Here is a 57671-nt window from a genome sequence, read left to right as displayed (position 1 = left end):
TTTTTATACAAGCTCTAAGTCCATTAACATTCCAAGAAATAAATCTCATTTAATCACCTCATATTATTTTTTAATCATACCAATTAATTATACCATAAATTTATCATTACAAACATTTATTTTGAAATTTACTTTAATTTGAAGTGTTGAAATAAAATACCTTTTGATGTAAAATATAAGAGAATATATATTTAGGAGGACTTTATGATAGATTACAAAAAAGTTTATGAAGAATGGTTAAATAATGATTTTTTTGATGAAAAAACAAAAAATGATTTATTTTCAATAAAAGATAATGAAGAAGAAATTAAAGATAGATTTTATAAAGTTTTAGAATTCGGGACTGCCGGCCTTCGTGGAAAACTTGGTGCAGGAACAAATAGAATGAACAAATATATGGTTTCGAAAGCTGCTCAGGCTCTTGCAAATACTATTATTGATTATGGTCAAGAAGCTGTTGAAAGAGGAGTTGCTTTAAGTTATGATGTCAGATATGGGTCAAAAGAATTTGCAGAACTTACTTGTTCAATAATGGCAGGAAATGGAATTAAATCATATATATATAAGGGAATCAGACCTACTCCAATGTGTTCTTATGCTATTAGAAAATTAAATTGTATAGCCGGAGTAATGGTTACTGCAAGTCACAATCCACAAGCATATAATGGATATAAAGCATATTGGAAAGAGGGATCACAAATTCTTGATGACATTGCAAATCAAATTTCAGCTCATATGGATAAAATTGAAAAATTTGAAGATGTAAAATTAATTCCTTTTGAGGATGCTCTAAAGAGCGGAATTGCTAAATATATTGATGATTCAGTAGAGGAAGATTATAAAAAGGAAGTTCTAAATTTAGCTATAAATGATAAAAATATAGACAAAGATATTAAAGTGGTTTACACTCCTTTAAATGGAGTTGGAAATTTACCTGTTAGAGAAGTTTTGAAAAGAAGAGGATTTAAAAATATTTTTGTTGTAAAAGAACAAGAAATGCCGGATCCCGAATTTACAACTGTTGGATATCCTAATCCTGAAGTTCCTAAAGCTTTTCTTTATTCTGAAAAATTAGGTAAAGAAGTTGGAGCAGATATTTTAATTGCAACTGATCCTGATTGTGATAGGGTTGCCCTTGAAGTTAGAGATAAAAATGGGGAATATGTATTTTTAAACGGTAACAGAATTGGATCCTTATTATCATATTATATTTTCTCACAAAGATATGCACTTAAGAATTTACCCGAAAATCCGGTTTTAGTAAAATCTATTGTAACAGGAGATTTATCAAGAGTAATAGCTAAAAAATATGGAATAGAAACAGTTGAAACATTAACAGGTTTTAAAAATATATGTGGTAAGACAAACGAATATGATATAACTAAAGAAAAAAATTATGTTTTCGGATATGAAGAAAGCATAGGTTTTTGCTACGGAACATTCGTAAGAGATAAAGATGCTGTTGGAGCTTCAATGATGGTTGTAGAAATGGCTGCATATTATAAAAAACAAGGAAAAAGTCTATTAGATGTTTTAAATGATATTTATGAAGAATTCGGATATTATAACGAAAGACAAATTTCTCTTGAACTTGAAGGAATTGAAGGACAACAAAGAATTGGAAGAATGATGGAAGATTTTAGAGAAAATCCTATAAAAGAAATGGAAGATATTTCTTTAAAAGAAATCATCGATTTTAAAGATGGATATTTAGATTTTCCAAAACAAAATTGTCTAAAATACTATTTGAATGATGGGTCTTGGTATGCTTTAAGACCATCAGGAACAGAACCTAAAATTAAGTTATATATCTATACAATAGGAAAAACTGAACAAGAAAGTATTGATAAGCTAGATTTAATTGAAAAAGCTTGTAGAGAAAAAATGAATAATGTAAAATAGATTAGAAAGGTATGTTGATTCATACCTTTTTTTGCAATAAGAACCCCACCCTTCCACGATGCTTCGCATCGGGTGGGTTCCCGGGAACCTTGTTGTTTCACAATAAAAAAAACTAACAAAAAAGTTAGTTTTTGAAATGGTGCCGGCAGTGGGACTCGAACCCACACACCCTTGCGGATAACAGATTTTGAGTCTGTCTCGTCTGCCAGTTCCGACACGCCGGCAAATTTAATTACTAGAATAGTATAACATAAAAGTAAAAACATTTCAATATTTTTGATGAAAATTTTTTGTGAAAAATATTAGAAATATTTTATCAATATAACAAATAGACTTTACTAATTAAAAAAATTTTTGTATAATAGTAAAAATTAATTTAATAAAATGAAAAAATTTTTGCATAATTATAGGAGGTAATTGCATGTCAAAATTAACAGTATTCGATCACCCGGTTATTTCACATAAGTTGGGATATTTAAGGGATAAAAAAACCGGTGGAAAAGATTTTAGAGCCTTAGTAAATGAAATTTCAATGCTTATGGCTTATGAAGTTACAAGAGATTTAAAAACTGATGAAGTAGAAATTGAAACACCTTTACAAAAGACAAAGGTTAAGAGATTATCAGGTAAAAAGTTGGGAGTAGTTCCTATCCTAAGAGCGGGACTTGGAATGGTTGAAGGTATGTTAAATATTCTTCCTGCTGCAAAAGTTGGTCATATTGGGTTATATCGTGATCCTGAAACTTTACAACCTGTTGAATATTATTGCAAATTACCTGTAGATGCAGAAGAAAGAGATTTTTTAGTTCTTGATCCAATGCTTGCAACAGGAGGTTCTGCTTCTGATGCCATAAAACTTTTAAAACAAAAGGGTTGTAAAAATATCAAATTGGTTTGCATAATTGCAGCTCCTGAAGGAGTTGAAGCTGTTCAAAGAAATCACCCGGATGTAGATATTTTTGTAGCTGCATTGGATGAGAGATTAAATGAACATAGTTACATTATTCCTGGACTTGGAGATGCAGGAGATAGATTGTTCGGAACAAAGTAATTTATAGAATTAAAAAAGTTGGAGTTTTCTCCAACTTTTTTAATTGTTAAATCTATCATTTGTCTTGTATCGTACAAATTTTAGTAACCACCATTTGTAGTATAAAATAGGAATTATTGAGAGAGATGTAACAATATAAATATATCTTGAATTTCTGAACAATAATGCTATAAAAAAATATATTATTGAAATAATTAAGTAAAAATTTCCATATTTTTCTATTATATCATCTTTTGTTTTTTCAGAAATTTGATTTTCATTATAATAAGGAATTTCTTTTACTTTAATTATTTTTTTTATAATTAAATATCTTTTTATTAAACTGATAATTCCTATAAACACTAAGAAGTAAAACATTATTAATTTCCTCTAGTAATCATTTCTATAATTTTATACAATGATTATATATTATTTTAATTTGTTTGTCAATTGATGTGATATCCAGAATCATAAAACGCTAATTTTTATGAATTGAATCATAACAATAAATTGTTTGGTTGTATATTAAATCTAGATTTGTCACATATGTTTGACAACTCTAGAGTCTTAGTTGCTGAATCAATAGTTATGTTATTGAAAAAAATTGTATTTATTGATATAATTAATTCGTTAAGTTTGTTTTTAAAAATAATATATTTAAGTGAGGGAATGATATGGAAATTAAGAATTTATGTATTAATACTATGAGAACATTAAGTGCTGATGCTATTCAAAAGGCAAAGTCAGGACATCCTGGACTTCCACTTGGAGCATCACCAATGGCATTTACTTTATTTAATGATTGTATGAAGATTTCTCCTAAAAATCCAAATTGGGTTGACAGAGATAGATTTATTTTATCAGCAGGACATGGTTCTATGCTTTTATATTCATTACTTCATTTATTTGATTATGGTGTTAGTATTGAAGATATAAAGAATTTTAGACAAATTGACAGCTTGACTCCGGGACATCCTGAATATGGTCATACTGCTGGAATAGATGCAACAACAGGACCACTTGGACAAGGTGTTTCAATGGCTGTTGGTATGGCATTAGCTGAAAGTCATTTAGCTTCAATTTTCAATACTGACGATTGTAAAATAGTAGATCACTATACTTATTCAATCGTTGGAGACGGCTGTCTTATGGAAGGTATCAGCAATGAAGCATCTTCACTTGCAGGTACATTAAAATTAGGAAAACTTATAGTTTTATACGATAGCAATAATATAACGATTGAAGGAGATACTTCAACTGCTTTTGGCGAAAATGTAAGAGCTAGATATGAAGCTCTAGGTTGGGATACTTATTTTGTTGCAGATGGTAATAATATCAATGAAATTAAAGAAGCAATAGAAAGAGCAAAATTAACTGATAAACCTTCATTAATAGAAATAAAGACAAAAATCGGATACGGCTCAACTAAACAGGGAAGTGCTTCAGCACATGGAGAACCATTGGGAGAAGATAATATTCCAACATTTAAGAAAAATATTGGATGGGAATATGAAGAAAGTTTTTATGTTCCTGAAGAAGTTAAAAAATATATGAAAGAAGTTGTTGAAAGAAAAAATACTTTTGTTGATGAATGGGAAAAACAACTTGGAGAATACAAAGTTAAATATCCTGAAAAATATGATTTATTCCAAAAATTTATGAAAGAAGAAATTGACGAAGAAATCTTAAATGATTCATCAATTACTGAATTTGATAAAGATATGGCTTCAAGAGAATCAAGCGGAATTGTGCTTAATAGATTTTCTAAATTATTACCAAATCTTTTTGGAGGATCAGCAGATTTAGGACCATCAAACAAATCAACAATGAAAGAATTTGACTACTATTCACCTGAAAATAGAACTGGAAAAAACATTCACTTTGGAGTAAGAGAACATGCAATGGCTGCAATCTGTAATGGGATTTCATTACATGGAGGACTTTTACCATATTGTGCAACATTCTTTGTTTTCAGTGACTATTTAAAACCTGCTGTAAGACTTTCTGCACTTATGAATCAAGGTGTTATTTATGTTTTAACTCATGATAGTATTGGAGTTGGAGAAGACGGACCTACACATGAACCAATTGAACATTTGGCAATGTTTAGATCTACACCAAATGTTTCTATGTATAGACCTTGTGATGCAAAAGAAACTGCTTATGCTTGGATATCTGCATTAAAGAATAGAAAAACTCCAAGCTGTTTAGCACTTACAAGACAAAAATTGACTAATTTAGAAGAAACTTCATCAGAAGCTCTAAAAGGTGGATATGTCCTAAAAGACTTTGGAAAAGATTTTGAAATGATTATAATTGCATCAGGTTCAGAAGTTAGCTTAGCTTACAAAGTTTGTGAAAAACTTTTAGAAGAAAATATTTGCACAAGACTTGTATCAATGCCATGTATGGAAGAATTTGAAAAGCAAAGTAAAGAATATAAAGAAAGTGTATTACCTAATAACATCAGAAAGAGAGTCAGCATTGAAGCCTTATCAACATTTGGTTGGGGTAAATATATCGGATTAGATGGAATTTCAATAGGTCTTGATACATTTGGAGCATCAGCACCTGCAAATTTATTATTTGAAAAATTTGGATTTACAGTTGATGCAGTTTATGAAAAAATAAAAAAAGAATTATTTTAATTAACAAAAATTCATAAAAAAATAGCGAAGTTTTTCTTCGCTATTTTTTATGAAAATATTTTCAGTAAATTATTGAATATATGTATGTAATTTGATATAATAATGTTGTATTATAAAATAATAACGTGTTTATTGGGAGGTTATTATGAAAGACATCTACTATTATGGAATGGTTGCTTTTGTTTTAGTGATAAATTCATATTATGGAATTATGTTCTATAGAATGAGGAATAAAGAGTATGTTTCTGAAGTTTATAATATTTTAATGAGAAATCCAAAAATAAAATATGCTGAAAAGATATTAAAATTTTATGGATTATTTCATTTTGTTATTGCAGCTTTAGGATTAATGCTCTTTTTTATTAAGAATTTGTATATTATCTTGGGATTTCTTTTTGTTATTATGATATTGGATAGCTTATTTTTTGTTATAATATCGAAAAAATCTGAAAAATTAAATCATATACTAAATTTAGTTTTAGTATTAATATTTATATTTTTACATTTAAAATTTGCTAATGGTGTAGAAATAACTCAAAAAATTTATAATATTTCATACACAATTGTAATTGAAAATGGTGATAGTAATTTTAAAGAGCTAAAAGAAAAATCTCATCTCGAAGAAATATTAAAGAGTGAAATAAAAAATATCTCTAAAATGAAAGACAAAAAAATTGAATTATACGACCAAAAAGGAAAGCTATTAATAGAATCTGACCTATACGAAGCAGAAGTAAAAAATTCAGCTACAAATGAATATGAAAAGCTGGAAAATATAATAAAGTACAAAGGAAAATATTATAAAATTTATGAGCCGAAAAAATTAGATTAAAATATTAAAATTAGAAATTAAAATACGATAATAAATAATTAATATAAAGAGAGGTGTTTGTTATGAAAATCGTTTTAAAATTTAAAACAGATAATAATTTCATCCCTAAAGATTATCATCGTTTTTGTATTAAATTTTTTAAAACAGCGGTATCAAATTATTCTGATGGTAATTTTTTTGAAAAGTTTTTTGGGGATGATTATATCAAAAGTGATGAAAAAAAATATTCATGGGCAGTTAAATTTTTTAAACCCAAATTTTTTTCCAACAGAATTGAAGTTGGAGAAAATAATTTTGAGATTACTTTTAAAGCTCCAAAAACTGATGTTGGAACTATCTTTTTCAATTCGTTTTTAGAATATAAAGACAAGGAATTTAAAATTTCTGAAAATAATTTTATAGTTTTAACAGATGCTAAAATTGTCAATGAAAAAAAGATTGTGGGAAATTGTGCAAGATTTAAATTTTGTTCTCCTCTTGTCATTCGTGAGCATAATAGAGAAGAAAATACAGACAGGCATATAACTGTTTGTGATGAGGATTTCTTTGATAAATTTAAAGAAAATTTAAAAATTCATTTTCCAAATTATTCCAACGCTATTGATGATATGAAGATGGATATTTCTGAAATGAAAAAAGCTGTTGTACTTTTTTATGGATTGTATATTGATGTTAGTTTAGGAATAATTATAATTAATGCCGATAATAGCTTATTAAACGAAATGCTGATTTCGTCAGTCGGAAGTAAAAATGCTTCAGGTTTCGGACTATTACAGCTTATAGATTCTTGGGAGATGATTTAATGATAGAAGATGAAGGTAATTTTAACGGATATGATAGAAAATTAGAATTTTCTGATTGGAGATTTTCAACAGCTGCAGTTGGAATTATAAGGTATCTAAAATATCATAAACTCAATTATTCAACAGAATATAATGGAAGAAGTGATGTGCTTTTATATAATTTTGATGATATAGATATATCAAAAAATGAAGAGAAATATTATGAATTTGCAGAAGAATATTTTAAAGATAAAATGCATCATAAAAGGTTGGAAAATCTTTTAAATTCTGAAGATTTTGATGAAGAAAAAGTTAAAAATTTAAAAAGTTTTTGGAATACAATAATGAAAAATACATTTAAAAATGATGAAATTTCTATAAAAAACAAGGATAATATTTTATTGAAAATATCTGATAATAAGCTTGAATTAATAAAAAAGACATTTGAAGGGGCAAAATCAATGTATTCGAAATTTTGTAATCCAAGTTGTATGGGAAAAGAAAAACAAAAAATATGTAGGTTATTGGGATATTATGTTGATCAAGGGAGAAAGACAAAATCTTTATCATTCAATTGGGACTATAATACCTATGTGTTTGAAGATTATTGCGAATTTGATTATATTCCTTTTGCGTTCTCAAAAGGAGATAGTTCGTTTTTTATTAATAATAATTTTTCAACCGATATGTTATTAAAATCAAATGATTATTTAACAGATGAAAATTTGGATTTAGATAAAAAAAATTCAGTTGGAATATTTGAAAACTTTAAGTTAAATTTATTTTTTACCACAAAAAATGTCTCAAGATTTTTAGATTATGAAGTTGAAATAATATCTAAAAATATGCAGATTAAAAATGGTAAAAAGGAAAATAAGGAATATTTTGAAACAATGTTTTTACGAAATTCCGCTATTGGAATTTTCGAAAAAATTTCAAATATAAAAGATGATAATATTTTTAAAGCAATAAACAATCCTTGTAAATTGAGGACTGATGAATATGAACCGATTTTAGATGAAGTTATTGATTGTATCCTATATACTAAGTATTTGGATTATCTAATTGATAAGCTCCTTAGAGATGGCAGTAAGCCAAAAAATAAAGATAACAAAGAAAACAAAATAGATAACCATAGTTTTTTAATTAGTCAATTAATTAGAATAAACCAAAAAATATATGAAGGAGTTGATATTATGGTGAATAACAAAAAAGAAAAAGAGCAATTGGAAAAGGAAGAGAAACAAATGAATTTTAATTTGTTTAATGCCAGAGAAAGTGCAGAAAAAGTCGTTTTTAAATTAAAAGATACGCCTAGAAAAATCGATGCATATAGGAATAAATTAATTTCCTGTTTGACTTTTAAAGATTATGAAAAGTTTTCAGTAACGTTACTTCAACTTTCATCTTATAGTTCTGTAACATTTGATTTTGCATATTATTTGTTTAAAGATTTTGAAAAAAATAAAAATGTAGCATATACATTTGTAAATGCATTACGTGTTAAAGAAGATAATAATAAAAATGGAAATAATGAAAATAAGTAGGAGGATTAAAAAATGGAAAATAAAGAAAAGAAAAATTTAGGATTAACACTTACTATTGTATGTAATATTACTTCAAATTATGGAGAAACTTTGGGGAATGCATCATCTGTACAAAAAGTTTTTAAAAATGGTAAAATTTATGCTACAAGAAGTAGAGAAAGTATGAAAAATGCAATTATGGCTCAAAGTGGAATGTATGATGATTTGAAGGTTGTAGTTGATAAAAAAGTAACTCAAAAAGAAGTTACTGAAGAAATGAATGCATCAAATTGCAGAGCGCTTGAAGGCGGATATATGAATACTAACAATTTAACAGTTATAAGAAAAAGTTCATTTTATTTAACAGATGCAGTTGCGTGTGATGAATTTGTTAATGAAACAAGATTTCACAACAATTTATGTTTAGCATCAACTTATGCAAGAGATAATGGAATAAATTTACAAGAAAAAGCAGGAGAATCAGGACTTATGCCATATCAATATGAATTTGATAAGTCACTAAAGAAATACAGTATAACATTTGATTTAGACAAAGTGGGTGTTGATGAAAATTTTAATGCAGAGGCGGAAGTTTCTGAAAAAATTGAAAGAGTAAATTTAATATTGGAAACAATAGAAAACTTATCATTAGTCGTTAAAGGGAATCTTGATAATGCAGAACCTCTAATGATATTTGGAGGAATTGGAAACTGTAAAACTCACTATTTTGATAATGTCGTGAATGTTACAAAAAGCACACTAAAAATAACTGATGAATTGATTGAAAGGCTAAATAAAGAAGATTATAAAATAGCATTTATTGAAGGTGGAAACTTTGTAAATGAAAAGGAAATAAAAGAAAAGTTAAATCCTATAAGTGTTACTGAATTTTTTGAAAAGTTAAAAGGGGATGTAAAAAAATATTATGAAGGATAAACTTTTAAGGATAAAGTTACATCAAAATAAAGCTAATTATAAAAAAGAGGAAACTTCAGAAAATAAAATGACTTATCCACTTCCACCTTATTCAACCATAATCGGTGCAATTCATAATGCTTGTAACTATAAAGAATACAAAGATATGGATATAAGTATTCAAGGTAGATTTCAATCCTTAGGGAAAGAAATGTATAAGGATCAAGCCTTTTTAAATAATGTTATGGATGATAGAGGAATTTTAGTTAAATTAAAAAATCCTGATACTTTTAATGAAGGATATAAAATTATTGCTAAAGCCTTAAAACCTCAAGGAAATAGTTTTAAGAATCGGACTACTATAGATATATATGTTGAAGAAGAATTGAAAGAATACATCAGAATATGTAATCTAAGAGAATTTTATCAAAATAAGTCAGATGATTTTAAAATTTTTGAAAAAAGTATAAAAGATGAAATTTCTAAACTTAAAATGAGACAAAAACAATTTGATAAGAAATCAGAGGAATATAAAAATCTTTTGTCTGAAATTAATGATTTAAATTCAAAAATAAAGCTTGAAAAATTACAATTTGATGAAGAGAAAAATAGTAAATATGCAATTCCGTATTCTTATTATGCTTCATTAACTACTTCTATTAAATATTATGAAGTTCTTTATGATGTAGATTTGGTAGTTCATATTAGGAGTTCTAAAGAAGTTTTGGATACTGTTGAAAAAAACATATACAATTTAACATCACTTGGAAGAAGTGAAGATTTTGTAGAGATAAAAGAAGTTAAATTTGTTAATATTTATGAAGATAATCCGAATGATATTGAATTTATATATAATAGTGGATATGTTCCTACAGATGCAATTGAACAAGAAACAATATTTTTAAAAGATATTTTTAAAGAGATAACTGAAAGAATAGAAGCCAGAGGTACTAATTATTATATTAATAAAAATTATGAAATACAAGATGGAAAAAGAAAATTTAAAAAGTACAGAGTTGGTTATTTATCTGAATACAAAATAGACTTTGATGAATTAAAAGAATATAATAAATCCACAGATAAAAATATTTATTTGGATGAAGATGGTTATATTGTTAGTTTAGTTTAGGGGATTAAATGGAAATTTTCAAAAATAGATTTATAGCAGAGTCACTTGCAAAACCGGATGAAACTATTGAAGAGCATACAGAAAACTTATTAAAATGTTTAGAATTACTTATAAGTTTGAATTATGTAGATACTGAAGATAGTAAAATTTTAGAAAGAGCAATCATATACCATGACGTAGGTAAGGCAGATTTTTTATTTACTAAAAGGCTTAAAAATAATACTAAATTTGATAAGTTTAAAGAGGTTCCTCACAATATATTGTCATACTATATGATGTATATTGATTTGAATAATTTTTCTAAAAGTTTTTTTGATGAGAATAGTTTGGCATCTTATGCAATTTTTAATCATCATCATTATATTGATAATTTTAAATATATAACTTGTGAAGACAATAGAAAGTTGATATTGGAGAGACTTTTAAATATTTATCCTGATTTAGACAAGAATCGAAAAGAAAAATTAGATAGAAATTTAAAAAAGATTAAAGATTCTTATAAAGAAAATCAAATGGACTTTATAAAAATTTTAGGATTACTTAATAAATGTGATTATTCTGCAAGTGCTCATATTCCTGCTGAATTTTATCCTAATTTTCTGGAAAAAGGATTGGATAATTTATTAAATAATTGGAAAAGAAAAGATGACAAAGCTAATTGGAATGAATTACAAAATTTTTGTAAGGAAAATAAAAAAGAAAATTTAATAGTTATTGCACAAACAGGAATGGGAAAGACTGAAGCGGGATTACATTGGATTGGTGATACCAAAGGCTTTTTTGTGTTGCCTTTAAAAACTGCTATAAATTCTATTTATAACAGGATTACAAATAATATTTGTAATGGTGAAGAAATCGAAGAAAGGGTTGCATTATTGCATAGTGATACTTTGAGTATGTATCTTAAAAACTTTGATGGTGAAGATAATGATAAAATTTTATCCTATTACGAAAATAGTAAGAAGTTTTCTATTCCTTTAAATATAACAACTCCTGATCAGATTTTTGATTTTGTTTTTAGAAGTAAAGGATTTGAATTTAAAAATGCCATGATGAGTTATTCAAAGGTTGTTATAGATGAAATACAGGCATATAGTCCTGAACTTTTGGCAACTCTTATTCGCGGGATACAGGACATAATTGAAATAGGGGGAAAAGTTTCCATATTTACAGCAACTTTTCCACCTTTCATAAAAGACTTATTGGTTGTGGAAAATTTAGATTATTTGGACAAACAGGAGCAAAAATATAAATTTATTACTAAAGAATTTACAAATGATATGAAAAGACATAATGTAAAAGTAGTAGAGGAAGAACTTAATTCTGAATATATTTATAATCATTATGTGAAAAACAATTCAAATAATAAAAAATATTTAGTTGTTTGTAATACCATAAAAAAATCTCAAGAAATTTTTGCAGATTTGAAAGAAAAGGGATTAGTAAATATAAATATTTTACACAGTAAGTTTATAAAAAAAGAAAGAAATGAAAAAGAAAATAAAATAATAGAAATTGGAAAAACTGAAAATATAGGAAATGAAATTTGGATATCAACGCAAATAGTGGAGGCCAGTTTAGATATAGATTTTGATTTCTTATTTACAGAACTTTCAGATTTAAATGGCTTATTTCAAAGACTTGGTAGAGTTAACAGGAAAGGAAAAAAAGAAGTTAATGATTATAACTGCTATGTTTTTACAGAAATAAATAAAAATTTATTAAAAGAAAACAAAGATTCAAAAAAAGGATTTATTTATAAAGAAATTTATGATTTAAGTAAAGAAGCAATTAAACAAAAAGGGGATGGTATTTTAACTGAAAAGGATAAACAGAATTTAATAAAAGAATTTTTCACTTTTGAAAAAATAAAGGAGTCTGCATTTTTGAAAGAATACAAGGACAGATATAATTATATTAATATATCATTAAGAGATTTGGGAATAGAGGCTGAAACTAAACAGACATTTAGAGATATTATATCATTTAATGTTTTTCCTGTAGATGTTGAAAGAGGACTTTTAAATGAAAATGAGATAAATTCAGTATTAAATGAACTTAAAGATATAAAGAGCAAATTAATTTGCAGTGAATCTGAAGATGAAAAAATAGATTTAAAGTTAAAATATACTAAAAAATTAGACGAACTTATGAAATATACTGTATCTGTTGGTTTATATGATACTAAATATTTAAAAGAAAAAATTGAAATATCAAAAAATATAAACTTATACAAAGTATATTGTAAATATGATGAAAAAGGATTTATAAGATTGACTTCTGAAGAAGGTAAGTTGTTAGACGGTGTAGGATTTGAAAAAATAATTGATGTCAATAAAACAGATTATGAATATGAATATGATAGTTTTATATAGGTGATTTTATGGATAGAGAAATTACGGGGATAATGGTTTATTACAATTTTGTTTGTAAAAGGAAACTTTGGTATTTTTATAATGGGATTACAATGGAGCATACAAATGAAGATGTTTCAATAGGAAGATCCATTGATGAAGAATTTTATAGTGGAGAAGAAAAGCATATTAATGTAAAAAATATTATAAATATAGATTATATAAAAGATAAAAATATAATTCATGAAGTAAAAAAGAGTAAAGTAATGGAGGAAGCCTCTATTGAACAGATAAAATATTATCTTTGGATTTTACATAATGAAGGAGTTAAAGACATTACGGGAGTTTTGGACTATCCTCTTCTAAGAAAGAGTAAGATAATTAAATTGGAATTGCAGGATTTTGAAAAGATTCCAAAAATTCTGGAAGAAATAAGAACTTTGGTTGAAAGTGAAAGGCCTCCTGAATTTAAAAAGATAAAATTATGTAAAAATTGTGCATATTGTGATATATGTCTAATATAGGGAGGAGTTATGAAAAAAAGTTATTTTATATATTCTGAATCAGATTTAAAAAGAAAAGATAATACTTTACAGATTTGTACGAACAACGGAAATAAAAAAGATATTCCAATAGAAACTGTTTCAGATATTTATGTTATGACTGAAATGGGTTTTAATACGAGTTTGATAAATATACTTTCAAAATACGGAATATCTGTACATTTTTTTAACTATTATAATTTTTATACTGGAAGTTTTTATCCAAAAGAGCAAAATATTTCAGGTAAATTGCTTGTAAAGCAGGTAGAATACTTTTCTAATGAAGATAAAAGACTTGTTCTAGCAAAAGAATTTGTTAAGGGAGCAACAGAGGGAATTTTAAGAAACTTAAGGTACTATAATGAAAGAGGGAAAAATGTAAAAGAATTTATTGAGATTATTTCAAATTTAAAAAGACATATTGATTTACAAACCAATATTTCTGAACTTATGGGGATAGAAGGAAATATTCATAAAGTTTATTATGACTCATGGAATACAATTATCGATAAAGAAATAAATTTCGAAAAAAGAGTAAAGCGTCCACCGGATAATTTAATAAATACTTTAATTTCATTTGTAAATACACTAATTTATACGACTGTACTTTCACAAATATACATAACACAATTAAATCCTACTGTTAGTTATCTACATTCTCCCGGAGATAGAAGATTTTCACTTGCGCTTGATATAGCAGAAATATTTAAACCACTTATTGGGGATAGAATGATTTTTTCACTCTTAAATAAAAAACAAATTACAGAAAAGCACTTTATAGAAGGATTAAATTATCTTCAATTTACAAAACAAGGTTCTCAGATAGTTTTAAAGGAATATGAAGATAGATTAAATAAAACAATAAAGCATAAAACTTTAGGAAAAAGTGTAAGTTACAAATATTTAATTAGATTAGAGGCATATAAACTTGTAAAACATCTAATGAATGAAAAAGAATATGAAAGCTTTAAACTTTGGTGGTAGAAATGTATATAATATTAGTTTATGATATAGTGCTTGATGAAAAAGGTGCAAAAGTGTGGAGAGATACATTCAAAACTTGTAAAAAATATCTCTCTCATGTGCAAAATTCGGTATTCGAAGGAGAATTAACCAAATCCCAATTATTTACCTTGAAAAAATCATTAGCCAAAACAATAAGAAAAGATAGAGATTCACTAATAATATTTAACAGTAGAGACGAAAAATGGCTCGAAAAAGAAATCTTAGGCATAGACAACGGAGCTACAGATAATTTTATTTAAAATAATTATAATAGGAGAATATTCAATTTTCTATTATTGTCTCTTTTAATATATAATAATAAAATTAACATTAAATATATAAAAGTTTTATATAAATTTATAATTTGTCAACCATGAATATATTAAATACTTTGGTGATTCGACAGATTAAAAAATGTTAAAATTTCAAACAATTCTGTTTCAGTTAAAAAATTTAGTGGAAAATCTCGAAAAAATTTTGTATATAGACAGAATTGCCTTATTAATGGTAGTATTTTCAATATGTATAGAATTACCTGTTTAAATAGAAACATACTGTAATGTAAATGTAAAGACTAGAAACTTTGAAAATATGATAGCTTAGTTTAAATAGAAACATACTGTAATGTAAATAAAGATTATTGGCAAATTATATCGAAGAACAGGAGAGTTTAAATAGAAACATACTGTAATGTAAATAGTGATTTCCGCTTCTCTCTTTGCTAGAGTTTCGGTTTAAATAGAAACATACTGTAATGTAAATAGAAAATTCACAAAAGAGTAAAGAAACTATAGTAGGTTTAAATAGAAACATACTGTAATGTAAATACAAAACAAATGAAAATTTTTTATCTGAAGATAAAGTTTAAATAGAAACATACTGTAATGTAAATGAAGAACTAAAATTATTAAAAGAAATTTTAGAAAAGTTTAAATAGAAACATACTGTAATGTAAATTAAGTTCATTGTAACTTTTTCATCATCATAAATTTGTTTAAATAGAAACATACTGTAATGTAAATATCAAACAACAGAATCATTATTCCAAGACTTCGTGTTTAAATAGAAACATACTGTAATGTAAATTTGTAAAAAATTGACTTTGTACTGGTATTAAAACATCGTTTAAATAGAAACATACTGTAATGTAAATAATTTTAAAAAGAATTTTAATGATTATTTAGATTAGTTTAAATAGAAACATACTGTAATGTAAATTTAACCAAAAAAGAAAACAAAAAAGGAGAATAAAAGTTTAAATAGAAACATACTGTAATGTAAATTTCTATATTGAGTTTATGCTTGATGTAGATAAGTCAGTTTAAATAGAAACATACTGTAATGTAAATGAAGCTAGAGAAAGAAAGAAAAAGAGCCGAACTAACGTTTAAATAGAAACATACTGTAATGTAAATTTCTTCTCTCTTGTCTAATTCGTAAATGAAAAATAGTTTAAATAGAAACATACTGTAATGTAAATCTTTATGACATTATGTATCGTGGTATGGATAATAGAGTTTAAATAGAAACATACTGTAATGTAAATAAAAAATACGACGGATTTAAAGGCGAGTTTGACTATGTTTAAATAGAAACATACTGTAATGTAAATGTAACAACCATTTTTTCTGATATTTTTAAAATATTTGGTTTAAATAGAAACATACTGTAATGTAAATCTTGAAATAATTCTTGCAAAAGGTACTGCTTTATCGTTTAAATAGAAACATACTGTAATGTAAATAAACTTACTTTGTTTGATACACTATCCGGAACTATAGTTTAAATAGAAACATACTGTAATGTAAATAGTCTCCAAGGTCTAAAAAATTCCGGGTTACGTGCTGTTTAAATAGAAACATACTGTAATGTAAATTCTTGATTTGCTAAAACCAAGGCAGCAGAACCTGCTGTTTAAATAGAAACATACTGTAATGTAAATGTAGTAGCTGTGGTTGCGACAGTAGCTGTTGTTGCAGTTTAAATAGAAACATACTGTAATGTAAATAAAAAAACATCATACTCTCTAAGTTTTGTTTTTTCGTTTAAATAGAAACATACTGTAATGTAAATCTTGCAATTCCCTCTCTCAAAAATGTAAGAGTAACTCCGTTTAAATAGAAACATACTGTAATGTAAATTGGTTTTCTTGGAGGAATAGTTCTTCCTGTTATTATGTTTAAATAGAAACATACTGTAATGTAAATAAGCAAGATAAAATTGATGCACTAGCTCAAGCCTTGTTTAAATAGAAACATACTGTAATGTAAATATTTATCCTCAAAATGTTGAATTGATAGAATACAAAGTTTAAATAGAAACATACTGGGCTTGAGATATAATAGGGATACAGAGGAAAAAGCTTGATAAATAGGAGCTTTCAGCACTGTATCCCTATTTTTAAAATCAAACAAAATATCGAAAAGGAGGCTTTTATGATATGTAAAAAAATATTTCAAGCCATTATGTCAGTTATTCCATTAGCAAAGGCGGTGGAGAATAAATGAGATGGATCATTAAAATAATCTTGTTTCCGATCAGCCTATCGTTAAGTATCCTCACTGCATTTCTGACATTCTTGCTTAGCATAGGGACTGCGATACTGTACTTGCTCATGCTGATGTGTGTATTTGCTGCCATAGGCTCGTTCTTTATGCTACACAACACAAGAGCAGCAATAGAAGCACTCATTATCGGATTTTTAGTAAGTCCTTACGGAATACCGATGATCGGAGCTGTAATCATAGCGTTCCTACAAGGAATCAATGAAGCCATAAAATCAATATAAAAAATTTCATAAAAATGGTTACCAAAGGCGATGGATAAAAACTATCGTCTTTTTTAGTGGAAAAATATCATGGAAAGGAGAGCTTTTAGATGAGTATGTATTTATTTGATGAACAACCTATCGTTGCAAATAAGACATTGGCAAGAGAGATAGGTTTAAATGAAGCTCTTATCTTACAGCAAATAAACTATTGGATAGAAATAAATAAGAAATCCGGCAATAACTTCTATGACGGAAGATATTGGACATATAACTCAATAAGAGCATGGCAGGAAAAAGATTTTGACTATATGAGTTTCGATACTGTAAAAAGAACCTTTGCGAAGTTGGAAAAGGCAGGTTTTCTACTCGTAGGAAACTACAATAAAGATCCAAGAGATAAAACAAAATGGTACACCATAAATACTGAAAAACTGGAGGAACTTTATGCTGAAATTGAGAACAAAAAGAAAAAAGAAGAATTACAAGCCTTAGAAAAAGCTATGCCTAATGCATTAGGGCAAAATGCACCAATGGAAAAGTGCAAAATCCACCAATGCACAAGTGCAGATTGCACCAATGCAACAGAGCAAAATCTGCCAATGCAAAATGGCAATATGCCCCAACCATTACCAGAGAATACTACAAATAATTCATCAAAGATTACTACAGATATTTCATCATATAATTCCACCCATCATTCCGTCATAGATGCCGAGTATTCAGAACCAAGAAAAAGGATGGACGGAGAGGCGGAAATAGAAAACAAAAATATATATCAGAACTGCTTAGATGAGTTAAGAACACAGACAGGCTATTATGAACATCTTGAGTTGGGCAATAAATTTATAGTTAAAGACTTTGATGAGATATTAAAGATACTGGCAGATATTATGATACTTGATGATAGAGAGTTTGTTACAATCAATCAAACGAAGCTTCCTGCACAAATAGTAAAAGAAAGATTTAGAAAACTTAAATCAGAGCATTTGGAGTATCTGTCAGATGTTATTAAGGAAAATGAATACAAGATTAGGAATATCAGAGCATTTGTCCTAACAGCAGCATATAATGCACCAAGTGGGATAGATGCACATTACTCTGCCCTTGTAAGCTATGATATGAGAGGAGGATATTGAATGTGATTAACGAAGAAATTGCAAGAAAGACACTAAGCCTTGAGGTTAAGGCTTCCAAAGTAACCGGAAAACTTCTTTTAACGCTATTGAAAAAACTGATGAAAGAAGCGAAAAAACTTGGAGGACTTGAAAAGCTCGTTAAAGTAAACGGAAATGAAGTCAAGCTCAAGGATATGGCGAAAAAAGGACAGCTGGAAGAAATACCGGTAGAAGAAGCGGAACTGAAAGAACTGAAAAAAGAGCTTAACAAATATGGTGTTAAGTTTTCAGTGATGAAAGATAAGGAAACAGGCAAATACTCCGTATTTTTCCAAGCCAAAGATATGAAAATGATGGAGAAAGCCTTTAAAAATGCTCTTGCAACATCAGAAAGAAAGGCTGAGAGGAAAGAGTCCATTCACAAAAATATTGAGAAGTTTAAGGAGATGGCAAAAAATACTGTTTCTAAGGATAAAGTTAAGAATAAACAAAAGGAGCAGAGCTTATGAGCAGTTTGATAACATTTGAAAATATGGAATTCGGGAAACTCACTGTAATGGAAAAAGACGGTGAGTTTTTCTTTATCGGAAAAGAAGTAGCCGAAAAACTGGGCTATTCAAACACGAGAGATGCTTTGGTAAGACACATTGCGGAAGAAGATAAGGGAGTCGTGAAACACGACACCCTTGGTGGTAGACAGTCATTTACGATAATCAACGAGTCCGGTCTTTACTCTCTTATCCTATCTTCCAAGTTACCACAGGCAAAGGACTTTAAAAGATGGGTAACCACAGAGGTATTGCCGAGTATTCGTAAGAATGGCGGATATATCAAAAATCAAGAAAAAATGAGTAATGAAGAAATATTGGCAAATGCGGTACTCCTTGCCAATCACCTGATTGCTGAAAAAGAAAAAATCATAGAAGATTTAGAGCCGAAAGCCAAGTATTTTGATGAACTGGTGAATAACAATCTGCTGACCAACTTTAGAAACACAGCAAAAGAGCTTCATATCCCACAAAAGGTATTTATTCAGTTTTTGATAGATCAGAACCTTATTTATCGGGATAAGAAAAGTAGACTTCTACCCTATGCCAAGAACAACAAGGGATATTTTGAGGTGAAGGAATGGTGCAAAGAAGGCAGTGAAGCGGTCGGAATACAGACCTTTGTAACACAAAAAGGTAGGAACTACCTATTACTTTTGATTGGGGGTGAAGAGACTTGTGATAGATAAGATATTAAAGGACATTAAAGGCTTATTTAAGGTGCAAGATAAGGCAAAGTTTGTGAAACAAAACATTCCCTATCTTGCATTTTTCTATATTGGGAATATTTTCTCCTATCATGTGAGAAGCTATACCGGCGGAGATGTAATAGACAGGATATTTCAAGGAATACTTGAGCTTAATACGATGAGTTTTATCCCAAGCATACATCTTATTGATATACTGGTAGGAGTTGGAGTAGCAGCCTTAATTAAATTTATTGTCTATACCAAAGGTAAAAACGCCAAGAAGTTTAGACAAGGAAAAGAGTACGGCTCGGCAAGATGGGGAAATAAAAAAGACATTGAGCCATATATGGACGAGAAGTTTCAAAACAACATCTTGCTAACACAAACAGAACGACTGACAATGAATGGCAGACCTGCTAATCCAAAGTATGCAAGAAATAAGAATGTACTTGTCATAGGAGGTAGTGGAAGTGGTAAGACGAGGTTTTATGTCAAACCGAACCTTATGCAAATGCACTCGTCATATTGCGTAACCGATCCGAAAGGAACGATAGTCCTTGAGTGTGGCAAAATGCTTGAAGATAACGGATATGAGATAAAAATTTTAAATACCATCAACTTCAAAAAGAGCATGAAATACAATCCATTTGCCTATATTCGTTCTGAGAAAGATATATTAAAACTTGTTCAGACTATCATTGCAAATACCAAAGGTGAGGGAGAAAAGGCAGGTGAGGACTTTTGGGTGAAAGCCGAAAAGCTCTATTACACAGCACTTATAGGCTACATCTTCTATGAAGCTCCAAGAGAAGAAAAGAACTTTGCAACTCTCCTTGATATGATAGACGCTTCAGAAGTCAGAGAAGATGATGAAACCTATATGAATCCGATAGACAGACTCTTTGAAGCATTGGAAAAGAAAGAACCTACACATTTTGCGGTGAAACAATATAAGAAATACAAATTGGCAGCCGGAGTAATAGAATTAAGAAGAACACTTCATCACTATTTGAGTGAAAAATGTTTTGCTTAATTCTTTTTTTATTGAAGAATTTGAGCGAAAGGAGGTAATCGTGAGAAATTATGAGAAAATAACCGCTTTGTATGAGAGGTTAAGCCGAGATGATGAACTACAAGGCGAGAGCAATTCGATCGTCAATCAAAAGAAAATTTTGGAAGAATACGCAAAGAAAAATCATTTGGAGAACATCATTCATTTTACCGATGACGGAATCAGCGGAACACAGTTTGATCGTCCGGGCTTTATGGCAATGATGAACGGAGTTAATCAAGGAAATATCGGTTGTATCATCGTAAAGGATATGTCAAGACTTGGCAGAGATTACCTCAAAGTCGGTCAATGTATGGAGATATTAAGACAAAAGGGAGTAAGACTCATTGCCATAAACGACAATGTAGACAGCTTTTACAAAGACGATGATTTTACTCCTTTTCGAAACATTATGAATGAGTGGTATGCAAGAGATACCTCAAGGAAAATCAAGTCCACATTCAAAGCCAAAGGCGAAAGCGGAAAGCATACAGGAAGCAGTCCACCCTATGGATATATCAAAGACAAGGACGATAAAAATCAGTGGATTATCGACGAGAAAGCAGCAGAAGTTGTCCGAAGAATATTCCATCTGACGATGGACGGAAAAGGACCCTATGCCATCGCAAGAATATTAGAAGCCGACAAGATAGATATACCCGCCTATCATCAGCAGAAATTGGGATATGGACTACATCAAAGCAAAGTGTTTGAATATCCGTATCGTTGGTGCAGCTCCACGATTGCAAGTATCTTAAAGAAACAGGAATACTTAGGGCATACAGTCAATTTCAAAACAAGAAAACATTTCAAAGACAAGAAAAGTAAATACGTATCTGAAGATAACTGGTTGATATTTGAAAATACCCACGAGCCAATTATAGACCAAGAAACATTTGACAATGTTCAAAGGATAAGAGGAAATGTAAAAAGGTATCCTGATGGTTGGGGAGAATACCATCCCCTTACAGGACTGATGTATTGTGCCGATTGTGGAAGTAAAATGTATGTGCATAGAACAAGTAACTACAAGAATATCCCTTATTATACTTGCAGTGCCTACACAAAAGTACCTTGTGGAACACTTTGTCCATCCGCTCACAGGATAAAAGCAGAAGCAGTCTTAAATCTCATTCAAAGCACCTTACAAGACATTAAGAAAAGCCTTGATGAAGATAACGAAGCCTTTCTCCATTCCATTCAAAACGAAATGGAAGAAAGCGAAAAAATGGAAATGGAAAAGAAAAGGACAAGGCTCATAGATAGTAAAAACAGACTTCAGGAATTGGAACGCTTAATGTGTCGAATATACGAAGATATGATATTGGAGAAGATACCGAATAACCGATATGAAATCTTAAATAATCAGTATGAAACCGAGCAAAGGGAACTTAGTAAAGAAATCGATGAGTTGGAAAAAGCCATCAAGCGATACGAAAAAGAAACCGACAGAGCCAAAAAGTTTATCCGGTTGATTGAACGCTATGATAACTTTGACGAACTGACACCGACCATCATTAACGAGTTTGTAGAAAAAATCTTAGTCCACGAACGAGATCGAAAAGGCAGTCAAACCGCCAATCAGAAAGTCGAAATCTACTTCAACTTTATCGGCAACTATGAACCGCCGAAAGAAGAATTATCCGAAGAAGAAATGCAGAAATTAAGGGAGGAGGAAGAAAAAGAAAGGGCAAGAAAAGACAGACTTCATCAAAACTACCTTAAGCGTAAAGCAAACGGCAAGCAAAAAGAATATGAGGATAGATATAAGGCAAGGAGAGAGGAGAAAAAACAGGAAAAGCTAAAGAGTTTGAAAAGAACAGGGATACCGGTAAGTGAGTATAGAAAAATATTTAAAAAACAAAAATGATATACAATAGTTAGTTGACATTAACTATCATATAGTATATAATAAAAACCGACGACATTGTCGGTTTTTTTATTTGTTGAGTAGAAAAGAGGTCTTCATTTTGAAAGAAGAAAAACAAAAAGTAGGACAAATCAAAAAAAAGAAAATTAGAGAAGCTGCAAAAAAATGTTTTTTAACAAAAGGCTTTCAAAGCACAACGATGGAAGATGTCATTACAGAGATAGGTATGAGTAGAGGGGGTGTTTATCATCATTATGCAAGTACAAATGAAATGCTTAAAGACTTAATGCTTGATGGTAATGATTACAGAAACAGCTTGATAAATGAGTATTTGGAAAATAATCGAGGCAAAGATAAATATCAGAAAATGGGTGATATTTTGGTTGATAAGTCACTGGCTGATACAGATTTGATGAGATTATATACGCTCCTTTTACAGGCAAAAAAATATAATGAGGATTTGGAAAAGTTGTATCAAGAATTGAAACTTAATACGACTAATGAGCTGAGTTTAATCGCCAAGCAGCTTGGAATTAAAGCAGATATATTTGGTGACGGTTTTTTAGTGAATTATATCAATGGATTGATATTAAGTTCAGAAATTTTAGGTGCGAGAAAGTCTTATAGCGAGCATAAACGATATATAAAAGAAACAATGATAAATTATATTGTTGATGTAGAAAAGAAAAATTAAAACAATTAGGAGGTTTCAAATGAGCAAACGATTAGAGGTAAAGGATTTAATCAATATAGGATTATTTTCCGTATTAGGATTCATATTTATGATGATTGGATCATTTTTAGCAATGGTTCCGGTTTTAATGCCGGTTGTCCCATTTGCACAGGGAGTTTTGGTAGGACCTGTAAATATGCTATATTCTACCAAGATTAAAAAAAGAGGAATGATTTTTATTCAATCATTATTGATTGCATTGATATATGTTGCTATGGGACATGGACCTTGGGCATTATTAACGGCTGTTATCGCCGGTATTATTGCTGAAATAATTTTGAAATCAGGAGAATATACCAATGTAAAGAAAGCAAGATTGGCATTTTCAATTGCTCCTCTTTGCACGTTAGGAAATTGGATTCCAATTTTTATATCAAGAAATGAATATATTAAGCAAATGTTAGAACAAGGATACGATCAAGAGTTCATTGATAAGATGCTTAGTGTTATGCCAAATTGGATTATTGTTGTAATGGCAATAGTAGGAATTATCGGTGCATATATAGGTTGTAGCATTGGAATGGCATTTCTAAAAAAACACTTCAAAAAAACCGGTATGGAAAAATAAGATTTCATGGAGAGTTAGGATGATAATCAAACTTGATTTTCGTACAAAACTTTTTATGACGATAGTTCTTTCATATGTGATGGTATTAGGCAATATTCAAACAAAGTATTTCGTGCAAGCCATTTTAATATCCACAATTCCGATAATACTTTTAATTCACGCAAAATATACAAGAGTAGCTATTATTGGAGTGGCTACTCTTTTGTTTGTTTATGCTGCTGATAAATTTCTGATAGGGCTTAATTACAATCCTATGGTTGCAATTTTATTGATAATAGTAATGGTTATTAAAAAAATTCTTCCTGCATTTTTGATGGGGAGATATACCATACTTACATCAAATGTTGGAGAAAGCATTTACTCATTAAAAAAAATGAGATGTCCTGATGAAATAGCCATTCCCTTGACGGTAATGGTACGTTTCTTTTATGCAGCAAGGATTGATTATAGTCATATAAAAAAAGCTATGCGTTTGAGAGGATTGACGCTTAAAAAGTTAATAAAGAGTCCAATTTTATTATTTGAATATAGATTTGTGCCATTATTGATGTGCTTGTCAAAAGCAGCAGATGATTTGACGGTATCAGCTATGACGAAAGGGTTGGCTGTAAATCAAAAGAGGACAAGTATTAGTGAAACATATATGGGACTTATGGATTATATATTTTTCTCAATAATGGTATGGATAATCTATCTGTATATAAGGGGGAAATATGCTTGAATTACAAAATTTAACAGTGAGTTTTGACGGCGAAAGCATATTGAAAAATATAAATATGATTTTCAAACCCGGTGAAGTAACCGTCATTACAGGACATTCAGGAACAGGAAAAAGTAGCTTACTAAAAGTTATCAATGGAATTATTCCGGAATACAATAATGCAGAATTAGAAGGAGATATTGTATTTAACGGAAAATCACTGTTTGGCTTGACGATATTGGAACGATCTAAATTTATATCCACAGTGTTTCAAAATCCTAAAACACAATTTTATTGTATCAATTCAACCGATGAACTGGCTTTTCAGTTAGAAAATAGAAACATAGATAAGAATTTGATTTTAGATAAAATTAGGTATTATTCAGAGGTTTTAGGTACAAAAGAATTATTGGACAGAAATATTTTTGAATTATCCGGAGGCGAAAAACAATTGATTGCAGTAACGGCTTGTGGAATTTCTGAAAATGAAATTATCTTATTGGATGAACCCTCTTCTTCTTTAGATCAGGCTGCAATAGAGCATTTACAGAAAGCCATTGAGGAACTGAAAAAAAGAAAGAAAATTATCGTCATTGTGGAGCATAGATTGTTTTATCTGAAAGATACGATTGATAAGTTGTGTGTGATAGAAAATGGAACTTATAAAGAATATACAAAAGAGCATTTTTGTGATGATTTCTTTGAACAGGTTTCTGAAAAACACAATCTAAGGAGTTTTAATGCAATTTCTAAAAACAAATTTTCAAACAGGAAATATGAACAAGTAGAATTGTTAAAGAAAAACTCTTTAAATCTTGATTATAAAGCATTATCTTGTTTGAATTTCAAAAAAAAACATGAAAGAACCGCAATCTTTGACTTCAGTATTGCCTTTGAATCCGGTATCAATTTCATCATTGGTCAAAATGGTGTTGGGAAAAGCACTTTTATCAATTTACTGATGGGACTGACGAGAGGAACAGGTGAGGTTTTTTATAACGGAGTAAAAGTAAAAAAACAATGTGACAATATTTTTGCGATTATGCAAGATGTTAATTATCAACTTTTTACAGAGTCTGTATGGCAAGAAATTTCAACTATTACTAAGGAGAATGAATTAAAAAATGAAATTTTGAGAACAGTAAACTTATTTGATAAAAAAGAAATGCACCCAAACTCATTATCGGGAGGTGAAAAACAACGATTATTACTTGCTATGTCAATGCTAAGCAAGAAGCCTATCATAATTTTCGATGAACCGACAAGCGGACTATGTAAAAGGCAGATGGATATTTTGATTGGATTTCTTAATAAAATGACCGAACAAGGAAAGATAATTATCATAATCACACACGATTATGAATTTATAGATAGATGTAACGGAAAAGTATATGAGTTTATGAAATAAATGTAGGTAAAGGAGAATGATACAATGAAAGAAGATATGAAAACACAACTATTAACCAAAAGTCCTAAAGAACTGTTATTTAAGTTGGCAATTCCCGGAATAATTGGAATGATTGTTATAGGGTTGTATCCATTTATGGATGGAATATTTGCAGGATGGTTGATTGGTGATTATGCTATGTCAGCAATTAGTGTATCTATGTCCTTAACGATTATAAATGGAGGAATATCGGCATTGATAGGAGTCGGCAGTGCCTCAATACTATCAAGAGCGATTGGAAAAGGGGACAAAGAAACAACAGATAAAATATTCGGGAATTTTTGTTACTGGGTAATATTTTTCTCTGTAATTATTACAATATTGGGTTTAGTTTTTGCACCTCATTTTTTAGATTTGGTAGGAGCTAAAGGAAATATTAAAGAACTTGGTGTGAGATATTTAAGAGTAGTTTTCTTCGGCTCAATATTTGTGAATTTTGCTCAAGCCGGCAATATGACAATGCGTGGTGAAGGTGCATTAAAGCAATCTATGAAGATTATGGGAGCAGGAGCTATATTAAATATCATTTTAGACCCTATTTTTATGAAGTTAATGGGAGAATATGCGATTGAAGGTGCGGCTATTGCCACTGTTATATCTCAAATTGTACAAGCTATATTGACTTTCAGTTATTTTTCAAAGAAAAGTGCTTTTGTGGGTATCCATAAAATTCAAAAATACAAGGCAATTTATAGCGAAATGTTCAGTATAGGAAGTTCGGCAATGATGATGCAAATTTTATTTGCAGTACAGCAAACATTTTTGTTTAAGCAAGCCTTTGCGTATGGAGGAGATGATTGGGGAATTTTGATGTCTGCTACAATGAGATTATATATGTTTTCCTTTATTCCATTGTGGGGGATGAGTCAAGGGTTACAACCTGTTATTGGAGCTAATTTCGGAGCGAAACAATACGGAAGAGTAAAAGATACGATGAAGATTTTTATGTATGGTGCAACAATTCTTGCAGCAGCTTCATGGATACCATCAATGTTTTGTTCAGAAAAATTACTATCATTATTCAGTGTAAGAAGGGAGATTATTGAAGTTGGTGTTGTAAATTTTAAGATGTTTTATTCTACATTCATCTTATATGGAATTATGATTATGACACTCACATTTTTCCAATCCATAGGAGATGGGAAAAAAGCAGGTATGATTGTAATGTTTAGACAGTTAGTTTTATTTATTCCTGCAATATTATTATTTCCAAAGGCATTTGGAGCGTCAGCAGTTTGGTGGACAGAACCTATCGTAGACTTTAGTATGATTATGTTTGGGCTGTTTTTAATGCTTAATGAACTTAGGAAAATGGGAAAACAACAAATTACAAAAAGTTAGGTAGCTCAAAAGACAAAAGAAAAAATGAGAAAGGTTTGATGTATGAACATTATTTAACTATAAGGGATGGGTGATTAAGATGAAAAAATCTTTATATACAAAAGAAATAAATAATAAAAATTTCTATTTGCCTTATAGTTGTCTATTCTCTCAAACAATTAAATACATCTAAAGAAAAGGTAAACTCTTTTCAATTCGGAGGACTATTTACGCCAAAGTGTAGAAGTCCTCCTTTTTTTATTCTCAAAAAGCAAAAACAGAGAGCAGAAAAAGGAGGATTACACAATGGACAAAAAAGAATATTTCCTTTATGTCAAAGGCAAAGCGGTTAAGGTAAGTGAAGAAGTATATAAAGCCTATTGGAAGATAACCGAGCATGAAAAATATCTTCAGAGAAAAGATTGGAAGTATGGCGTGATTCCATTTTCAACACTGGATAACGATGGACACTTTGTAGACAATATCATAGATGAAAGAATAGACTTAGAAAAAATTGTAGAAGTCAAAATGCAAATTGAAGAATTAAACAAGGCATTAGCTACACTCACAAAAAAAGAAAGAGAGCTTATAGAAGCCATTTTCTACAAAGAAGAAAGTCTAAGATCGATTGGCAAAAAAGAAAAAGTAAGCTATCAAGCAATCGGAAAAAGGAGGGATAAGATTTTAGAAAAGCTAAGAAAACTTTTAGAAGATAAATTCTAAAAAATGCTGAAAGGTTAAGTATCAAAGAAAGGTGCTTAGCCTTTCTTTGTTTGGAACACAACAATATTGAAATGGAGGAATGAAAAATGAAAGAGTTAGAAAATGTAATGAGCCAGTTGGAAAAAGAAACTAAGAAAAAAGAACAGGCGGAAAACAAAATTAAGCAACTAAGACAAAAGAAATCACAGCTAAAAAGAAAGGCGGACACGAAACGAAAAGTAGAAAAAGGAGGCGTGTTTGAGAAATTTGAAAAACAGATAACCGGAGTAGAAGAAAATACAGATAATGATTTAATCTATGCCTTTTTAGATTATGTACTTTCTGATAACAGGAATAGAGAAAAGCTAAAAGAGCTTACAGAAATTCATTTAAAAGAAAAAGAAATCTCCTTAGAAGAAAATCCAAATCTTAAAGAGGAAAATGCAAATGATGATTTTGAAGAACTGACAGAGGAAGAATAAGAAAAACAGAAAATGTATTAGAAACTGAGATGGAGCAAAGTGAGAAACATTTTAACACTTTGCTTTTTTGTGGATTTGAAAAATCTACAAAAAACAAAGTTCACAGGGGTCTAAGGGGGAGTAGCCCCCTTGAACAAATAAAAATGCTTTAGCGTTTTTGTTTCCTTAGCGGAGCTATAAGCTTTCCGCAGGAACGCAAAGCACCGTAGTCAAACGGTGTATCTTTGCGCCCTTTGAAAAAGGGAGCGAAGATACCACCTGAACATTAGGATAGTAAAATTCCAAAACTAAAAACAGATAAAGGAGAAAAAGACAATGGAAATCAAAAGTTTGCATACCCATGTAGATATTGTGGCAAGGTCAAAAGGAGCAAGCGTGATTGCAAAAGCTGCATATAATGCAAGAGATAAGTTACAAGATGAATACTATGGAAAAACACATGACTATTCTAAAAAAACAGACCTTGTATTCTCAAAAATATTTCTGCCGGAACATATCCCGAAAGAGTTTTCAAACAGAGAATACCTATGGAATAGTGTTGAAAAAATAGAGAAAAGTAAAAACTCACAACTTGCAAGAAATCTACTCTTTGAATTGCCAAGAGAATTAAATGAACAGAACAGAATAAAGTTAATCAGCGAATTTATAGACGAAAACTTTACTTCTAAAGGTATGATAGCGGACTGTAATATTCATAATCCGCCGGCAAGCGATCATGAAGAACAACCACACGCCCATATCTTGCTTACTCTAAGAGAAATGGATAGTGAGGGAAAATGGAAACCGAAATGCAGAAAAGAATATATCCTTGATGAGAATGGAGAAAAGATAAAACTGAAAAGCGGAAACTATAAATCAAGAAAAGTAAATCTGAACGATTGGAACGAACCGGACAAAGCAAAAGAGTGGAGAGAAAACTTTTCAAAGAAAGCAAACGAATATTTAGCAAGGAATAACATAGATAAAAGAATTGATCCACGCACCTTTGAAGAACAAGGCAGAGAAGAACTCCCTCAAATTCATTTAGGCACAAGCAACTATCAGATGGAGAAAAAAGGCATACAGACAGAAAGAGGAAACCAAAACAGAAAAATCATTGCCTTGAATTTAGAGTTTAGAAAATTAAAAGAGGAGCTATCCAAACTTACATCTTGGATAGGCTCGTTACTTGGGAGTCTGCAAGTAAAATATGATGAATACAAACAGGAGAAGAAAGAAGAATATGAGAACAAAGCGGAACTTTTTAATCTCTATGAGTACATCAGTATTTATTATGACTTACAGGGAGAAAAAGCAAGAAAGTTAAACCCCTATGCAAGTAACAAAAAGATAGGTGCAGACCTAAGAAGATTTTCAAAAGCAAGGATATATCTAAAGGACAATAACCTTAAAACCATAGCCGAATTGCAAGAGAAAATAAGTACCTTACAATCTAAGAATAAAAAGATTAGTCAAGATATTAAGGCGAAAACCACAAGAATAGAAAACTTAAATAAATGCTTTGCCTATGCGGACATCATCAAGGATAACAAACAAGTCTTTGAGGAATGGAACAGTAAATCCCTATTCAAAGACAGCTTTTACAATTCCCATAAAGATGAGATAGATAAATATAAAAGAGCAAGGGCAATCCTTGAAAAGATAACAGGCTTATCGGCTATCAAGATAAAGGACTGGAAAAAAGAAATCCAAAGCCTTGAAAGTGAAATATTAAAACTCAATATACAATCTCAAAAAGTCAAAGAAGAATACGAAAGTATCAACCATATCAAGTATGCAGTGAAAACAGTCAATGATGATTATGGCATAGACCTATCCATTGAGATTGACAAGGCAATCAAGAGAGGAGAAAAACCAAGTGTCATTGCACAGATTAAGAAGTATCAAGAGCAGCAAGAAGCCTACGAAAAACGAAAGGATAAAACAAAAGACTATTACAGGAAAGAGGAAAGATGAAGTCCTAAAATGGGATAACATCAAAAACGAAGGGTGTCGTAAATCACGACATTCTTAAAAAACTAAGATAAGAGAGGAAAGAAAAATGGCAGATAAAAGAATGTTTTCACTCAAGATAGTAGATAGCGACTTATTTTTGGATATGCCTTTAAGTAGTCAATGCCTATATTTTCATCTATCAATGAGGGCAGATGATGACGGCTTTGTAAATAATCCTAAGAAAATCATCAAGATTATCGGAGCGAATGAAGATGACCTGAAAATACTTATTGCCAAAGGCTTTGTGATTGTCTTTGAACGAGGAATTATCGTCATTACGCATTGGAAAATCAACAACTTTATCCGTAAAGACAGATATAAACCGACCTTATATGAAAATGAGGTGCAGAGCTTATCTCAAACTAAAAACGGAATGTATATCAAAGAGGTTGGTTGTCATTTGGTTGACCAAAGGTTGACAAGTGGTCAACCCAGTATAGATAAGGGTAGATTAGATAAGGTTAGTATAGATAAGGGGAGAGAAGAAAGCACCCCGCCCCCCAATTCAAAAAAATATGGAGAATATCAAAACATTATCCTTACAGACGAACAATACAAGGCATTACAAGAAAAGCTACAAAGTCATACCGACACGATGATTGAAAAACTGTCAAGGTATATCAAGAGTACCGGAAAGACATATCAAGACCATTATGTAACTATCCTTAATTGGTATGAGCAAGACAAGGATAAACTATCACAGAAAAAGAACGGCAAGATTCCAACTTTTGAAGATTATGACAAGGGGGAACATTTATAGCTATCATACAAGGCGGTGTAAAGGCATTTTTAGAGCGTTAAGACTAAAAGAGGTATCAAAGCATGTCTATGGATAAAATCAGTCTTAAAACTCAACTTGAAGGAAATTAGCAGATGAAAAATATTGATAAATTTGGTATAATTAAATATTATTATGAGTGAGGAGGTATGACCTTTGGATAATAAAGAGCTGTCTATCACAAGTGATAGTGAGTATAAAAAGCTATTGTCAGAGTTAAAAGAGAAAGTAAGAAGTAGCCAACTTAAAGCTGCAATAAAGGTAAATTATGAGTTGTTAGATTTATATTGGACTTTGGGAGAATACATTGTAAAAAATCAAGAACAACATTCATGGGGAGATGCCTTTATAAAATCGTTAGCTAAAGATTTACAAAAAGAATTTCCTGATATGAAAGGTTTTTCTGAAACAAATATTAAGTATATCAGAAGATGGTATTCATTTTATATAAAAGGGCTACAAGGTGTAGCCGAAATAGAAAATAACGACAGCAAATCAAAAGGGCTACAGGCTGCAGCCCAATTTGATGAAAGAGTGATTAACCATATTAAACAGATACCATGGGGACATAATCAAAGAATAATAAATAAGTGCAAGACCATTGATGAAGCCATCTATTATGTTAATAAAACCATTGAGAACGGGTGGAGCAGGAATGTACTTGAACATCAAATAGAAAGCGGATTATATGGCAGAGAAGGAAAATCTATAACAAACTTTGAAAAAAGGCTACCTGCTTTGCAATCAGACCTTGCAAGACAGACATTAAAAGATCCATATCATTTTGACTTTCTTACCATTCGTGAAGGATACGATGAGAGAGAACTACAAAAAGAACTGGTTGACAAGATTTCTGATTTTTTGCTTGAACTTGGCGAGGGATTTGCCTATATTGGCAAAGAATACCACTTAAATATAAATGGCGATGATTTTTATATTGATTTGCTGTTTTACAATTTGAAACTCCATTCTTACATTGTTATAGAACTGAAAGCGGAGAAGTTTAAGCCGGAACATTTAGGACAGCTTAATTTCTATGTAACAGCAGTGAATAGAGAGCTAAAAACCGATAGAGATAATGCTACGATTGGACTTCTTATTTGCAAAGATAAAAACGATGTCGTTTGTGAATACTCATTAGAACAAATATCGCAACCTATAGGTATCAGCAAATATGAGATCACTAAATTACTTGAATCAGAATATAAGAGCAGTTTGCCGAGTATCGAAGAAATAGAGAAAAAGATTAAGGAAATAGATACGGATAATTAAAAACATCAAAGAAATGAATGGATATTAGCTAATGACGATTGGAGAAAAACACGAATCGTCATTTTTTATTGCAATGAAAGGAGAGCATATGCAAGAAAAAAGAAATGAACAAAATACAGGAACAAAGACAATAAAGAAAATTGGAAAGACCAGTTATGAGGTGATTGTCCATTTTAATGATAAAAGCAGTGAAACTATGCAGGATAAACTAAAAAGGATCATGCTGAGGGAGCTTAGGAGAAAATCGGACGAAAAAAAAGATGATTTTGATTAAAAAGTCCTTGACAAGTAGCAACAGGCAAAACGGCAAAAAGCATATTAATTAGTTGTGGTGCAAGACTTGCTCCCTTTGATATTGAGGAACTTAGAAGTCTTATGGAATATGATGAGATGGGACTGGATACCATAGGGGATAAAAAGACAGCTCTGTTTATCATTATCTCCGATACCGATGATACCTTTAACTTTGTAGTATCCATTATGTACTCACAGTTATTTAATCTACTGTGTGATAAAGCTGATGATGTATATGGTGGCAGATTACCTGTTCATGTAAGATGTTTGCTTGACGAATTTGCCAATATAGGCTTAATTCCAAAGTTTGAAAAGCTGATTGCAACCATCAGAAGTAGAGAGATTTCAGCAAGTATCATACTTCAGGCACAATCTCAGCTAAAGGCAATCTACAAGGATAACGCCGATACAATCGTGGGTAACTGTGATAGTACCCTATTCTTAGGTGGCAAGGAGAAAACAACACTTAAAGAGCTATCTGAAACACTTGGTAAGGAAACCATAGACCTATATAACACTTCTGAAACAAGGAGCAATCAAAAGAGTTTCGGATTAAATTATCAAAAGACGGGGAAAGAGCTGATGAGTCAGGACGAAATAACAGTAATGGACGGCAGTAAATGTATCTTTCAACTTCGTGGTGTCCGTCCTTTCCTATCGGATAAATTTGATATTACAAAGCACAAGAACTATAAGCTACTTGAGGATTATGATAAAAAGAACCTGTTTGATATAGAAAGCTATATGAAAAGAAGGGGCAAGGCTAAACTAAATAAGAATACGGTTATTATGAAGTTGTAGCTGTTAGATATTATTTGTATTTGGTATAATAATCAAAGAGAAATACACAAGGAGGAAACATTATTGAACGATAAAGAACTGATAGGAAAAGTTCATTCATCTATGTATCAGCAATTAAAAAGAAAAGGATATGCAACAGCAGTAGATGTGCTTATGGATTTGGAAATACTTTCAATGACCGACTATGAACTTTGGAGAAATGGAAAAGTTTTGTATTTGGAAAAAGTATGCAAGGTCAATCTTAAAAAATTGTCTACAATATTGCATGAAATGAGGGTATATGCAAAGAAAGGAAATCTAAAACCGTCGGTTTGTGTATATAAGAGATGGGCGGTTAAGAAAAAGAACGGGCAAGGGAAAAAGCCGGTTATTAAACTACGGTTTAGCAAAAGTGGTTCTGAAGATATTGAAAAATGGTATGCTACTCACTTTGTAGACACGAAGAAGATAGAAAAGATAAAAGAAGAAAAACAAGTAAACAGCAGTGATGATAAGCAGTAAGTCTAAAAATAGATTTGCTGCTTTTTTCATGTAAAAAGCAGGAGGAAAGATGATAAGGATAAGAAATCCCACTTAACAGGCAGGAAAAATTTAATATTGAGGTTGTGAAGCGATTGGAAAATAAAACTTTCAGTCGTTTTTTTATTGAAAAGAAAAAGGAGATAAAGACAAATGAAGCAGGAAATGATTAACATCAATGCCAACTTGGTTGCAGAGCCTACTTTTTCAAGCTTTGAAAAAGATGAGGAAACAGTAGAAGTTGCAAACTTTACTCTTGTAAAAAAATACGGGAAAGGCAAGGAATATATCAACTGTGCAGCTTATGGAGAGAAAACGGAAGTGGCAAAAGGATTTGAAAAAGGCGATCTCATTCATATCTTTGGATATTTCAAAGAGCGTGAAAAAGACGGTAAGACTTACAAAAACTTTGTAGTAAAGTCATACAACAAAATTGAGAAGAAAGAAAATAAGGAGGAAGAATAAAATGGAATTTTTTACACAGGCGGTAAATGTATTAAAAATCTTGGTAACAGCAGTAGGGGCAGGACTTGGAGCGTGGGGAGTTATCAACCTGATGGAAGGATATGGTTCAGATAATCCCGGAGCAAAATCACAGGGTATAAAGCAGCTTATGGCTGGAGGAGGTATTGTCCTTATCGGCTTAAAGCTTATTCCGTTACTTGCAAATCTTTTGAAGTAAGGAGAAATCTATGTTTGGTATTTTCGATAAGATAGAAGAATTTTTCAGAGAACTTCTGCTCGGAGGTATCAAGGCAAACTTAGAATCCATGTTTCTTGACATAAACAATCAGGTAAACAGCGTTGCAGCAGATGTAGGAAAGACACCTATGGGGTGGAACGGAGAAGTATTCAGCTTTATTAAAAATATTAATGACTCCGTTATTATTCCCATAGCAGGGCTAATAATAACGGCAGTCCTTTGTATCGAGCTTATCAATATGGTCATGCAAAAGAACAATATGCACGATACGGACACCTTTGAGTTTTTCAAATACATCATCAAGATGTGGATTGCTGTATGGTTAGTATCTCATGCCTTTGAGTTTTCAATGGCGGTTTTTGATGTTGCACAAAGTATGGTAAACAAGGCGGCGGGGGTAATCAACACCTCTGCCACCGTTTCCGAAGATCAGATTGTTCAGATGGTGGATGCCCTAAAAGATAAAGGACTGGGTGAGCTTTTAATGATTCTGTTTGAAATCTCACTTGTAAAAGTTGCAATACAGGCAATATCCATCGTGATTATGCTTGTAGTTTATGGAAGAATGTTTGAAATCTATGTGTATTCATCTGTTTCAGCCATTCCTTTTGCGACGATGGGAAACAAAGAATGGGGGCAGATAGGAACAAACTACATCAAAGGACTGTTTGCTTTAGGGCTTCAGGGATTGATTCTAATGGTTTGTCTTGGAATTTATGCAGTATTGGTTAAAACGATAAACTTTACGGACATACACACGAGCATATTTATGGTACTCGGATATGCCGTATTACTGGGACTGATGATGTTAAAGAGCGGAACACTTGCAAAAAGCGTGATGAACTCGCATTAAGGAGGATAAGATGAAAACAACAGAAAATAAAGAAAGACTCTTTTTATCTGTGGAAGTTTTCCTTGCAGGATTTGCAGTAGCTTTTACTGCACTAAACAGGAGAAAACTAAGCAGACTGGAGAAAAAGATTGATACTGTCAAAAGAGACGGCAATTCCATTTTGATGTTTCAAAGTGAGAAAAATAATGAGATGGAAAGAGAAATCGAAGAAGTAAGGGACGAAGTTTCAAGCGTATATGGACATATAGAGGAACTTTTGAGAATAAAGGAAGATGTGAGGTAGCTTATGGCGTATGTACCCATTCCAAAAGATTTAAATAAAGTTAAAACAAAAGTTGCTTTTAATCTTACCAAAAGACAGCTCATAGGATTCAGCGTTGCAGGACTGATAGGAATCCCCGTATATATCTTTACAAGGAAATTTGTACCAAATGATATAGCGGTCATACTTCTTATTGTATCAACGCTTCCTATATTTTTCGCAACTCTTTTTGAAAAAGACGGACTGCCCTTTGAAAAGTATTTTAAGCATATCTATTTACACAAGTTTTATCAGCCTATGAAGCGTGTGAGAAAGGAGGTTTACCTTGAACAGCAAAAGAAAAATTCAGCAGATAAAGTTAGAAAGAAACAAAAAGGCACTAAAAAGGGGGAAACAGGAACTAAAGCAAGATAAAGTAAAGATGAAAAAAGACAAGACAAATAATGGAAATAGGAAAACATCAGTCTTTGATTTAATCTTAAAGAAAGAGTCAAAACGATATACGGTGGAAGATACTATTCCCTATCTTAGAATGTTAAAAAGCGGTATATGCCAAACGGATGAAAGGCACTTTAATAAAAGTATCGTCTTTGAGGACATTAACTATCAGCTTGCCTTAGATGAAGATAGGGACTTGATTTTTAATCAGTTTGCCAATTTCTTAAACTCTTTTGATCCAAGTGTTAGACTTGAGCTTTCATATATCAATCAGCTTGGAAGGAATGAAGAAATGCAGTCGGCAATTCAAATACCGGATAAACAGGACGGATTTGACGATATACGATTAGAGTTTAGAGATATGCTCAAAAGTCAGATAGTAAAGGGAAACAACGGACTTAAAAAATCAAAGTATGTAACATTTACGGTAGAGGCGGACAATATGGAGCAGGCAATCTCAAAACTTGAAAGACTGGAGATAGACATCTTATCCAATCTTAAAAATATGGGAGTAAGGGCGGAAAGTCTTACCGGCGAAGAAAGGTTAAAGATACTTCATGATATATTAAATCCAAGTAAGACATTTTACTTTTCATATAAGGACTTGCAAAGAAAAGAAAGTACAAAGACATATATTACACCTGATGAGTTTAACTTTACACCAAGCAGATACTTTAAGTTCGGTAAATTCATTGGAGCGACAAGTCATTTCCAAATCCTTGCAAGTGAGCTTTCAGACCGTATGCTATCAGAGTTTTTAGACATTGATGACAACATCAATATTTCGTTTCACATCAGAGCAATCGAACAAAGTCAAGCAATTAAGATGGTAAAAAGAAAAAACACCGATATTGATAAGATGCGAATTGAGGAAAATAAAAAGGCGGTAAGATCGGGTTATGATATGGACATCTTACCGTCAGACTTAATCACCTATGGGGAAGATGTAAAAAGCCTGTTAAAAGACTTGCAGACAAGAGATGAGAGAATGTTTGTTGTAACCATTGTCTTTATGAATTTTGCAAGGACAATACAAAAACTTGAAAACTCTATTGCACAGATAAGCTCCATTGCCAATAAGCATAACTGTAAGATAAAAAGGCTTGACCACACACAGGAACAGGGACTTGTAAGTGTGCTTCCTCTTGGAGTAAATAAGCTTGAGATTAACAGAGGACTTACTTCCTCATCTACGGCAGTCTTTATGCCCTTTACAACGGAAGAACTTTTCATCAACTCAAGCAACAGTTTGTATTACGGATTAAATGCCCTCAGTCATAACCTGATTATGGCAGACAGGAAAAGGCTCAAAAATCCGAACGGTTTGATACTTGGTACACCGGGTAGCGGTAAGTCATTCTCAGCAAAAAGAGAAATGGCAAATGCTATTATTGTAACGGATGATGATGTCATTATCTGCGATCCCGAAGGAGAGTACGGAAACCTTGTAAGACAGTTTGACGGAGAAGTCATTAAAGTAAGCAGTAAGTCAAAGGACTACCTCAATCCCCTTGATATAAATATGAACTACGGAGATGGGGACGCACCGCTTAAAGACAAGGCAAACTTCATAATGAGTATGCTTGAACTTGTAGTTGGCGGTAGCGGACTTACAGCGGAAGAAAAGTCGGTAATAGACAGGTGTTTGCCTAAGATTTATGAGAAGTATTTTGACAATCCGATAAAAGAAAATATGCCGATACTTCAGGATTTATTCGATATGTTAAAAAATCAGGAAGAAAAAGTCGGTAAGAAACTGGCAACTGAGATGGAGATTTATGTAACAGGCTCTCTTAATGTATTTAACCATCAGTCAAATGTGGATTTGAATAAGAAACTCCTTTGTTTTGACATCAAAGAGCTTGGAAGTCAGTTAAAGAAAATAGGCATGCTTGTGATACAGGATCAGGTGTGGAATAAGGTATCTTTAAACAGAGGAAATAAGGCAACAAGATACTATATAGACGAGTTCCACCTGCTTTTAAAAGATGAGCAGACCGCCTCCTACTCAGTAGAGATATGGAAGCGTTTCAGGAAATGGGGTGGTATTCCGACAGGTATCACGCAGAATGTCAAAGACCTACTCATGAGTAAGGAGATAGAAAATATCTTTGATAATACTGACTTTGTACTAATGCTTAATCAGGCATCCGGCGATAGAGAAATACTTGCAAGAAAGCTTAAAATCTCAAAACCTCAGCTTAAATATGTTACCAACTCCAATGAGGGCGAGGGACTGCTGTTCTTTGGAAATACCATAGTTCCATTTATCGACAAGTTCCCAAAAGACACCATTTTATATAAGAAGATGACAACGAAACCTGAAGAAGTGAGGTAGGCTTATGAATAAAAAACTGAAAAAAGACTTTGCCGAAAGACAAAAAATAAGGGAAGAAGCAAAACTTTTAGGAAAAGATAGTTTTGATATTGACGAAAGTAGTAAGCTAAAGCATGGGGATGATTATAGAGGGAAGATTATTCATGACAAAGACAGATTTCAGGATAAGATACACGAAAAGATAAGCAAGAGAATTTCTAAGAATGAGCTTACTCAGGGAAGTTCCAAGAAAAATGCAAGGCATAGAAAATCTGTTAAGATAAATAACAGTCAAGGAAATGACAACAAAGGAAATGCCGAAATAAAGTCAGACTATAATACCGATGTGAAAGACGGACGAATCTACGATCCTTTAGGCAAAGACCTTGATAATGACGGGATCATTGACAGGTATGACAATGATTTTAGGGACAGCGATTATTTTGAATCAGCTTATGATGTGGAAGATAATCTTCATATAAAAGAGGATATGACAGAAAAATTCTCAAAAAAGCATAAGGCTCAAAAGGAAAAGTATAAGAAGAAAAACTATTCAGATAAGCTCTATACAAGAAGTAAGGAGAAGACTTCAAAAGAAGAAAATGCTAAAGATAAGGCTGAAAGCAAAAATACCGGTAAAGAAACTGTCTATGACAAAGAAAAAAAGAACAGGCTTTCCAAAGAGCAAAAAAAGGCACTGAAAAATAAGGTCGCAAAGGTGTCTGCTCTATCAGGACTTGCAAAAGGAAGTGAAACGGTAAGGGATTATCTTTCCCATGGCAGCGATGAAAATCAGGGTGTGGAAACAGGAGAAAAGATTGCAGATGTAAACTCAAAATTACTTCATGGGATAAAAAATTATGCCAATAAGAAAAAGGCTAAGAAAAGCTATGATCTCAGCAAAAAAGATTACAAGATACGAAAGCGTAAATCAAAGCTGGAGTTTCGGGAAGCCAAAGAGGAATTAAAGAAAACGGATGAGTACAAGAAAGCTGATACCTTTAAGAGATTTCAAAAGCGTAAGCAAATGAAAGATACTATAAGAAAGCAGAATAAATCAAGGCTTAGGGACAGGATTAAGGAAGGAGTTATTAACACCTTAAAGAGTTCAAAGGAAATGATTGTACGAAAAGCAAAGGGAGTTATGATGATTGTCATAGGTCTTATTATTTTACTGACTTTCTTTACCAACTTTGCAGGCACATCTATGACTGGAATGATGAACTCTACAAGCGGAGTATTAACCACAACCTATCTTTCCAACCAAACTGTGCTAAGTGAAATCAATCAGCAGTTTTCGGGATTGGAGGAAGGACTAAAGGACGAGATAGATTCCGTAGAGGGAAATTATCCCGGCTATGATGAGTATATTGTAAATAAAGAGGGAGAAATCGGACATAACACCCATGAACTTTTATCCTATATCACTTCAAGATGTGGAGAAATTAAGGATTCAAAGGAAGTTCAAAGCATTATCAATGACCTTTTTACAAAGATGTATGATTTATCTTATCGGGAAGAAATTGAAATCAGATACAGGACAGTTACGGAAACATATACCGATGAAGATGGCAATGAGCATACCGAAAGCCATGAAGAAGCCTATGAGTATAAGAAGCTCATAGTAACGCTGAAGAAAAGAGAAATGGACAGTGTTGTAAGAGAAATCTTTGCAGAGTATCCCGATAATGTTCTTCACTATGAAGCACTGCTTGCATCTAAAGGAAATATGGAAACTGTCTTTGGAAGCGGAAACGGAAATTTATCGGAGATTGTAGAGAATCCCGACTTTTCAAATCCGGGAATTGCCTTTGATGATGTAACGGTGAAGGCATTGTTTAACGAAGCGGAAAAGCATATCGGAAAGAGATATGTATTTGGGGCGAACGGGCCGAATAACTTCGACTGTTCGTCCTTTGTGTGTTGGAGCTTTACCCATTCGGGAGTAAAAAATATGCCAAGGACGACCGCTTGGGGAATTTACAAAACTTACTGCAATCCTGTATCTCCATCGGAAGCAAAGGCGGGAGATATAATCTTTTTCAAAAACACCTATAACAGTGGAAGTCCAATATCTCACGTCGGCATTTACGCAGGGAACGGAATGATGATACACGCAGGAGATCCGATTCGCTTTGTCAGTATCAATACACCTTACTGGAGAGAACATTTCTATGGATTCGGTAGAGTTCGTTAAACGATGAAAGGACGGTAAAATGTGAAAAAAGAACTTACAGCAGTAAAAAACAAGATAAAGAAGTTAAGGGATAAGAAGGCTCTGATTGATGAAGAATTGGAGCCTTTATTGATTCGTGAAGAAGAACTTGAAAATGAGGAGATTATTGCCATTTGCAGAAAAAACAATATCACAATTTCCGACTTAATGGCAAAGGCTAAAAAAGAACAAACGGAAATGAAAAAGGAGAAAACAAATGAGAACAGTTATGAAAAATAAGGTATTTACAAGGTTAATGACAGCTTTGCTTCTTGCAGTTATGGTCATTATGGCAGCTTACCCATCGGTAGCCTATGCACGGGTTGATGAAAAAGAAGCAGCACAGGAAACACTAAAAGAAGAACCGAAAAAACCGGAAATTACAGTTATTAAAAAGGAAGAAGAAAAAGAAGTCCGCTATCCCAATAAGTTAAATGCGAAAGAACCTGAGAACTTAAAACAAAATAATGCAGCTTCAAACGGTGAAAAGGCAAATACAAATAAGGGAGTGGCTTCCGCTCCCTCAAAAGCAAGGGCTTCCGTTACGGAAAACAAGGATAATGCCAATCAAGATTATCCGATTCATCATAACAGCGATAAGGAGAATAAGGAAACCGATAAATATTCCGCTGACGCCAGACAGTTTATTACCTTTAAGACGAAGAACGGTAAGACCTTTCACCTCATTATCAATCACGATGAACAGGGAGAAAATGTAATGCTCCTTACCGAAGTTTCCGAAGATGATCTGCTCAATATGGTTGAAGCAAAGGAAAAACCGAAAGAAGTAGTTAAGGAAGAATCCATAAAGGACGAAGCGAAAGAAGAAACAAAGCCTGAAAAAAAGGAAGAAAAAAGCAGCACCGGAACATATATCCTGCTTGCTCTTGTAACTTTGGGGGCGTTGGGAGCAGGCTATTATTTTAAGGTAGCAAAGAAGAAAGAAGATAAGGAACTGGAAGCCTTAGAGGAAGATGATGATTTTTTCTCGGAAGCGGAAGGCAGCGAAGAAATGGAAAATGAAGAAGTTGAAAATCAGAAAATGGAAGATGAAACAGAAACAGATGACAGTGAAGATGAATTAGAAGAATAATTCTTCACGAAAAACATATAATATTCAGAACATAACACAGGGCGAGAGAACTACAACTTTCGCCCTATTTTACTGAGAACAAGGAGGAAAAACGATATGGAACTTGTGATAGCAGAAAAACCAAGCGTTGCCTTATCCATTGCCAAAGTGATTGGGGCAAAGAATAAAAAAGACGGACACTATGAGGGTAACGGGTACAGAGTAAGCTGGTGTGTCGGGCATTTAATTCAAATGGCAAATCCCGATTCTTATGATGAAAAGTATGCAAAATGGAATATTGACGACTTGCCGATTATTCCAAGTGAGTATCAGTACGAGGTGGCAAAGGCAACGAAAAAGCAGTTTAATACACTTAAAAAACTGATGAACGATAAGGAAATTGATACAGTTATCAATGCCTGTGATGCAGGACGAGAGGGAGAAGCTATCTTTAGACTTGTATATCTTCAGGCAAGCTGTAAAAAGAAGATGAAAAGGCTTTGGATTTCATCAATGGAAGATTCTGCAATTAAAGACGGCTTTGATAAGCTAAAAGACGGAAAAGACTATGACAATCTTTTTGAGTCGGCACAGGCAAGGATGGTAGCAGATTGGCTTGTCGGGATGAATATCAGCAGGCTTTATTCCTGCATGTATAAGCAAAACTATTCTGTGGGCAGAGTTCAGACACCTACCCTTTCCATGATTGTTAAAAGAGATGACGAGATAGCCAACTTTAAGAAAGAAAAATACTATACGGTAGAAACTGAACTTGACGGCTTTACTCTTTCGACAGAACGAATTGACAGCTTGGAAGTGGCAGAACAGCTTAAAAATTTACTCGAAAACAGAATAGAAATTGCGGATGTCATTCAGAAAGAGAAAATTATAAAGCCTGATCTGCCCTTTGACCTTACAACCTTGCAAAGAGAGTGCAATAAGTATTTCGGATACAGTGCAAAACAAACCCTTGATTACGCACAGAGTTTATACGAAAAGAAGCTGATTACTTATCCAAGAACGGACAGCAGATATTTAACCGAAGATATGATTACAAGCACAGTCAACAATATCTTAGGAAAAAATGATTTTGATACAGGGCGTATCAAGGTAGTATTCAACTCTAAAAAAGTTACGGATCATCATGCGATTATCCCGACCGTATCATCGCTCAGTGAAGATATATCAAAACTTCCTGAAAGTGAAGCAAAAGTATATCGACTGATTTCTAATAAGTTTCACGCAAGTGTAGGCTATCCACTCACCCAAAATACTACTAAAATTGTAGCTGAATTTGACGGTTTTGAATTTACAAGTACCGGCAAGGTAATTAAAGAGGAGGGCTTTACAAAATACCTTAAAGAATACAAATCTAAGAAGAATGAGGACATGGAGCTTCCTGATGTAAGCATTGGAGATGTTATTACCATTGAAAATAAAGAGATTAAAGAAAAATACACTCAGCCTCCGAAACACTTTACAGAGGACACACTCTTAAAAGCTATGGAGCTTGCAGGTAATGATGCATTGGAAAAAGGTGTTGAAGTGGAAAGAGAAGGACTTGGAACACCGGCAACAAGAGCAGGCATTATTGAAAATCTGATTTACAAAGAATTTATTGAACGAGATAAGAAGAATCTGATTGCAACACCGAAAGGAAAAAGCCTGATTGAGATTGTTGCAGATAACTTCAAATCAGCAGAAATGACGGCACAGTGGGAAATGGAATTGTCTGAAATAGCACAGGGCAAATCTTCCAAAAAAGAATTTTTAGAAAAGATTGAGGAACAGATAAAACATACGGTGGAGGAACACCAGAAGAATGAATAGGAAAAAAGAATATTAGAAAAAGGAGGTAAAAATGCGAATCAATGATTTTCATAACATTTTGGAACTTGTAAAACAGGACATTCTGCATAGTGAAGCGGAATATTTAAAGCTCCTGAAGGTTGTCGGGAACAATCAAAGATATGACTTTAGAAGTCAGTTAAGTATCTATGATAAAAATCCGGAAGCGACAGCCTGTGCCAAGTTCGATTATTGGCGTGAACGCTTTCATCGAACCGTTATGCGAGGACAAAAAGGAATTCCGATCTTAGAAGATTTCGGCATAAAAAAGAGAGTGGACTACATCTTTGATGTAAGCCAGACCGTTTCAAGAAACAGAGATGTCAATGAGGTCAATCTTTGGCGATTTGATAAAGAAGCTCATCAAAAGGTCTTAAAGGAAATGATAGCAAGTGAAAGCTATGAAGAAAGCGAAAGTATCCTTGAAAATATCTTTTCTTTAAGCAGAATTTATGGCGATGAAAAGATAGACAACCTGATGAATGAGCTTAGAATAGTTGATGAGGACAGAATATCCTTTGTCAAATTCGTCAGGGATTCCATCAGCTATGCGGTAGCTTCAAGATTTAAGATGGATTATCCGATGGATAAGGAGCTGTTAAGAGAAAATTTCAAAAGACTGGACAGCATATCCATTATGAGTCTTGGTGAAACCGTATCGGATATTAGCGGAAATATCATAGATACAACCATTCAAAAGAGCAAAGAGATAGAGCTTCAAAAAGGAGTTTTGAGAAGCAGAGAAGCAGGATATAATAAGATTAGAGAAGAAATTGAGGAAGGAGAAAACCATGTACTTCGACGAGATGATAAGGAAAGAATTAGTGAACCCGAGCGAGTTTTCAGAAATGGAGAGTACGGAGGAGATAGCAGTCAAAATCAGGGAGAATACACTAAGCAGCTTGGAGGAACAGATGGAATTCATCAAGGAATATCCGAATCCGACCTACGCAGTGATGAGGCTGGATTATCTTTCACAGAGCGAGGAGCAGAGCCGCTTCGAGATGTTAGTGGATCTATACAAGGAGAAGAAGCTGACAGAACACCTGATGGATATTCAGAAACAGGCGATAGCATTTATGAGGACAGAGAAGCCGAAGCTGATGAAGTCTTGGAAGATAGAGGACAAGAACAATCCACAGTATGGGGCGATGATTTCAGCCTTGAAGGAAATGACCATCAAGGAAATCGTCGAAATCTAAAAGAAAATACTGAAGTAGAGATAAGAGAAGCTGACAAGGCTTCTTTTTATTTGCCTGAAAACTCTTACGGACAGATAAGGCTTAGCATCCCTCTTGCTCAGAAAGATATAGATACTGTCCTTATTAACGGGGGAAATCACGATGGGGGCAGACTTCCTATCATTGCCGAGTTTTCCAAAGGAAAAAGCAATGAAGAATTGGGAGAATATCTTAAAAATACTTTTCAAGGGGGAAACGGCTATATCATTGACGGAAGTGAAATCTCAGCTTGGTATTCGGATAAGGGACTTCACTTTTCTTCCGGAACATCAGCAAGAGAAGATGACACACAAGTTTTAAGTTGGGGTAATGCTGCAAACAGAATTGCTGAACTTCTTAACAGCGGAGAATTTGCCACAAATGTGGAACTACAGGAAGCCTTAGACTATGAAAGGGACAGAATTTCAGAATCCCTATGGTATCTCATTCACGATTTGAGTGAGGAAGGAAAAGAACAAGGCTTTTTTGAATTTCTCGAAAAGGGAGGTGGCTTTCCGGATGAAACAAAACGATTATCCGAGGCACTGAAAAATCCTGAATACCTTGTAGATGTTATCAAAGAGTATGGACGATTTTTAGAAGCATATAGAGAAGATAGAGAGGTACTAAGGTTTCACTATCATAAGGTGGACAGCCTTTATCAGAAGTTACAGGAGCTTGCACTGCCAAGAAAAGAATATACTTCTAATCTTACTGAACTTCCAAAAGTAAAAGCCTTTATTACGGGAGATGAAATCCTTGCCACACTTTCAATGGGAAGCGGAGTAGATAGAGGAAAAGAGAGAATTACCGAGTTTTTCAAAGAGAACCATACTTTACAGGAAAAAGCCGACTTTTTAAAAGATGAATACGGAACAGGAGGAAGAAGCCATGCGGTATCAGGTTTGACAGGCAGTGGAGAATGGCATGATGCCAAAGGAATAAAACTGGAAAAGAATGATTGCAGCGATGTGTTCCTTACTTGGTCAAGTGTGGCAAAGCATATTGATGAGCTGCTTTCTAAAAATCTTTATCTTGAAGAAAAGAAAATAGAAAGTAAGGCAGAGAGAGAAGAAGAAAAAGAGCCACAAAAATCACAATATTATTCTAAAGATGAACCTGAAAATCTGATGACAAAGGAAATGCTTGAAAGAGTACCGGAACTTTACGCACAGGAAGAAATTGATTTAGCGGATAAGGAAGTTCATGCAGCATATATCATTCCTTTTAGAAGCAACTGGACTTGGTATATGACGGAGTACGACAGAGAAAGCGGTGATGCTTTTGGTCTTGTTTTAGGGATTGAACCTGAATGGGGATATTTCAATCTTGAGGAACTGAAGGAACTAAACGCACAAAGACTTATTTTAGAGGATTTTCCAAAGACTTTTCGAGAGATTAAAGATACAGAGCTTGTAAAACAGATGAGCGAGGAAGAAATAGACCGAGTATTTAACGGGCAGCTTTCCTCAAAAGAGAATCATAAGGAACAGGAAATCTTTTATCTTAGTGATGAAATGGGAATTTCATTAGAAGAAGCCGAGGGGATTATCAACGATAGGAACAAATTATCAGATGTTAATGCAGAGGATAAAGAAAAAGAAGCAGATGACATAAATGCCCTGCCTGATGAAAAAATTGCTATTAAGGTCGGCACAGAGTTCATTGTGGCAGATAAGTCTGATGTAGCTCATATCAATTTATCCGAAGCGAAAAATAGCGTGGCTCTTGGTGGTGTAAAGTACAAGCTGTTTTATGGAGAGAGCTATGAAGATAGCAAAAAGGTTGATGAACTGATAGACAGCTACGGCTATACAGCGTATGAACTAAAAGAACATTTAAGAATAGATACAGCCGAGTATAAAACTTATGAAAACTTTGAAGAAATGGAAGAAACACTTGAGAAAAGTCCTGTTCAACCTACCCTATTTGACTACATTCAGCAAAAAGAAGAAGTAGAACTGAATGAAAAAGAAGAAAGTCTTACAGAACAATTTGCAGTGAAACAAGGTGATACCGTCTATTTTGACCATGAAGCATATATCGCAAGGGATATTGAAAAAAATAAAGTAAACGGAAAGCCGGAGGTATGGCTTTATCCGGCAAGAGATGGAAATAGGCAAATTGCAATCGTACCGTTTATGAATAATGAGGAGCTATTAAGAAAGATAAGCCTTGAAAGACCGAGCTTTTTAGTTGGCGATGAAGTGAAATACAAGGATAAGGACTGTACCATTACCCGCTTTGACAATATGGGAAACAACCTAAAGACCGTAACGGTTATGGACAATACCGAATATCTCGGCGGTATGATAACAGGCTCAGATGTCATTCCCTATTGTTTAGAAAGAGATCTTGATCGAATATTTGAAAATCTGACATACAAGAAAGCTAAAGATACAATTCAAGACATTGATGAAAAGGCAGAAAAACTAAAAATAGAAGCTCATAACTTTAAGATTACCGAAGAAATCCTCCCTGAAAAACTAAGTCCGAGCGAAAGATTAAATAATAACCTTGAAGCGATCTCTATGCTTAACCGCATTGAAAGCGGACAAAGAGAGCTTGACAGCACAGCTCAGGAAGCCTTGGCAAAATATGTCGGTTGGGGCGGATTATCTGAAGTATTTGATAAAGAAAGAGGTGGTCAATGGAAAGAAGCAAGAAGTTTCTTAAAAGAAAATCTATCGCAGGCAGAATACGAAGCTGCAAGAGAATCTACCTTAACGAGCTTTTACACACCGAAAACAGTGATTGACAGTATCTACTCTACCCTGTCAGGAATGGGCTTTAAGAGTGGTAATATCTTAGAGCCGTCAATGGGCATCGGAAACTTTATCGGTAATCTTCCTGATGAAATGAAAAAGTCCAAGTTTTATGGTGTGGAGCTTGACTCAGTAAGCGGTCGAATTGGAAAACTCCTATACCCTGAAAGTGATATACAGATTAAAGGACTAGAAGAAACTTCCTTTTCCAATAACTTCTTCGATGCTGTGATTGGAAATGTGCCGTTTGGCGAGTATAAGGTAAATGACAGAGAGTATAACAAAAATAACTTCTTGATCCATGATTATTTCTTTGCGAAATCCATTGATAAAGTCAGAAACGGCGGTATTATCGCCTTTATCACATCAAGTGGAACAATGGATAAAAAGGACGAAAGTGTCAGACGATACATTGCAGCAAGGGCGGAGTTTTTAGGAGCCATCAGACTTCCAAACGATACCTTTAAGGGCGTTGCAGGAACGGAAGTAACATCGGACATTATTTTCCTAAAGAAAAGAGATAGTATTAGAGAAAGGGATGATGACTGGGTACATCTATCTGAAGATGAAAAGGGACTTGTATATAACAAATACTTTGTAGATCATCCCGAACAGGTACTCGGCACAATGCGTGAAGTATCAGGAAGATTTGGAAATACCCTTGCTTGTCTACCGAAAGAAAATGCTGACTTAAAGGAATTACTTACAAAAGCAGGTACAGAAATATCAAAGAACGCAAAGTATGAGGAAATAGAGCTGCTTGATGATGAAATCACATCTATCCCTGCCACAGATGATGTCAAAAATTTTTCATATACTATCATTGATGACGAAGTGTATTACAGGGAAAATTCTTTTTTTGTAAAAAAAGAGATAACGGACAAAAACAAAGAAAAGATTAAAGATTATCTTGAGCTGAATACTGCCCTTAAAGATGTCATTTACAAACAAAAGGAAGATTTTTCCGACGATGAAGTGAAAAAATCACAGGAAAAGCTCAATGAAGTCTATGACAGTTTTTCTAAAAAGCATGGCTATGTCAATAACCTAAGTAATACCAGAGCCTTAAAAGAGGACAGTAACTTCCCGCTTGTTTCCTCCATTGAAATCCTTGATGAAGAAGAAAACTTTAAGGCAAAGGGAGATATTTTCAATAAAAGAACCATTACAAAAGCAAAGACAATCGAACATGTAGATACTTCCCTTGAAGCCCTTGTCTTATCTATGTCTGAAAAAGGTTATGTGGACTTTGACTATATGGAAAGCCTGACAGGAAAAGTTCGACCTACTCTAATAGAAGAATTAAGGGGAGAGATTTATCTAAGTATCAGGGAAGAACAGAACTTTTACAGACCGCTATCATTTAACCCCGAAGATGGAGATTTACCTTTTGCCTGTGCAAACGGCAGCAATTCATATAAGTATGGCTATGTAACAAAGGACGAATACCTAAGTGGAAATATAAGGGATAAGATTGCCATTGTAGACAGCTATCTTTCAAAGTTAAGACAGACCGAAAGAGAACTACCTCATCTTGGATATGCGGAAGATGGCAAAGAAAAAGAGCTGATAAGCTATGAGATGAACCGTTTGGAATACCAAAAGGCGGAACTTACCAAAGTATTACCGAAAGAACTGGAAGCAAGTGAAATCAGCGTTCGTCTTGGTGCAACTTGGATACCGATTAAGGATATAGAGAAATTCATCTTTGAAACACTTAAAACTCCGGGTTATGCCAAATGGGATATTAAAGTCAAATTCTCAAACCTGACAAGCGAATGGAATATTGAAGGAAAGAGCAGAGATAAGGGCAACGATCTTGCAGAAATGACCTACGGAACATCAAGGGTAAACGGATATAAGCTGATTGAAGATGCCTTAAATCTTAAAGAAACAAAGGTCTTTGACCAGATTGAAAATCCGGATGGCTCAAAAAGTTCTGTCTTAAATAAAAAGGAAACTCTCCTTGCAGGACAGAAACAGGAGCTTCTAAAAGAAGAATTTAAGAACTGGATATTTAGTGATCAGGAAAGAAGAAGCAGACTTGTAAAGCTCTACAATGAGCGTTTTAACTCTATCAGAAATCGTGAATATGACGGAAGTAATCTCTCTTTTGAGGGAATGAATACAGAAATAGAGCTTAGACCTCATCAAAGAAACGCCATTGCAAGAAGCCTTTACGGAGGGAATACCTTACTTGCTCATGTGGTAGGAAGTGGAAAGACCTTTGAGATGGTCGCTTCCGCAATGGAATCTAAAAGGCTTGGAATGTGTTCTAAGTCTTTATTTGTTGTGCCGAATCACTTAACAGGACAGATAGGCAGAGAATTTATGCAGCTTTATCCGTCAGCTAACATTATGGTGGCTGATAAAAAAGACTTTGAGCCAAGAAACAGAAAGAGGTTTATCGGTAAGATTGCTACCGGAGAATATGATGCGGTTGTAATCGGTCATACGCAGTTTGAAAAAATCCCAATGAGTAAGGAATATCAGGAGAAACATATTCAGGATCAGATTGATGAAATCTTGAATTATATTGAGGAATACAAGCATGACAGAAATCAGAACTTTACGGTAAAGCAGCTTGAAAAAACAAAGAAAAAACTGGAAGCAAGGCTTGAAAAATTAAACGATGATTTTAAGAAAGACGATGTCATTACTTTCGAGGAACTTGGTGTAGATAAGCTCTTTGTCGATGAAGCACATGGATTTAAGAATTTGTATCTTCATACAAAAATGCGTAATGTTGCAGGAATCGGGCAATCGGAAGCCTTTAAGTCCTCTGATATGTTTATGAAGTGTCGCTATATGGACGAGATGACAAATGGAAAAGGAATAGTCTTTGCAACAGGAACGCCTGTATCAAATTCTATGACCGAGCTTTACACCATGCAGCGTTATCTTCAGTATGAAAACCTAAAGAAGAATCACTTGGAGCATTTTGATGCTTGGGCAAGTACCTTTGGAGAAACTCAGTCCGCCTTTGAACTTGCTCCTGAAGGAACAGGATACAGAGTGAAAACAAGATTTTCAAAGTTCTACAATCTGCCTGAGCTGATGAGTATGTTTAAGGAAGTTGCGGATATTCAGACAGCAGATATGCTTAACCTTCCGACACCTGAAGCACACTATGAAGTGATTAAGACCTTGCCGAGCGAGGAACAAAAAGAAATCCTAAAAGGATTATCTGAAAGAGCGGATAAGGTTAGAAATAGAGTGGTAGAACCTGATGAAGATAATATGCTCAAAATTACGAATGACGGCAAAAAACTGGCTCTCGACCAAAGGCTGATCAATCCCCTACTCCCTGATAATTCGGACAGCAAAGTCAATGTTTGCGTGAAAAATGTCTTTAGTATTTGGGAAAAGACAAAAGATGATAGGTCAACACAGCTTCTATTTTCCGATATGTCCACACCGAAAGGAGATGGAGAGTTTAATATCTATGATGATATTCGAGAAAAGCTCGTTGCAATGGGAATCCCGAAACAAGAAATAGCTTTTATCCATGAGGCAAATTCCGATAAGCAAAAGGATGAACTATTTGCAAAGGTAAGAAAAGGAGATGTGAGGATATTGCTCGGCTCTACTCAGAAGATGGGAGCCGGAACGAATGTGCAAAACAAGCTAATCGCACTTCATGATTTGGATGTCCCATGGCGTCCTGCGGACTTAGAGCAAAGAGCAGGTAGAATTGTAAGACAGGGAAACGAAAATAAGGAAGTGAATATCTATCGTTATGTAACTGAGAATACCTTTGATGCGTACCTTTGGCAGACGATCGAAAATAAGCAAAAGTTTATTTCTCAGATTATGACAAGTAAAACACCTGTCAGAGTGGCGGAAGATGTGGACGAAAGCAGCTTAAACTATGCCGAGATTAAAGCGTTGGCTACGGGCGATCCAAAGATTAAAGAGAAGATGGACTTGGATAATGAGGTTACGAAACTTAAAATGTTGGAAGCAAACTACAAGTCAAATCGCTATCGTCTGGAGGACAAGGTGGCAAAAACCTATCCGGAAGAAATTGCAAAAACGGAAAAACTCATTGAAGCTGTAAAGAAAGACATATCAGAGGTTGAGCCGAAAGCGGAAGGAGAGGAAAAGTTTACTTCCATCACGATAAATGGCGAGAAAATTTCAGATAAAAAGATAGCCGGAGAAAAGCTCCTTGAAGCCATTTCTAAAGTAAAAATCAATGAAAGCAAGGTAATAGGCAAGTATAGAAATATGGACTTGGAGGTCAGCTATAACTTCTTTACCAACGAGCAGAATTTCAGCTTAAACGGTGCTGCAAAGTATTCAGGAGAGCTTGGCACAAGTGCAGACGGTAATATAACAAGACTGGATAATGCTCTTGAGAAAATGCCTGAGAAATTAAATAGACTTGAAGAAAAGCTCGTCAGCACCAAAGAACAGCTTGAAAATGCCAAAGAAGAACTTAAAAAGCCGTTTGAAAAGGCAGATGAACTGAAAACTAAAGTATTAAGGCTTGCCGAACTGAATAAGCTGCTTGATATGGGAGAAGTGGAAGAAAAGAGAAATGACAATCCCCTTGTGGAAGATGTAAAACGAGCGATTATTGACTTCTGTAACAGAGAGTATGAAGAAAACCACAGCTATGATGAGTTTGACACACTATACCCTGACTTAAAGCACATAGGAATTGCTTATACTGATACACCGGATGAAAGGCATGGGATTCAGTACGAACTGAATTTAGAGGATTACACATGGACACAGTACATTGATGATACTCCAATCAAAACAGAGAGCTTTGATTATGAGAACAAAGGAGAAAATGAAGCTCTAAAGAACATGAAAAATGAGATTGAGCTATCCTCTTTTGAAGATTTAGTCTATGTGGACTCGGAAGATTTAAGAGCAGCAACGGGACTTGAGATTGATGATGAAGGAAACTTCTATGATCCGCTTGCAAAAGACCTCGATAATGACGGTATCATCGACAGATATGACAATGATTTCAGGGACAGTGATTACTTTGAATCAACCTATGATGTGGAAGATAATCTTCATACAAAAGAGGAAACTTCTCAAAGAACGGAAGATAAACCGTCTATTTTAGGACAGATCAGAGCTTATCAAAGTGAAAGCAAAACGGAAGATAAACAAACTACAAAAGAACAGGAATATGCAAGATAAGGGAGCTTATAAGCTCCCTTTTACCATGAAAGGAGATATAAAAACATGGGTTACAAAACAATAAGGGATAGAATTGAAGATATGGCAAAGGATAACCACAAAGATTTTGTGAAGGCGGTTATTAGCATGGAAAAAGGCATTAACGATGAAAGTGCATTAGATAAGCTATATGATGCTTATATGGCAAATGACACCATCAATCTGCTTCATGAAGATTTCGATTACATGATTGAGGATTTAAGGGAACAGGGGCAGATAAAAGACCTTCCCTATGTTCAGCAGGAGAAAGATGACCTTATAAATATCGTTGGAAATATTGTAGGTAAGGTCGATGTAGTTGAAAGAGAAAACAAGAACGGAGAAGCCTTTAAGGTGGCAAATTTCTCCGTAGTTTCCAAAGATGATGAGGGAAATAAGGTATATCATAATTGCTCCGCTTATGGAGAAAAGAGTGAACTTCCAAAGGACTTTAAACAGGGAGATTTCGTAAAGTTATTCGGACAAATCAGAACTTCCATTGATGATAACGGCAAGGAACACAGCAATGTAAGAATATTATCCTCAAAGCTCTTAAAGGCAAAAGAACAGATGAAAGGACAGGATAAGAGTCAAGAGATTGCTAAATTGAAAAGCGAGATAGAAGAAAGAGAAAAAGACTTGTTTTATGCAGATTCTTGGGAGCAATCAGGACAGATTAGAGCAGATATTGAAAAAATGAATGCTAAGTTAAATACCTTGCTCAATTCTGAAAAAGGTCAAGAAAACGGTAAAAAATCCATACTTAGTGCTATCAAAGAATATCAGGCAGAAGATAAAGAAAAACCGAAAGTAAAGCAGGAATCGTCAAAAGAAACGGAAAGATAAGATGATGGTCGGTGTGGTCTTTAGGGCTGCACCGGCTCTTTTTTTGTCTATATATTTACTTTTACGCTTATATAATATATAATAAGAGCGTGAAAGGAAGTGAGTTCATGAACCAGTTAGAACAGATTGGGGAAATTTCAACTGCGGGTAATGGAGTTTTAAGAACTTCAGAAGTCATCAGTAAAGGAATTTCTAAAACGACTTTGGCAAAATTTGTAGAAAAATATAATTATGAGCGTATTTCACATGGAATTTATTGTTCTCCGGATGTATGGAAAGATGGACTGTACTTATTACAGCTTCGTTGCCCGAAAACAATCTTTTCTCACGATACAGCCTTGTTTCTGCTTGATATGACGGATCAAGAGCCGCTGCAATATACTGTTACGGTAAAAAGTGGATATAATGCCACTCATTTAAGAGAAGATGGTGTAAAAGTATTCTCTATTAAAAAAGACTTTTTTGAACTTGGGATTTCAAAAGCAAAAACACCTTTTGGAAATGAAGTTTTCATCTATAATCCTGAGCGAACTGTTTGTGATATGATTCGTAGTCGTTCACAAATTGAAATTCAAATTTTTCAGGATGCAATGAAGCAGTATATCAGGCGTAAAGACAAGAATTTGCACCTGCTTATGGAATATGCAAAAAAACTTCGAGTAAATCATATGTTAAGTAAATATTTGGAGGTGTTATTATAATGATTCATTCATCAAAACAACTAAAAGATTTGATACGAAATTTGTCAAAAGAAGTCGGTATTGAAGCCCATGTACTGATTAGAAAATATATGATGGAGCGGTTTTTAGAGCGAGTATCTTCATCAAAATACAATGGAAGTTTTATCCTAAAAGGCGGAATGTTGGTAGCAGCTTTTGTAGGGGTAGAGGCAAGGGCTACAATGGATATAGACACTACCATTAAAGGTATTCCTGTAACGATAGTTGATATGGAGTGTACAATTACAGAAATTTCAAATATAGATTTAGATGATAATGTGAAGTTCAGAATTAAAAAAGTATCGGAAATTATGGATGAAGCAGAATATTCAGGGATACGATTCAGTATGGATGCTGTATTAGATGGAGCAGTTATTCCTTTGAAGATTGATATTTCTACAGGTGATGTGATTACTCCAAGAGAAATAGCCTATTCATACAAACTGATGTTTGAAGATAGAACAATCCCCATTATGACATATCCTATTGAAACGGTCTTGGCAGAAAAGCTGGAGACTGTCATTTCAAGATCCGTAACCAATACAAGAATGAGGGATTTTTATGATATTCACATACTCTTAAAATCACAAAATATAGATGCTGATATATTAGCTTTAGCGTTAGAGAGAACTGCTAAGAAACGAGGAAATTTTAACCTTTTAGAAAATGCAGAAAGCGTATTGAAGATAGTAAAATCAGATGAAGGTATGAAAAGGTTGTGGAACATTTATCAGAAAAAGTTTAAATATGCAGGCGAATATACTTGGGATGAGGTAATACATTCGGTTAGGGAGCTATCCATAGAAGCTAAATTAGATGTTGTAAAGCACCGTTGAAAAAAGAATAGAGCAAATACAAAAACAAGAAAATGACAATGTGGAATCCGCAAAAATAGAAAAAAGATATGAAAGATAAAAGAGATGAAGATTTATCTCTCCATCTCCTTACCCATATAGATTCCATAGTTTTTGCGTATCTTGTAAAGCTCGTCCATAGCAGATTTTGAGGAAGAATACTCTTGCATGAGGGTATTCTTTTTTTCTTGCAATTTATCAAGCCTATCCAAAATCTCCTTTGAATTTGGAAGCTTGGAATAAGACTTTTTAAGCTCGGAAAGAGCATTTTCATAGAGGGTAATCTGAGCTTTGTATTCCTCAAAAAATGCCCTATCAGACGGATTCGCCTTATATTCCTTGTAATAGGCACGATATTTTTTGACAATATGAACTTGCTCCATCGTAGTGGATAACTGTTCCATTTCCTTATCAATCGCCTTGATTTTATCCTGTAAATTTTGTCTTTCATCAGCACTTTTCTTGATAAATTCGTCAAGCTGCTGAACAGATTTTATGCCGTGTTCTCTAAGGAAGATAACAGACTCAGCCATTGTATTAAGGTTATGTTTGGTTGCCCAATATTCATAGCCTTTGCTTTCTTTTACTTTCATATTGGTGTTCATATCAATAACATTGCCGATGCGTTTTTTGACAGCATGGGTTTTAATAGATGATCTTTCTGCAAGGCGTTCTTTTAATCTTTCTTCAGTGTAATCTTCTCCGATTGTTTTGGCTCTGGTAAATCTCGGCTTATCTTTTGGCTTAAAAGCAATATGTTTGCCATACTTAATTTCATATCCAAGCTCAGCCATTTTCCTTAGAAATTCATCCCAATCCTTAGACTGTTTTATCATTCTGTCAATATCAAATTGAAGCCTACTTTTCCAAGAAGTCCCTTTCTTTGCCTGCTCATTTTCATACCAAGACTTTCCGCTTGTTTTGTATTTTTTCTTATAACTTTCGTAAAACTCATCAATGACAGATAGGTTGTTTTCTTTGCATAGCTTATCGCTCTGGTAACGGATCTTATGATAGCTTTTCTTGTTCGACTGATAGCATTTACCGGTAACCATATTTACATTATTGAAGATGATATGATTATGGATATGCCCTTTATCTATGTGCGTCGATAAGACAAACTCATACTCATCTTTGAGTATCTTTTTACATAACTCAAGACCGATTTGATGTGCCATTTCAGGCGTTGTTTCTCCCGGTAAAAAAGATTGAATCAGATGTCTTGCAAGGACAGTTCCCTTAGTTCCCGCCTCCCCTCTTGTCCTTAAAAACTGAGTATGAGCAGTTGACTGATGGCATTTATGCGTACTGACTAAAAGCTGTTCATCTGTTTTATCTCCATTAACAATATAGTCAATAGCAAGATGAAGGGTTGATTTTATAGGGTGTATTTTTGTAATCGCCATAAATTTTAATCACCTCCGGAAGTCCTGTTTAGAAGCAAGGAATGAATTTGCCACAGTTCTTTTGAGAAATGTTCAATCTCTTTTTTCATATCGCCTATGTCCTCTTTGTAGATAACACCGGTCGAATTTACTCGCTTTGCAATCTGATTGATGTTGTTTGTTGCGTTGGAAAGTAAGCCTTGTAAATCTCTAAACGGTTCTAAATCTATTTGATAAATTTCTTTTTCTAAAACGCATTTGCGGATAAAGTGGCTCATATTTCTGCACCTTGCGAGCTTTCTTTTCTCCTCAAAAAGAGCTTTTTCTTCTTTGGTCAACTTAATTTCAAGTCGTTCATTTCGTATCCTATTTGCCATAGGTATATTTTCCTCCTTTGTGTGAATTTCGGGGGTATTAGGGTCTCCCTAACAAGCTAAAAATTGATAAAAAAAGAAGCAGATCCCGAAGGCTGCTTCATCAATTTTTCCGTAAGTGTACGGACACTTACTGTGCTTGCTACAAAAGAATGATTTAGATAGCAAGTATTAAGCCTTATACTTCATTAGTATAACATAAAATGACTTATCTAATCAAATTTAAAGAAGAGATATCAGTTTTTTTTTACAAAAAAAGAAACCTATAAGTTGCTTTTTTAAATTAATAGTAGTATAATA

At 33.0% G+C, this 57671-nt stretch carries 47 protein-coding genes, 1 tRNA gene, 2 pseudogenes and 1 CRISPR repeat array (1 of these 51 running past the window's edge); of the genes and pseudogenes, 45 read left to right on the top strand and 5 right to left on the bottom strand.

The genetic code is table 11. From position 1 onward, the window contains the following. Positions 1–49 carry the beginning of an exodeoxyribonuclease III gene (locus VJI94_RS02505; RefSeq protein WP_324008208.1) on the bottom strand. 704 nt of this gene lie to the left of the window's left edge, so only the first 49 of its 753 coding nucleotides appear in the window; the start codon lies at positions 47–49; the stop codon falls past the left edge of the window. 158 nt (positions 50–207) lie between these two features. Between VJI94_RS02505 and VJI94_RS02500 the strand changes: the two genes are divergently transcribed. Beyond that, positions 208–1902, top strand: a complete 1695-nt coding sequence (locus VJI94_RS02500) for a phospho-sugar mutase (protein WP_324008384.1) — start codon at positions 208–210, stop codon at positions 1900–1902. Between the two features lie 137 nt (positions 1903–2039). Here the strand turns inward: VJI94_RS02500 and VJI94_RS02495 are convergent. Further along, a tRNA-Leu gene (locus VJI94_RS02495) sits at positions 2040–2126 on the bottom strand. Between the two features lie 197 nt (positions 2127–2323). Between VJI94_RS02495 and upp the strand changes: the two genes are divergently transcribed. Further along, positions 2324–2953 carry a uracil phosphoribosyltransferase gene (upp, locus tag VJI94_RS02490; RefSeq protein WP_009354226.1) on the top strand — a complete coding sequence of 210 codons (630 nt, stop codon included), beginning with the start codon at positions 2324–2326 and terminating at the stop codon, positions 2951–2953. Between the two features lie 39 nt (positions 2954–2992). On the opposite strand, the gene VJI94_RS02485 is transcribed toward upp, so the two are convergent. Then, positions 2993–3310 carry a hypothetical protein gene (locus VJI94_RS02485; protein WP_248110171.1) on the bottom strand — a complete coding sequence of 106 codons (318 nt, stop codon included), beginning with the start codon at positions 3308–3310 and terminating at the stop codon, positions 2993–2995. A gap of 296 nt (positions 3311–3606) precedes the next feature. On the opposite strand from VJI94_RS02485, the gene tkt reads away from it, so the two are divergent. From tkt to VJI94_RS02270, 43 genes and pseudogenes are all read left to right on the top strand, one after another. After that, positions 3607–5580 carry a transketolase gene (gene tkt / locus VJI94_RS02480; RefSeq protein WP_324008207.1) on the top strand — a complete coding sequence of 658 codons (1974 nt, stop codon included), beginning with the start codon at positions 3607–3609 and terminating at the stop codon, positions 5578–5580. A 145-nt stretch (positions 5581–5725) separates the two neighbouring features. After that, positions 5726–6412 carry a hypothetical protein gene (locus VJI94_RS02475; protein ID WP_324008206.1) on the top strand — a complete coding sequence of 229 codons (687 nt, stop codon included), beginning with the start codon at positions 5726–5728 and terminating at the stop codon, positions 6410–6412. A 62-nt stretch (positions 6413–6474) separates the two neighbouring features. Continuing rightward, complete coding sequence (cas6, locus tag VJI94_RS02470; protein ID WP_324008205.1) at positions 6475–7215, top strand: CRISPR-associated endoribonuclease Cas6; 741 nt, start codon at positions 6475–6477, stop codon at positions 7213–7215. After that, on the top strand, positions 7215–8741 hold the full coding sequence (cas8a1, locus tag VJI94_RS02465; RefSeq protein ID WP_324008204.1) for a type I CRISPR-associated protein Cas8a1/Csx8: 1527 nt from the start codon (positions 7215–7217) through the stop codon (positions 8739–8741). The genes cas6 and cas8a1 overlap by 1 nt, the downstream gene beginning before the upstream one ends. 12 nt (positions 8742–8753) lie before the next feature. After that, entirely contained in the window at positions 8754–9656 is a 903-nt protein-coding gene (gene cas7i, locus VJI94_RS02460; protein WP_324008203.1) for a type I-B CRISPR-associated protein Cas7/Cst2/DevR, read from the top strand. After that, complete coding sequence (gene cas5 / locus VJI94_RS02455; RefSeq protein ID WP_324008202.1) at positions 9646–10764, top strand: CRISPR-associated protein Cas5; 1119 nt, start codon at positions 9646–9648, stop codon at positions 10762–10764. The genes cas7i and cas5 overlap by 11 nt, the downstream gene beginning before the upstream one ends. 8 nt (positions 10765–10772) lie before the next feature. Continuing rightward, positions 10773–13139 carry a CRISPR-associated helicase Cas3' gene (gene cas3, locus VJI94_RS02450; RefSeq protein ID WP_324008201.1) on the top strand — a complete coding sequence of 789 codons (2367 nt, stop codon included), beginning with the start codon at positions 10773–10775 and terminating at the stop codon, positions 13137–13139. An 8-nt stretch (positions 13140–13147) separates the two neighbouring features. Beyond that, positions 13148–13642: a CRISPR-associated protein Cas4 gene (locus VJI94_RS02445; RefSeq protein WP_324008200.1), complete on the top strand. Its 495-nt coding sequence runs from the start codon at positions 13148–13150 to the stop codon at positions 13640–13642. A 9-nt stretch (positions 13643–13651) separates the two neighbouring features. Continuing rightward, positions 13652–14644 carry a type I-B CRISPR-associated endonuclease Cas1b gene (gene cas1b / locus VJI94_RS02440; RefSeq protein WP_150263067.1) on the top strand — a complete coding sequence of 331 codons (993 nt, stop codon included), beginning with the start codon at positions 13652–13654 and terminating at the stop codon, positions 14642–14644. 2 nt (positions 14645–14646) lie between these two features. Next, positions 14647–14925, top strand: coding sequence for a CRISPR-associated endonuclease Cas2 (cas2, locus tag VJI94_RS02435; protein WP_029948750.1), 279 nt, complete (start codon positions 14647–14649; stop codon positions 14923–14925). Positions 14926–15202: 277 nt separating this feature from the next. Further along, positions 15203–17003: direct repeats of the CRISPR family, unit length 30 nt; unit sequence GTTTAAATAGAAACATACTGTAATGTAAAT. Positions 17004–17168: 165 nt separating this feature from the next. Further along, a complete protein-coding gene (locus tag VJI94_RS02430; RefSeq protein WP_086432337.1) occupies positions 17169–17453 on the top strand; it encodes a CD1845 family protein in 285 nt (94 codons plus the stop codon). A gap of 89 nt (positions 17454–17542) precedes the next feature. Further along, a complete protein-coding gene (locus VJI94_RS02425; RefSeq protein WP_324008198.1) occupies positions 17543–18571 on the top strand; it encodes a DUF6017 domain-containing protein in 1029 nt (342 codons plus the stop codon). A gap of 2 nt (positions 18572–18573) precedes the next feature. Then, positions 18574–19059, top strand: coding sequence for a PcfB family protein (locus tag VJI94_RS02420; RefSeq protein WP_324008197.1), 486 nt, complete (start codon positions 18574–18576; stop codon positions 19057–19059). Further along, the gene (locus VJI94_RS02415; RefSeq protein WP_086432334.1) at positions 19056–19787 is read left to right on the top strand and encodes a BRO family protein; all 732 of its coding nucleotides are present in this window, start codon (positions 19056–19058) and stop codon (positions 19785–19787) included. Before VJI94_RS02420 ends, VJI94_RS02415 begins: the two co-directional genes overlap by 4 nt. Then, positions 19777–20820 carry a type IV secretory system conjugative DNA transfer family protein gene (locus VJI94_RS02410; RefSeq protein WP_324008196.1) on the top strand — a complete coding sequence of 348 codons (1044 nt, stop codon included), beginning with the start codon at positions 19777–19779 and terminating at the stop codon, positions 20818–20820. Before VJI94_RS02415 ends, VJI94_RS02410 begins: the two co-directional genes overlap by 11 nt. Positions 20821–20860: 40 nt before the next feature. Beyond that, entirely contained in the window at positions 20861–22708 is a 1848-nt protein-coding gene (locus VJI94_RS02405; RefSeq protein ID WP_195995657.1) for a recombinase family protein, read from the top strand. A gap of 100 nt (positions 22709–22808) precedes the next feature. Continuing rightward, positions 22809–23402, top strand: coding sequence for a TetR/AcrR family transcriptional regulator (locus VJI94_RS02400; protein ID WP_026624318.1), 594 nt, complete (start codon positions 22809–22811; stop codon positions 23400–23402). A gap of 19 nt (positions 23403–23421) precedes the next feature. Continuing rightward, complete coding sequence (locus VJI94_RS02395) at positions 23422–24009, top strand: MptD family putative ECF transporter S component (RefSeq protein WP_324008194.1); 588 nt, start codon at positions 23422–23424, stop codon at positions 24007–24009. A gap of 19 nt (positions 24010–24028) precedes the next feature. Next, positions 24029–24730, top strand: a complete 702-nt coding sequence (locus tag VJI94_RS02390; RefSeq protein ID WP_324008193.1) for an energy-coupling factor transporter transmembrane component T — start codon at positions 24029–24031, stop codon at positions 24728–24730. Then, positions 24723–26117, top strand: a complete 1395-nt coding sequence (locus tag VJI94_RS02385) for an ATP-binding cassette domain-containing protein (protein ID WP_179010216.1) — start codon at positions 24723–24725, stop codon at positions 26115–26117. The genes VJI94_RS02390 and VJI94_RS02385 overlap by 8 nt, the downstream gene beginning before the upstream one ends. Before the next feature lie 24 nt (positions 26118–26141). Next, positions 26142–27497: an MATE family efflux transporter gene (locus tag VJI94_RS02380; RefSeq protein ID WP_179010215.1), complete on the top strand. Its 1356-nt coding sequence runs from the start codon at positions 26142–26144 to the stop codon at positions 27495–27497. Between the two features lie 285 nt (positions 27498–27782). Beyond that, the gene (locus VJI94_RS02375) at positions 27783–28199 is read left to right on the top strand and encodes a sigma factor-like helix-turn-helix DNA-binding protein (RefSeq protein ID WP_324008192.1); all 417 of its coding nucleotides are present in this window, start codon (positions 27783–27785) and stop codon (positions 28197–28199) included. An 86-nt stretch (positions 28200–28285) separates the two neighbouring features. Continuing rightward, positions 28286–28660 carry a hypothetical protein gene (locus VJI94_RS02370; RefSeq protein ID WP_009222491.1) on the top strand — a complete coding sequence of 125 codons (375 nt, stop codon included), beginning with the start codon at positions 28286–28288 and terminating at the stop codon, positions 28658–28660. Between the two features lie 315 nt (positions 28661–28975). Then, complete coding sequence (gene mobQ, locus VJI94_RS02365) at positions 28976–30616, top strand: MobQ family relaxase (protein ID WP_324008191.1); 1641 nt, start codon at positions 28976–28978, stop codon at positions 30614–30616. 85 nt (positions 30617–30701) lie between these two features. After that, the gene (locus VJI94_RS02360) at positions 30702–31415 is read left to right on the top strand and encodes a replisome organizer (protein ID WP_324008190.1); all 714 of its coding nucleotides are present in this window, start codon (positions 30702–30704) and stop codon (positions 31413–31415) included. A gap of 174 nt (positions 31416–31589) precedes the next feature. After that, positions 31590–32705: a PDDEXK nuclease domain-containing protein gene (locus VJI94_RS02355; protein WP_324008189.1), complete on the top strand. Its 1116-nt coding sequence runs from the start codon at positions 31590–31592 to the stop codon at positions 32703–32705. 88 nt (positions 32706–32793) lie between these two features. Then, complete coding sequence (locus VJI94_RS02350) at positions 32794–32979, top strand: transposon-encoded TnpW family protein (protein ID WP_324008188.1); 186 nt, start codon at positions 32794–32796, stop codon at positions 32977–32979. Positions 32980–32990: 11 nt separating this feature from the next. Further along, positions 32991–33800 (top strand): annotated as a pseudogene (locus VJI94_RS02345) (VirD4-like conjugal transfer protein, CD1115 family); the annotation flags it as partial. 63 nt (positions 33801–33863) lie between these two features. After that, on the top strand, positions 33864–34301 hold the full coding sequence (locus VJI94_RS02340) for a hypothetical protein (RefSeq protein ID WP_324008187.1): 438 nt from the start codon (positions 33864–33866) through the stop codon (positions 34299–34301). 171 nt (positions 34302–34472) lie between these two features. Then, positions 34473–34784, top strand: coding sequence for a single-stranded DNA-binding protein (locus VJI94_RS02335; protein WP_007790430.1), 312 nt, complete (start codon positions 34473–34475; stop codon positions 34782–34784). Between the two features lies 1 nt (position 34785). Then, on the top strand, positions 34786–35001 hold the full coding sequence (locus VJI94_RS02330) for a Maff2 family mobile element protein (protein WP_004634421.1): 216 nt from the start codon (positions 34786–34788) through the stop codon (positions 34999–35001). 10 nt (positions 35002–35011) lie between these two features. After that, positions 35012–35875, top strand: coding sequence for a VirB6/TrbL-like conjugal transfer protein, CD1112 family (locus VJI94_RS02325; RefSeq protein WP_324008186.1), 864 nt, complete (start codon positions 35012–35014; stop codon positions 35873–35875). 10 nt (positions 35876–35885) lie between these two features. Then, entirely contained in the window at positions 35886–36158 is a 273-nt protein-coding gene (locus VJI94_RS02320) for a hypothetical protein (protein WP_324008185.1), read from the top strand. 3 nt (positions 36159–36161) lie between these two features. Then, positions 36162–36551, top strand: a complete 390-nt coding sequence (locus tag VJI94_RS02315) for a PrgI family protein (protein ID WP_009526168.1) — start codon at positions 36162–36164, stop codon at positions 36549–36551. Next, on the top strand, positions 36463–38913 hold the full coding sequence (locus VJI94_RS02310) for a VirB4-like conjugal transfer ATPase, CD1110 family (protein WP_324008184.1): 2451 nt from the start codon (positions 36463–36465) through the stop codon (positions 38911–38913). Before VJI94_RS02315 ends, VJI94_RS02310 begins: the two co-directional genes overlap by 89 nt. 4 nt (positions 38914–38917) lie before the next feature. Next, on the top strand, positions 38918–41089 hold the full coding sequence (locus VJI94_RS02305; RefSeq protein ID WP_324008183.1) for a CD1108 family mobile element protein: 2172 nt from the start codon (positions 38918–38920) through the stop codon (positions 41087–41089). 21 nt (positions 41090–41110) lie between these two features. Beyond that, positions 41111–41347: a conjugal transfer protein gene (locus VJI94_RS02300; protein WP_324008181.1), complete on the top strand. Its 237-nt coding sequence runs from the start codon at positions 41111–41113 to the stop codon at positions 41345–41347. Between the two features lie 253 nt (positions 41348–41600). Beyond that, positions 41601–42200: pseudogene (locus VJI94_RS02295) on the top strand (CD1107 family mobile element protein); the annotation flags it as partial. A gap of 96 nt (positions 42201–42296) precedes the next feature. After that, positions 42297–44009 carry a DNA topoisomerase 3 gene (locus VJI94_RS02290; RefSeq protein WP_324008180.1) on the top strand — a complete coding sequence of 571 codons (1713 nt, stop codon included), beginning with the start codon at positions 42297–42299 and terminating at the stop codon, positions 44007–44009. A gap of 31 nt (positions 44010–44040) precedes the next feature. Next, positions 44041–53175, top strand: a complete 9135-nt coding sequence (locus tag VJI94_RS02285; protein WP_324008179.1) for a helicase-related protein — start codon at positions 44041–44043, stop codon at positions 53173–53175. A 45-nt stretch (positions 53176–53220) separates the two neighbouring features. Beyond that, positions 53221–54039 carry a single-stranded DNA-binding protein gene (locus tag VJI94_RS02280; protein ID WP_416383673.1) on the top strand — a complete coding sequence of 273 codons (819 nt, stop codon included), beginning with the start codon at positions 53221–53223 and terminating at the stop codon, positions 54037–54039. A gap of 107 nt (positions 54040–54146) precedes the next feature. Continuing rightward, on the top strand, positions 54147–54740 hold the full coding sequence (locus VJI94_RS02275; RefSeq protein WP_228637066.1) for a type IV toxin-antitoxin system AbiEi family antitoxin domain-containing protein: 594 nt from the start codon (positions 54147–54149) through the stop codon (positions 54738–54740). After that, positions 54740–55594 carry a nucleotidyl transferase AbiEii/AbiGii toxin family protein gene (locus VJI94_RS02270; protein WP_324008178.1) on the top strand — a complete coding sequence of 285 codons (855 nt, stop codon included), beginning with the start codon at positions 54740–54742 and terminating at the stop codon, positions 55592–55594. Before VJI94_RS02275 ends, VJI94_RS02270 begins: the two co-directional genes overlap by 1 nt. A gap of 92 nt (positions 55595–55686) precedes the next feature. Here VJI94_RS02270 and VJI94_RS02265 read toward each other — a convergent pair whose 3' ends face one another. Both VJI94_RS02265 and VJI94_RS02260 read right to left on the bottom strand, forming a co-directional pair. Then, positions 55687–57018, bottom strand: a complete 1332-nt coding sequence (locus VJI94_RS02265; RefSeq protein WP_324008177.1) for a relaxase/mobilization nuclease domain-containing protein — start codon at positions 57016–57018, stop codon at positions 55687–55689. Between the two features lie 5 nt (positions 57019–57023). Continuing rightward, a complete protein-coding gene (locus VJI94_RS02260) occupies positions 57024–57374 on the bottom strand; it encodes a plasmid mobilization protein (protein WP_005539291.1) in 351 nt (116 codons plus the stop codon). Positions 57375–57671: the final 297 nt, after the last annotated feature.

The sequence above is a fragment of the Parvimonas sp. D9 genome, from assembly GCF_035282565.1.
GTDB lineage: Bacteria > Bacillota > Clostridia > Tissierellales > Peptoniphilaceae > Parvimonas > Parvimonas micra.
The sequence above is the reverse complement of the archived record's forward strand: the minus strand, read 5'-3'. Positions and strand labels throughout refer to the sequence as shown.

Excerpts from the sequence above, each read along its gene's own strand:
- upp (WP_009354226.1), top strand. The coding sequence starts at position 2,324 with ATGTCAAAATTAACAGTATTCGATCACCCGGTTATTTCACATAAGTTG.
- VJI94_RS02485 (WP_248110171.1), bottom strand. The coding sequence starts at position 3,310 with ATGTTTTACTTCTTAGTGTTTATAGGAATTATCAGTTTAATAAAAAGA.
- tkt (WP_324008207.1), top strand. The coding sequence starts at position 3,607 with ATGGAAATTAAGAATTTATGTATTAATACTATGAGAACATTAAGTGCT.
- VJI94_RS02475 (WP_324008206.1), top strand. The coding sequence starts at position 5,726 with ATGAAAGACATCTACTATTATGGAATGGTTGCTTTTGTTTTAGTGATA.
- cas6 (WP_324008205.1), top strand. The coding sequence starts at position 6,475 with ATGAAAATCGTTTTAAAATTTAAAACAGATAATAATTTCATCCCTAAA.
- cas8a1 (WP_324008204.1), top strand. The coding sequence starts at position 7,215 with ATGATAGAAGATGAAGGTAATTTTAACGGATATGATAGAAAATTAGAA.
- cas7i (WP_324008203.1), top strand. The coding sequence starts at position 8,754 with ATGGAAAATAAAGAAAAGAAAAATTTAGGATTAACACTTACTATTGTA.
- cas5 (WP_324008202.1), top strand. The coding sequence starts at position 9,646 with ATGAAGGATAAACTTTTAAGGATAAAGTTACATCAAAATAAAGCTAAT.
- cas3 (WP_324008201.1), top strand. The coding sequence starts at position 10,773 with ATGGAAATTTTCAAAAATAGATTTATAGCAGAGTCACTTGCAAAACCG.
- VJI94_RS02445 (WP_324008200.1), top strand. The coding sequence starts at position 13,148 with ATGGATAGAGAAATTACGGGGATAATGGTTTATTACAATTTTGTTTGT.
- cas1b (WP_150263067.1), top strand. The coding sequence starts at position 13,652 with ATGAAAAAAAGTTATTTTATATATTCTGAATCAGATTTAAAAAGAAAA.
- cas2 (WP_029948750.1), top strand. The coding sequence starts at position 14,647 with ATGTATATAATATTAGTTTATGATATAGTGCTTGATGAAAAAGGTGCA.
- VJI94_RS02430 (WP_086432337.1), top strand. The coding sequence starts at position 17,169 with ATGAGATGGATCATTAAAATAATCTTGTTTCCGATCAGCCTATCGTTA.
- VJI94_RS02425 (WP_324008198.1), top strand. The coding sequence starts at position 17,543 with ATGAGTATGTATTTATTTGATGAACAACCTATCGTTGCAAATAAGACA.
- VJI94_RS02415 (WP_086432334.1), top strand. The coding sequence starts at position 19,056 with ATGAGCAGTTTGATAACATTTGAAAATATGGAATTCGGGAAACTCACT.
- VJI94_RS02395 (WP_324008194.1), top strand. The coding sequence starts at position 23,422 with ATGAGCAAACGATTAGAGGTAAAGGATTTAATCAATATAGGATTATTT.
- VJI94_RS02390 (WP_324008193.1), top strand. The coding sequence starts at position 24,029 with ATGATAATCAAACTTGATTTTCGTACAAAACTTTTTATGACGATAGTT.
- VJI94_RS02385 (WP_179010216.1), top strand. The coding sequence starts at position 24,723 with ATGCTTGAATTACAAAATTTAACAGTGAGTTTTGACGGCGAAAGCATA.
- VJI94_RS02380 (WP_179010215.1), top strand. The coding sequence starts at position 26,142 with ATGAAAGAAGATATGAAAACACAACTATTAACCAAAAGTCCTAAAGAA.
- VJI94_RS02375 (WP_324008192.1), top strand. The coding sequence starts at position 27,783 with ATGGACAAAAAAGAATATTTCCTTTATGTCAAAGGCAAAGCGGTTAAG.
- VJI94_RS02370 (WP_009222491.1), top strand. The coding sequence starts at position 28,286 with ATGAAAGAGTTAGAAAATGTAATGAGCCAGTTGGAAAAAGAAACTAAG.
- mobQ (WP_324008191.1), top strand. The coding sequence starts at position 28,976 with ATGGAAATCAAAAGTTTGCATACCCATGTAGATATTGTGGCAAGGTCA.
- VJI94_RS02360 (WP_324008190.1), top strand. The coding sequence starts at position 30,702 with ATGGCAGATAAAAGAATGTTTTCACTCAAGATAGTAGATAGCGACTTA.
- VJI94_RS02350 (WP_324008188.1), top strand. The coding sequence starts at position 32,794 with ATGCAAGAAAAAAGAAATGAACAAAATACAGGAACAAAGACAATAAAG.
- VJI94_RS02335 (WP_007790430.1), top strand. The coding sequence starts at position 34,473 with ATGAAGCAGGAAATGATTAACATCAATGCCAACTTGGTTGCAGAGCCT.
- VJI94_RS02330 (WP_004634421.1), top strand. The coding sequence starts at position 34,786 with ATGGAATTTTTTACACAGGCGGTAAATGTATTAAAAATCTTGGTAACA.
- VJI94_RS02325 (WP_324008186.1), top strand. The coding sequence starts at position 35,012 with ATGTTTGGTATTTTCGATAAGATAGAAGAATTTTTCAGAGAACTTCTG.
- VJI94_RS02320 (WP_324008185.1), top strand. The coding sequence starts at position 35,886 with ATGAAAACAACAGAAAATAAAGAAAGACTCTTTTTATCTGTGGAAGTT.
- VJI94_RS02315 (WP_009526168.1), top strand. The coding sequence starts at position 36,162 with ATGGCGTATGTACCCATTCCAAAAGATTTAAATAAAGTTAAAACAAAA.
- VJI94_RS02305 (WP_324008183.1), top strand. The coding sequence starts at position 38,918 with ATGAATAAAAAACTGAAAAAAGACTTTGCCGAAAGACAAAAAATAAGG.
- VJI94_RS02290 (WP_324008180.1), top strand. The coding sequence starts at position 42,297 with ATGGAACTTGTGATAGCAGAAAAACCAAGCGTTGCCTTATCCATTGCC.
- VJI94_RS02285 (WP_324008179.1), top strand. The coding sequence starts at position 44,041 with ATGCGAATCAATGATTTTCATAACATTTTGGAACTTGTAAAACAGGAC.
- VJI94_RS02280 (WP_416383673.1), top strand. The coding sequence starts at position 53,221 with ATGGGTTACAAAACAATAAGGGATAGAATTGAAGATATGGCAAAGGAT.
- VJI94_RS02275 (WP_228637066.1), top strand. The coding sequence starts at position 54,147 with ATGAACCAGTTAGAACAGATTGGGGAAATTTCAACTGCGGGTAATGGA.
- VJI94_RS02270 (WP_324008178.1), top strand. The coding sequence starts at position 54,740 with ATGATTCATTCATCAAAACAACTAAAAGATTTGATACGAAATTTGTCA.
- VJI94_RS02265 (WP_324008177.1), bottom strand. The coding sequence starts at position 57,018 with ATGGCGATTACAAAAATACACCCTATAAAATCAACCCTTCATCTTGCT.
- VJI94_RS02260 (WP_005539291.1), bottom strand. The coding sequence starts at position 57,374 with ATGGCAAATAGGATACGAAATGAACGACTTGAAATTAAGTTGACCAAA.